Raw genomic sequence first — 57,671 nt, 5'->3', positions numbered from 1 at the left:
CCGCCGTACGGCCGCACCCACCCGAAGGGGTTGTTCTTTGTGGTCGCCCATCGCCCTGGCTCCCTCCTTCGCTCGTCGGTTTTCAGTTGCCTCTGATGAGTTCTCTGCACCCTACGCATGTTCGGCAAACCGTTTCATGCGCCTGTCACATCCACGTCACACAGCGTGCGATCGGACCTCACAGTTCTGGCCAGTGCGCGAGGCACCTTCGGCCCTCAATCAGCGCCGGACTTCGTCTCTACTCTTCAATGCATACGCAGCCGCCTGTGTTCCCGCTCACATCACAGGCCTGATTGCGGGGTTTCGTAGCGCTATGTGGTTGGCCGGATCCTTTTCGTACCGGATCGGGGCGCGGACAGAGGTGGGCCCCGCCGCACGAAGGGGGGAACGTGCGGCGAAGCCCACCTCTCGGGCGGCGGCTCCGGGACTGTCAGGTCACCCGGCCGCCTGGCTCTTCCGGTTCTTCGCCACCGGGGCCAACTGGTCGACGAGGCCCGGATGTTGCTTCAGCCAGGTGCGGACGGCGTCCTGTTCCTCGCCCTTGCCGGACTTCTGGATCTGCGCCTCCAGACCGGTGAGCTGAGCCTCGGTCATCCTGAAGTCCTTCAGCCACTTGCCGACGTCGGGGTTGTCGGCGGCGAAGCCCTTGCGGGCCACGGTGTGCACGCCGTCGCCCTTGCCCCAGGCGTTCTTCGGGTCCTTGAGCTTCTTCAGCCCGTAGTCGCTGTACGCCCAGTGCGGCGACCAGAGTGTGACGACTATCGGCTGCTTCTTTGCGTACGCCCGCTTCAGCTCGGCCAGCATCGCCGGGGTGGAGCCGTCGACGACGTCGTAGGACCCCTGGAGGCCGTACTCCTTGAGGACCTTGGTCTTGAGGAGGCCCATCATTCCGGCGCTCGGTTCGATGCCGGTGATCTTGCCGCCGAACTCGGAGGCGTGGGTCTTGAGGTCCGCGAGGGAGTTGACGTCCTTCACGTACGACGGGACGGTCAGCTCCAGTGACGTGGAGCCGTACCAGCTGCCGAGGTCGTCGAGCTGCTTGCCGTACTTCTTCCAGTACTCGGCGTGCGTGGTGGGCAGCCAGGAGTCGGTCTGGAAGTCGACCTGGCCGGTGGCGAGGCCGGTGTAGAGGGGGCCGGCGGCGTACTGGGTGGTCGTCACCTTGTAGCCGCGCTCCTCCAGGATCTCCTTCCAGAGGAAGGTGGAGGCGATGCCCTCGTCCCAGGGGATGTAGCCGATGGTGATCTCCTTGCCCTTGCCGACGTCCGTGGCGGAGGTCGCCTTCGTGTCGGAGGAGGAGCCGAAGACGCCTATACCGCCGGCCACGAGGGCGAGGACGACCACGCCGATCACGGCGAACGCCGGGCGGGGGCGGTAGTTCCAGGGCTTGGCGTTGCCCGCCGCGCGGGCCTTGGCGGCGGCGCGGCGGCCCAGCGGGGAGATGTGGGTGCCGAGCGCGCTGGTCATGCGGTCGAGGTAGATCGCGAGGACGACGATGCCGACGCCCGCCTCGAAGCCGAAGCCGATGTCGAGCTGGCCGATGGCCTCGTTGACGGCGCCGCCGAGGCCGCCGGTGCCGACCATGCCGGCGATGACGACCATCGACAGGCCCAGCATGATGACCTGGTTGACGCCCGCCATGATCGTCGGGAGGGCCAGGGGCAGTTGGACGCGCAGGAGCGTGTCACGTGGTGAGGTGCCGAACGCCTCGGCCGCTTCCACGAGTTCGGCGTCGACCTGGCGGATGCCCAGCTCGGTCATGCGGACGCCGGGGGCGAGCGCGAAGATCAGGGTGGCGATGACACCGGCGGACGTGCCGAGGCCGAAGAAGAGGATCGCCGGGATCAGCAGCACCATCGACGGCATCGTCTGGAGCAGGTCGAGGGCGGGCCGTACGACCGCGCTGACCGTCCTGGAGCGGGCCGCCCAGATGCCCAGCGGGATCGAGATCACCAGCGCGATGACGGTCGCGACGAGCACCAGGGCCAGGGTCGACATGGCCCGGTCCCACAGGTCGAGCGAGTCGATCAGCAGGAACCCGGCGAAGGCCAGGACACCCGCGACCAGTCCGCGCAGCCACCAGGCGAGCACCGCCAGGATGCCGGCGAGGAGCAGGGGTTCGGGCGCGGTCAGGACCGCGTTGATGCCGTCGTACATGCCCTCGACGACCGTCTTGATCGCGTCGAAGAGCCAGGACATGTGGGCGACGAGCCAGTTGACACCGGAGTCGACCCAGTCGCCGAGCGGGAGCCTAGGCACAGGCGGTCACCTGCTTCTCCTGACCGGCGGGGCCGCCGCCGAGGAACGCGACGAGGCGTTCCTGCGGTACGACTCCCACGACCTCGTCCGCCGCGTCGAGCACCGCGACCGGGTGGGTGAGGCGGGCGCTGAGGGCGCAGAGGTCGGCGAACGGGGTGTCCGGCGTCGCGGTCTCGCAGGCGCAGCCGGCCTCCTCGCCGGTCACGTCGGTGTCCATGACGGCGCTCGCGGTCAGCACCCGGGAGCGGTCGACGTCCTGGATGAAGGAGGCGACGTAGTCGTTGGCGGGGCGCAGCAGGATGTCCTCGGCGGTGCCGGTCTGGACGATGCGGCCGTCGCGCATGACGGCGATGCGGTCGCCGAGGCGCATGGCCTCGTTGAGGTCGTGGGTGATGAAGACGATGGTCTTCTTCAACGACTTCTGGAGTTCCAGGAGTTGGTCCTGCATGTCCCGGCGGATCAGCGGGTCGAGCGCGCTGAACGACTCGTCCATGAGGAGCAGGTCGGCGTCGGTGGCGAGCGCGCGGGCAAGGCCGACGCGCTGCTGCATTCCGCCGGACAGTTCGTCGGGCCAGGAGTCCTCCCAGCCGGCCAGACCGCACAGGGCGAGGGCCTCGTCGGCGCGGGCTTCGCGCTCGGCGCGGGGCACGCCCTGTACTGCCAGTCCGTATGCGGCGTTGTCGCGGACGCTGCGGTGCGGGAAGAGCGCGAAGTGCTGGAAGACCATGCTGATCTTGCGGGCGCGGACCTCGCGCAGTTCACGGTCGCCGAGCGCGGTCAGGTCCTGGCCGTCGAAGAGGACGCGGCCCGCGGTGGGCTCCAGGAGTCCGTTGAGCATCCGCAGGAGGGTGGACTTGCCGGAGCCGGACAGGCCCATGACGACGAAGATCTGGCCCGGTGCCACGGAGAAGGAGGCGTCGATCACGGCGGCGGTGGTGCCGTCGGCGCGGAGTTCCTCCCTGTCGGCTCCCTGCTGGAGCCGTTCGACTGCCTGGACCGTTCGTCTGCCGAACACCTTGTGCAGGTGTTGGGCTTCTAGCCTGGCTGACACGCGTACCTCTCGATGGGGGGCGGGACGGGCGGCGCCTGCCCCCGCTTTCCTTGCGCAAACACAGGAGTGGTTCAGCTCACTCGGGCCGTAGGATCACCGCCGACGTCACTGCTGGGGACCCGGGGGGCAACCGTGGAACGACCGGACGACCGACTGCCGTCGGCCTTTCGCTTCAGTACGGAACTCGTCGCCTGGGTGGGCGTGCCGTGGGCCCTGGCCGGTCACTCGTGGGTGCTGGCCGTGCTGTCACTCGTGGTGCTGATCGGCCTGCCGACCGTGTTCGCCACTCCGGGCGACAAGGAGAAGGTGATGGTCCCGGTGCCGGGGTGGGCCACGATTCTTCTGGTGCTGCTGCAGGTCGCCGGGGCCCTGGTCGCCGCATGGTGGATCATGCCGCTCTGGGCCGCCTTCCTCGTGTCGGTGCTGGCCGCCGTCACGCTCGTCACGGAACGCCCGCGCTGGAAGTGGCTGCTCTCGCTGCCACCCCGCGCCGCTACGTAACCGTCCGCGCGGTGCGGCATGATGCGTGACGTGACCGGACGACTGATGCTCCTCGACACCGCCTCGCTCTACTTCCGCGCCTACTTCGGCGTCCCGGAGTCCGTGAAGGCTCCGGACGGGACGCCGGTGAACGCCGTGCGCGGGCTGCTCGAATTCATCGACCGCCTGGTCAAGGACCACCGTCCGGACCAGCTGGTGGCGTGCATGGACGCGGACTGGCGACCGCAGTGGCGGGTCGACCTGATCCCCACCTACAAGGCGCACCGCGTCGCCGAGGTGCGCGAGAGCGGCCCGGACGCGGAGGAGGTGCCGGACACGCTCTCGCCGCAGGTGCCGATCATCGAGGCCGTGCTCGACGCGGTCGGCATCGCGCGCGTGGGCGTCGAGCCGTACGAGGCGGACGACGTGATCGGCACGTTCACGGCGCACGCGAAGGGCCCGGTCGACATCGTCACCGGCGACCGCGACCTGTACCAGCTCGTCGACGACGCCCGCGGCATCCGCGTCCTGTATCCGATCAAGGGCGTCGGCATGCTCCAACTCACGGACGAGGCGCTGCTGCGCGAGAAGTACGGCGTGGACGGCCGGGGGTACGCGGATCTGGCGCTGCTGCGCGGCGACCCCAGCGACGGCCTGCCGGGCGTGCCCGGGATCGGCGAGAAAACGGCGGCGAAGCTGCTCGCCGAGTTCGGTGACGTGCCCGGGATCATGGCCGCGATCGACGACCCCAAGTCCAAGCTGACCCCCTCGCAGCGCAAGCGCCTGGACGAGTCACGGCCGTACGTCGCGGTCGCGCCCAAGGTCGTGCGGGTCGCGGACGACGTACCGCTGCCCGATGTCGACCCGACGCTGCCGCACGCTCCGCGCGATCCGGAGCTGGTGGGCGCACTGGCGGAGCGCTGGGGGCTGGGCGGATCATTGCAACGACTGCTCACCACGCTCGCCGCATAAGCATTGTTCTTGCCCTTGGTTCTTGCCCCGCGCACAGAATCTAGTGCTAACTTAGGTAAGCCTAAGCATGGGATATCTGGGAGGCCGTCATGGCAGAACGTCCGGTACGGAAGCCGCGTAAGCCCCATTCCGCGCAGGTCATCCGCACCGAACGGCTGACCCCCCATATGCAGCGCGTGGTGCTCGGTGGCGCGGGCCTGGCCGAGTTCTCGCCGGACACCTGCACCGACCACTACGTGAAGCTGCTGTTCCCGGCCGGGGGTGCGACCTATCCCGAGCCCTTCGACATGGAGCGCATCCGCGCGGAGTTCCCGCGTGAGCAGTGGCCGGTGACCCGGACGTACACCGTGCGCGCCTGGGACCCCGAACACCTCGAACTGTCCCTGGACTTCGTGATCCACGGCGACGAGGGCCTCGCCGGGCCGTGGGCGACCCGGGTCCAGCCCGGTGAGACCGTCCACTTCATGGGCCCCGGCGGCGCCTACGCCCCCGACGCGGGCGCCGACTGGCATCTGCTCGCCGGGGACGAGAGCGCGCTGCCCGCGATCGCCCGCGCCCTGGAGTCGCTGCCCGAGGGCGCCACGGCGCATGCCTTCGTGGAGGTCTCGGGCCCCGAGGAGGAGCAGAAGATCGACTCGGACATCGAGGTCGTCTGGCTGCACCGCGGGGACCGTCCGGTCGGCGAGGCGCTCGTCGAGGCCGTACGGGCGCTGGAGTTCCCGGAGGGCCGCGTGCACGCGTTCGTGCACGGAGAGGCGGCCTTCGTGAAGGACCTGCGCGGGCTGCTGCGGGTCGAGTTGGCGATCCCGCGCGAGGACCTGTCGATCTCCGGGTACTGGCGGCTGGGCCACAACGAGGACGGCTGGCAGGCGTCCAAGCGGGACTGGAACGCGAAGATCGAGGCGGAGCAGGAAGGCGTGGCCGCGGCCTAGGAACGACGAGGACAGGGGCGGCACCTTCGAGGTACCGCCCCTTTGCTGTACCCCTACACCGACCGCTGGTACGACCTGAACGTACGGATCGACAGCCACACCGCCACTACCGCGAGCCCCAGCAGCGCACCGCCCCGGCTGAGCACGTCACCCCAGTCGGGATGCTCGCTCATCGCCGAACGGCCCGCCACCATCGCCCAGTTGAGCGGGTTGAAGTCGGCGATGTGCCGCATCCACGAGGGCATCTGGGACGGCGCCATGAACGCGCTGGACAGGAACGTCAGCGGCAGCAGCAGGAAGGTGTTGATGCCGATGATCGACTCCCGCTGCTGCACCAGCATGCCGAGCGCGTTCGACAGCGCCCCGAAGATGGTCCCCAGCAGCACGGACGCCACCACCAGGATCACGATGCCGCCGATGCCGCCCGGGTAGTCCGCGCCGCCGAGCAGTCCCAGCAGCACGATGATCGCCGACTGGAGCGCGGTGACGAGGCCGTTGTTGACGACGTTGCCGTTCATCAGCGCGGCCCTGCTGACCGGGGTGGTCAGGAAGCGGTTGAGAGTGCCGCGCTGGATCTCCTCCAACGTGCCCATGCCCGCCCACATGTTGGAGCTGAGGGCGCTCATCACGACCACGCCCGGGACGAGGTAGTCCAGATACGAGGTGGTGCCGAAGCCTCCGAGTTCGACGACCTTCTTGAAGAGGTTGCCGAACAGGAACAGCCAGATCACCGGCTGGATGAGGGTGATGATCGCGAAGGCGGGCTGCCGTGCGAACACCATGAGTTGACGCTGCGTCATGTACCAGGTCTGGGATACGGCCGTACTCATCGCGCACCTCCGGCGAGGGCGAGCTGCCCGGTGCTGTTCGCGTCGGCCTCGGCGTAACGGCGGCCCGCGTAGCGGAGATAGACGTCGTCCAGCGAGGGACGGGCGACGGTCGCGCTGGCGACCCCGACGCCGGCCCGCTCGAACGCCGCCAGCAGGACGGGCACCGCGGCCGCTCCGTCGTCGGCGCGGGCACTGACCCGGCGCCCGTCGACCAGCACCTCGTGCACGCCCGGCAGTCCGAGGAGAGTGCCCCGCAGCAGCGTACGGCCGGCGTCGCCGACCGCTTCCCGCAGCTCCAAGTGGACGGCGTCGCCCCGGAGTTCGCCCTTGAGGGAGTCGGGGGTGCCTTCCACGACGACCCGGCCGCGGTCGACGATCGCGATGCGTTCGGCGAGCCGGTCGGCCTCTTCGAGGTAGTGCGTGGTGAGCAGGATGGTCAGCCCCTCCTCCCCCGCCAGCCGGCCGATCTCGTCCCACATCGCGGTGCGGGCCTCCGGGTCGAGGCCGGTGGTGGGCTCGTCGAGGAACAGCACCTCGGGCCGGTGGACCAGGCCGAGCGCCACGTCCAGGCGACGGCGCATACCGCCGGAGTAGCCCTTCACCGGACGCTTCGCGGCGTCGGCGAGAGTGAAGCGGTCGAGGAGCTCGTCCACCCGCTTGGTGAGGGCGGCGCCCCTCAAGCCGTAGAGCCTGCCCTGGAGTTGGAGGTTCTCGCGGCCGGTCGCCGTCGGGTCCGCGCCCGAGTTCTGGGCGACCACGCCGATCGCGCGGCGGACCCGGTCCGGGTGGCGCAGCACGTCGTGGCCGGCGACGGTGGCCGTGCCGGAGTCGGGCCTGGCGAGGGTGGTGAGGATCTTGACGGTGGTGGACTTGCCGGCGCCGTTCGGGCCGAGGAGGCCGAAGACGGTGCCGGGTTCGACGGTGATGTCCATGCCGTTGAGGGCGGTGACATCGCCGGGATAGGTCTTGATGAGTTGACGCGCCTGGACCGCGGGCGCACGGGTACTGCCCATGACAGCTCTCCAAAGAATGAGCGGATGTGCGATGTGAAAGGTCACGACTGATCCGCGTGAAGAGCGCCCGGCTATCCTGGGTGTGCCGCACCTCGATCGCCTGGCTTCGCCGCACGGCGGGTCAGTTCGGGGTTCGTGACCCCGGCGGGGCTGCTCCAACAGCCCGGTCGGGGTCAGTCTCATCTATGCGAACTCCGGTGGCGGCTCCCCCGTTTCGTGGAAGTGGCGCCAGCCTTCGACGCCGAGCATCGAGCCCTTCCTGATCTCCTCCAGCAGGCCGCGGACCCATTCGGCCTGTGCCTCGATCATGTGCAACTGGTACTCGACCTCGATGAGGAAGAGCCGGGGCACCGACTCGTAGAGCTTCTCCAACGCACCGCGCTCGCCGGCCGCCTGCACCTCCAGGTTCTTCACCCGCTCCTCCAGGAGCGTCATCACCTCGTCGGGGTGCAGGGCGCCCAGCAGTGAGAGGGCCGTCTCGAAGATCGGGAACTCCTTGACGGGGCGGGCCAGCAGCTCGGACAGCCACTCGGTCATCTCCTCGCGACCGGCCGCGGTCAGTCCGTAGACCGTGCGCTCGGGGCGGTTGCCCTTCCGCTCCACGTCGGCGACCTCGACGAAGCCGTGCTTCTCCAGGTTCTGCACGACCGTGTAGAGCGAGCCGTAGTTGATCTTCGTGCTGGTGTCCTTGCCCTGGCGGCGCAGGGTCTGGGCGATCTCGTACGGATGCATGGACCCCTGACAGAGGGTGACCAGCACGGCGAGTGCCAGCGGGTTACTGAGCTTGCGTCGCTTCGCAGCCACTGGGACCACCGCCTCCACTCGCACCTCGCATCCGAATATCCGTGACCGAACATATCGTGAGCAGTACGCGAGCGTCAATACACACGATGTATCGCGTTTTTGGTGCGACGACAAGAGCGTGAGGACTTAGGCCCGCCCCAGACACGGCGGCGTGACGCGGCCGAAACAGCCCCTCCCTAATTTCTGTCACCCGACAGGAATTCGCGCCGAAGGCAGGTGCCGCCGTGGCCACAACCACCCCCTCCGACGTACGCCCCGATCCGCCCCACTCCCCCGACGACGGCTCCCTCGCGGAGTTCGGCTACCGCCAGGAGCTGCACCGCAGCCTCGGCCGGTACGCGTCGTTCGCGGCCGGGTTCTCCTTCATCTCCGTACTGACGACCGTCTTCCAGTTCTTCGCCTTCGGCTACGCGTTCGGCGGCGCCGTCTTCTTCTGGGCCTGGCCGGTGGTGCTGGCAGGCCAGTTGCTGGTCGCGGCCTGCTTCGCGGAACTGGCCGCGCGCTACCCGATCTCGGGCGCGATCTACCAGTGGTCGTCCCGCCTCTCGAACGCGACCTTCGGCTGGTTCGCCGGCTGGATCATGGTGATCGGCCAGATCGTGGTCGTCGCGGCGGCAGCACTCGCCCTCCAGATGGTGCTGCCGGCGATCTGGTCGGGCTTCCAGCTGGTGGGCAGCGACCCGGCACCCACCTCACCGGACGGCGCGGCCAACGCGGCGGTCCTGGGCGTGATCCTGCTGGTCCTGACGACGCTGGTGAACATCCTCGACAACCGCGTGATGTCGGTGATCAACCGAGTCGGAGTGACGGCGGAGATCATCGGCGCGATCCTGATCGTCGTCCTCCTCCTGACCCACTCGAAGCGCACCCCGAGCATCACCTTCCACACCGGCGGCGGCCTGGAGAGCGGGCTGCTCGGCGCGCTGCTGGTCGGCTCGTTCACGGCCGCGTACGTGATGATCGGCTTCGACAGCGCGGGCGAGATGAGCGAGGAGACCCACAACCCCCGCCGTACCGCGCCCCGCACGATCCTCACCGCGCTCGGCGCCGCGGGCCTGCTCGGCGGCCTCATCATCCTCGGCGGCCTGCTCGCCGCACCCAGCCTGACCGACGGCCACCTGGGCGTCGACGGCCTCAGCTACGTCCTGACGAGCAGCCTCGGCGACGGGGTGGGCAAGGCCCTGCTGGCCGACGTGGTGGTGGCGATCGCGGTGGCGACGCTGGCCATCCAGACGGCGGCCTGCCGCATGCTCTTCTCCATGGCCCGCGACGGCCAACTCCCGTTCTCCGCCCGCCTGTCCAAGGTCAACCCCCGCACGGGCATGCCCAGCGCCCCCGCCCTCGTCGTGGGCGTCCTCTCGGCCGCCCTGCTCCTCCTCAACTTCGCCTCCCCGGACGCGTTCCTCGCCATCGGCACCACCTGCATCGTGATGCTGTACCTGGCGTACGCGATGGTCACCGGCCCGCTGCTGCTGCGCCGCCTGCGCGGCGAGTTCAGCACCGACGGCACCGACGAGACGGGCGCCCGCCTGTTCTCCCTCGGCCGCTGGGGGGTGCCGGTCAACGCCCTGGCCCTGGTCTACGGCCTCGTCATGACCGTCAACCTGGCGTGGCCGCGGGCCGCGGTGTACGACCCGGCGGGCGGGCACTGGTACTTCCAGTGGTTCACGGTGCTGTTTCTTCTGGCCACCGTGGGGATCGGGGCCGTGTACCGGTGGAGGCGGGCAGAGCGATAGGCACTCTCTCTCCGCGCCGGGCATCGGCGAGGGCCTGCGGCCCGGCACGGAGAGACGCCACTTGCCGTACCCGCGGGGACAACTTCCGCCCGTTTCCCACCAGTTCACTCTCACAACCGTGACCGAAAGAGACCCGACCCTTTCGTACTGATGCTACCCATGACAACATTTCAACCAAGTGCGCCCCTCGTATGCCGTCGTACGCTCCTACTCGCTCCTTCTCTGGGATCGAGGCCGCGCGCACGCTTGGGATTCAAGCCATAAGTGGGATGTTCTTGCGGAGGCTCGTGGTCATGGCATCAAGTTGCGTCAAAGTCGCGGCAGTAACACCGGACATGCTCGCTTGGCAGGGCACCGCACAGGAGGCCCTGGCGCATATGTCAGAAGCACGCGGCATTCAGGACCTGCTGCATCGCTCGCACGAACTGTGGTGCGGACCGAATTGCAATCGCAGTACGGCATGCACGTACCTGCACTATCCGCGAGAACCCGTGACAGCCTTCCACCCCGTGACCACGAGGTCCCGCTACAACAAGCACACCGCCCACCTGTACACCGTGATGGGCGCGGGGGGCTACGCCGGCCCGGTCTCGCAGTCCCACCGGATCAACGTGTGGCCGTTGCTGGACAGGGTGCTGGAACGGTGGGACACGTCCGGGGGACGACTGAGCGCGGCTCCGGAACACTATTCCGACTGGACGAAGAAGCGTGACGCCAGCGCTGCCGACACGGTGTCACGGGCGTGCCGGGACACCATCCAGTGGATGGCCTGCTGGTGCGGTGACCGGTACGGCGCGGATCCGCTGGGGCTCCACTACGTCGCCTTCGCCACCATCCTCGACGACATCTGCATACCTCCGCTCGATCTGGTCAGCGGCCGCTTCCGCATGTACGGACGCTCCGTACCCGATCTGGCGCGGGCCATGGACGCGGCCGGCTGGGGGCACGACGCGGTCCATGCGCTGTTGTCACTGATCAGGCAGTCCATCGCCCAGTACGCGGAGAAGATGGACTTCCGCCCGGGAGACGCACACGTCGGACTCCATGACGAGCTGAAGAATTCGCCGAGCATGTGGGACGGTGTCATATTCCGCGGGAATACAGGAAACGCATATGGGACCGCCATCACGGTCGCCCGGAACAGCGGAACGGGTCCGGTGTCCTTCCCCTGGCTCATGGACAGCGCCTTGTGCGACTGCCTCTCCATGGACCTGTGCAAGTCGATGCTCGGCATCTACTCGGTGGACAATCACCAGCCGACGTCGAATGGCCACCGGACGGAGAAAAGGAAGGCCAGCTACCGGTCCATCTACCTCGACCTCATCGACGATCTGGTCTTCACCGGTGCACCGGAGCCGCTGGTTCATTTCGGCCGCAGCGGTTTCCTCTTCGTGCAGATCCAGGACCGGTACCAGGAACGCCGGCATGGAGAGCGATTCCCGCTGGCTCCACCGATGGCCCGCGAACTCAGGCGGCTTTTCGGCGAGGAGCCGACAAATGAATGGCTCGACTCCGTTTTCGCCAGCGGCGAGGAGAAGCCGGCTCAGGAACTCGTGTGGTCACACCGTCGCGCCGGATGACGGGTCGGGGCCAACGTCGGATCGCCGTGGTGCGGCCCCTGGGCGCGACCTGATCAGCGGGTTGTCCCGGGGCCCGTACGCTTGATGGTGATGAGACGCAAGCCACGGATCCCGCCCCCTCCGCTGCCGCAGCTGCACGGGGTGGATCCGGTGCGGGTGCGACTGCCCGCGGAGGGCCCGTGGGCCACCGTTCGCGAGTACCTGGTGGAGCGGCTGTCCGGGGCGGGTGTCGGCGTCGTGGACGGGATGTTCGACGCGGGAAAGTTCGTCGGTGCCGACGGACGGACCGTGGCCCGCGCCGCGGGGTACGCACCGGGCATGTTCGTGTGGTTCCACCGGGAACTGCCCGACGAGGTGCCGGTGCCGTTCCCGCTGGAGGTCGTGCACCGGGACGAGCACATCGTCGTAGTCGACAAACCGCACTTCCTCGCCACCACCCCGCGCGGCAGCCATGTCGTCGAGACGGCACTGGCCCGGCTCCGCAGGGAGTTGGACATCCCGGCCCTCGGCGCCGCGCACCGGCTCGACCGACTCACCGCCGGACTGGTGCTGTTCACCGTGCGGCCCGAGGAACGGGGCGCGTACCAGGCGCTGTTCCGGGAGAAACAGGTGCGGAAGGAGTACGAGGCCGTCGCCCCCTACGAATCCGGGCTCCCCCTCCCCGCAACCGTGCGCTCCCGAATTCTGAAGGAGCGGGGCGTGCTGGCCGCACAGCAGGTCGAGGGCGAGGTCAATGCCGTCAGCCGGGTCGAGTTGGTCGAGCGGCGCGATGGTCTCGCCCGGTACCGGCTCGTGCCCAGTACCGGGCAGACGCATCAACTGCGGGTCCACATGAGCGCGTTGGGCGTACCCATCCTCGGCGATCCGCTGTATCCCGTGGTGACCGACCCCGTGCCGGACGGTGATTTCCGGCGACCGCTCCAACTGCTGGCCCGGGCGCTGGAGTTCACCGATCCGGTCACGGGAACGGAGCACCGGTTCCGGAGTGCGCGCGCTCTCGAAGCCTGGAACTCCTACGGCGACTGGGCCGGTCAGTAACCGCGCCACCAGAGCAGGAAACGGCGCCAGGCGCCCATCGGGCGGGCCGGTTGCCCGGGTGCCGGCGCCGCCGGAGCTGTCGGCTGGGGTTCCGGGACGACGACGGCCGGCTCGGGCCGCGTGGTGCCGATGTGCCAGTCGGTGCGCTGCACCGGGACGGGCGCGTGGCCGGGCTGCGCCTCCACGTCCTGCTGGGGCTTCGGCTCGAAGCGCACCGGCAGTTCCACCAGGTGGCGGTTGGAGATGGACGCCCGCCAGCGCAACTCGTCCTCCTCGCAGTCGAGTTGGACGTCCGGGAGGCGGGACAGCAACGCGTCGACGCCCACGTCGGCGATGGCACGGCCGATGTCCTGGCCCGGACACTCGTGCGGGCCACCGCTGAAGGCGAGGTGCGAGCGGTTGCCCATCATGTTGGCCGACAGGTCGGGACGGACGCGCGGATCGACGTTGCCCGGCGCGATGCCCAGGAGGAGGCCGTCGCCCTTGCGGATGCGCTGGCCGCCCAACTCGGTGTCCCGCTTGGCGAAGTAGGCGAAGACGGTGCTGAACGGCGGCTCGTCCCACAGGGACTGCTCGACCGCCTGGGGCACGGTCATCTGGCCTCCGTTGAGCTGAGCACGGAAACCCGGGTCGGTCAGCACCAGCCGCAGTACGTTGGCGAGGAGGTTGGTCGTGGCCTCGTACGCGGCCATCAGGACGACGCGCAGGTGCTGGCCGACCTCCTCGTCGTCGAGCCGCGCCGAGTTGTTGATCAGGTAGCTGGTGAAGTCGTCCTCGGGTGCGGCCCGGCGACGGGCGGTGAGCCGCATCAGGACGTCCATGACGTACGCGTTGCTGGCGATGGAGGTCTCGGTGCCCTTGAGCATGTCGCGGGCGGCGTGCACCATCCGGTCGTTGTACTCGTCGGCCATGCCGAGGATCTCGCACATCACCGCCATGGGCAGGTGCTCGGCGTACTGGCCGACCAGGTCGGCCCTGCCCTCCTCGCAGAACTGGTTGACGAGGTGCTGGGTCGCACGGTTGATATGGCGGCGGACGCCCCGGTGGTCGATGGTCGACATGGCGCTGGTGACCGCGCCGCGCAGTCGCACATGCTCTTCGCCCTCGGCGTGGGCGCAGATGGGCTGCCAGGCGAAGTGCGGCATGAGCGGGTGGTCGGGTTTGACCGTCCCGTCCCGCATGGGGCCCCACAGGCGGTTGTTCTTGCAGAACTGCGTGGGTGTGCTCACCATCTGCAGGTTCTCGCTGTGGCCGAGCACCACCCAGACCGGCACGTCCTCATGCAGCAGCACGGGAGCCACAGGGCCGTGCTCCTTGCGGAGTTCCTCGTACACGGCTCCCAGGTTCTCCGCCCCGGGGCCGTACAGCCGACGCAGCCCGCCGGGGCCGGCACCGTGCGCGGGGCAGCCGGGGGGCGGGGCGGCCGGGTAGTCGTCCGTACCGGCCGGAGAGAGGGGTTCAGGCGTCACGATGATCGCTCCGAAGCTGAAGTGGATCCGGTGTCTGGTCAGGGGTGGGGTCCCCGGATCGAGCGGTTCGAACGAAGCCGGGAACGTGGACGGGTGCGGGGCTCACGTGGGGGCCTTCGCCATCTCCAGCGAATGCAGGAAGCGCATCAGGGCCATCAGGACGTCCCGGCTGGAGGCGCGGCGGCGCGCGTCGCACTCCACGATGGGGATGTCCGGCGCCAGGTCGAGCGCCGTACGCAGGTCCTCGACGGGGTAATGCGGGCCGTCCGGGAAGGAGTTGACGGCGATCACGAACGGCACACCGCGCTCCTCCAGCCGTCCTATGACGTCGAAGCTGACTTCGAGGCGCCGTGTGTCGATCAGCACCACCGCGCCGAGCGCGCCCTCGAACAGCCCGTTCCACAGGAACCAGAAGCGTTCCTGGCCGGGGGTGCCGAAGAGGTAGAGCACCAGTTGGTCGGTGATGCTGATGCGGCCGAAGTCCATCGCGACGGTGGTGGCCGTCTTGGTGTCGGAGCCGTAGTTGTCGTCGACTCCGACGCCGGCCTGCGTCATGGTCTCCTCGGTCGTCAGCGGTCTGATCTCGCTGACCGAACCGACCATGGTCGTCTTGCCGACCCCGAAGCCGCCGACGATCACGATCTTCACCGCGGCCTGGGCCGTGTGCGGGAGGTGGTCCTCGGACCGGGGACCCGTGATGGTGTCAGAGCTTTTGAAGTCCATGCATCACCGCTTCGAGGAGGGAACGGTCGGGGAGCGCCTGGCGGACGATCGGGGCGCGCGCCTGCACCAGTTCGGCCGCGAGCAGCTCGGTGAGCAGGACGGTCACCACGCTGTACGGCAGGTTGAGATAGGCCGACAGCTCGGCCACGGACAGGGGGGCGATACAGAGCCGGAGCAGGGTCGTCTGCTCGGGGGTGGCGGACTGCGGCGCGTCGGCGCGGGCCACGATCAGCGTGACCAGGTCGAGTTCGGCCCGGTCGCCGTCCTCGGCCGCGCCGGTGAGCACGTACAGCCGTTCCGGGATCTTTCCTTCGCCCTGCTTCTTGCCGGGTTCGGGCGGCGGTCCTTCCTTCGGATGTCGCCGCCGGCGTTGCGGAGGAGTCATACGGTCTGCCCGTTGCGCCTCGGCGGGCTGGTGAGGTGGGCGCCGATTCTGACGACGAGGTCGCGCATGCGGTTGCTCATGTGGCCGGGTTCGGCGATGACGTCGGAGAGCACCGCGAGATAGGCGTTGGCGCCCGCGGCCATCAGGTAGAAGTAGCCGCCGTTGATCTCGATGATGACCATCTTCATCCGGCCGTCGCTGCCCGGGATCTCGGAGGCGACGGCACCGGCCAGGCTCTGCAGTCCGGCGCAGGCCGCGGCGACCCGGTCGGCGGCGTCGGGGTCACCGCCGTAGCGGGCGATGCGCAGTCCGTCGGCGGAGAGGACCACGATCTGCTGGATGCCGGGTACGCCGTCGGCGAGATCCTTGAGCATCCAGTCGAAGTTGGCTCGCTGCTGGATCACTTGAGGTCCCCCTCGTCGTCGGCCTCGACTCGGGCCGGCTCGGTCTTCTGGGTGAAAGCGGTCGGGTCCGGGTCGCCCTTGAGGCCTTCCATGAACGCCTCGACCCACAGGCCCGGTTCGGGTTCGTCCTTCTTCTCCGGCTCCGGCTCGGGCGTGCCCCAGGCGGAGCGGGCCTCCCGTGCGGCGGCCTCGGCGCGCTCGGCGGCGGCCTGTTCGGCGTACCGCTGGGCGAGCGGGACCTTGACCCGGCTGCGGCGCTGCGGCAGGCCGCCGGCCGTCCACTCGGTGACCTCGGGGACGTCGTCCTCCATGCTCACCCCGGCCGGGATACGCGGGCTCGTGGGGCGGCGCCGCTTGATCGTGCGCTTGGGACCCTCGACCGCGCCGAGTTCCGCCTTGGGCGCGGCGGTGGCGCCGATGCCGTGGGCGAGGCCGGGTGCGGTGCCGGGGGTGAGCATCTCGCTGGGCACGATGAGGACGGCGCGGACGCCGCCGTAGGCCGAGGCGCGCAGCGAGATCTGCATGTTGTACGTGGCACAGAGCCGGCCGACGACGGCGAGGCCCAGGCGCGGGCTCTCGCCGAGGTCCTGGAGGTCGGTGCCTGCCTTGGCGCGCTCCAGCATGCCCTCGGCCCGGGCCCGGGACTCCTCGCTGAGGCTGACGCCGCCGTCCTCGATCTCGATGGCGACACCGGTCTGCACCTCCACGGCGGTGACGTGGACCTTGGTCTGCGGGGGCGAGTAGCGGGTGGCGTTGTCGAGGAGTTCGGCCGCCGCGTGGATGACCGGCTCGACGGAGATGCCGCGGATGTTGACCTTGGCGATGGAGTGCAGCTCGATGCGCCGGTACTCCAGGATGCGGGACATGGCGCCGCGCAACACGCTGTACAGCGGCACCGGTTCGGGCCACTGGCGGCCGGGGCGACCGCCGCCGAGCACCGAGATGGAGTCGGCGAGACGGCCGATCAGCGCGGTGCCGTGGTCGATGCGCAGGAGGTCGTCGAAGACCTCGGGGTTACGGCCGTGGTCCTCCTCCATCTCCCGGAGTTCCTTGGCCTGTTGGTGGACGATGGCCTGCACGCGGCGGGCGATGCTGACGAAGGAGCGCTGCGCGGAGTCACGCATGTTCTCCTCGCGCTCGACGATGGTGAGCACGGTCCTGAGCAAGTCGCGCTGCGGCTGGGGAAGTTGCCGCCAGTCGGCATCGGTGTCGACGACTTGGCGAATCACCTCTCCGGGGGATTCGCCGCTGCTGAGCCGGTACAGCGTGGCGGGGAGGATCTCCTTGCCGAGGCGGACCATCTCGTGGTTCTGGTCGGCGAGTCGCCGTTCCAGATACGCGGTGTGACGGTCGTGCTCGGCGCGCAGGACCCGCAGGTTGCGTCCACGGCGAACCGCTTCGGCCGCCGTGGCGATCACCAGGAGCGTGGCGACGACTCCGCACCAGCCGACGGCGATCCGGGCAGGCCCCGCCACCAGGGCGACGGCGGCCCCGGTCGCCGCGGCCATCACTATGGCAGGCGGCAACAGCACACGCGCGTAGGGAAGTTCACGGCCGGCGGGAGGCGATTGAACACTCACCATGTATGCCCTCTAAAGACAGGTCGACTGGGGGGATGGGGGAAATCTGGGGGGAGCTTCTGTATCTTTTGCATGTTTGGGAACAAGCGCACGAATACAGCCCAACTCGGTGCGCTGCGGGCGAGCTTAGTCCGACCGGATCATCGCTGTGTCATATTCAGCAAGCCCCTGAAAAGGGACATGGAAGAGGAGTACCCTCAGCCCATTTACACGCTGTGGCTTCATTCGCACACGGCGAGTGACGGCGTACGGGCATACGAAAGTCACTCACCGTAAGGAGTGAAGCGTCCGTTCCTGATCAGATTCCGGCGATGCGCAACGCGGCGTCGGCCGTCGCCTCCGCGAAGGCGGACACCGGCCGCTCGGGGTCGGAGCGGTGCACGAGGATGACGCCCTCGATCAGCCCGAAGACCAGATCGGTACGCAGCTCCAGCTCGCTCTTGGCGAGCGCCCCGCCGGCGGCGGTCGCGGCGAGCAACTGCCGGTAGGCGTCCTTGAGTTCGGCGCGTACGGCGTGGAAGCCGGCGAAGCGTTCGGCGCGCACCTCGGGCAGTAGATAGAGCCCCCCGAGGTTGTGCGAGCCGCCGCACAGCAGCTCGACGTCGGTGCGGCACAGCTCCCACAGCCGGTCCTCGGCCGGGGTGGCGTCGTCCGCGAGGAGTTCCCGGGCGTAGGTCAGCGAGGGCGTGACCGTGGACTCCAGGAGGTCCGCGAGCAGCTCCTCCTTGCCGGAGACGTAGTGGTACATCGACGCCTGCCGCATGCCCGCGCGCTCGGCGACGGCCCGGGTGGTGGTGGCCGCGTAGCCGCGGGTGGTGAACAACTCGGCGGCGGCGGAGAGCAGTTCGGCGCGCGGGGACAGTCCACTGTCCGGCCGCTGGTCGGCCCGCGGCCTGCCGACCCGGCGGCCCCCCTGTGCACCTGTTGTCCCCATGCGTTCGATCCTCGCACACGGCCCCGCACGGCGAACGCCCACCGAAGACCCGTCGAACGCCCGGCGATCTCCGTGAGGGCTCGGTAACCGACCGGCAACACCCGGGCAACCCCGGTGACCCGCCCGCCTCCTAATTTCTGTCGAGCGACAGAAATGTCGTACGACCAAGACGTCCCCGCAGCCGGAGGTCCCCCGCGATGGCGACAGCGACCACATACGGAGCCCGCGCCCACGCCCGCGCCCAGGAGGGCAAGCAGGCCGAGGCGATGCCCGTCGTCCCGGCCGGCGACTGGCCGGCACCGCCCTGCGAGGCGGGCCACCTGGTGTGGGCCGAGACCGTCGCGGGCGGCAACTACACCCACCGCGTCCTGGCCCGCGGCACCGAACTCCGCCTCACCGACCTGCGCGGCGACGCCTGCGCCCACCTGCTCCTGTACGCGGCCGACCGCCCCTGGGAACGGCTGAACGTCGCCGACACGGTCAAGGTCCAGTGGAACGCCTACCTCGGCGAGGGCCAGCTCCTCCTCTCCGACCAGGGCCGCGTCCTCGCCTCCCTGGTCGCCGACACCTCCGGCCACCACGACGCCCTGTGCGGCACCTCCACGCTCGTCCGCAACACCGAGCGCTACGGCGACGGCACCCCACAGTCCAACTCCCCTGCCGGACGGGAGCTGTTCAAGCTCGCCGCCGCCAAGAACGGCCTGGAACCACGCGACTTGCCACCCTCGCTCTCCTTCTTCCAGGGCGTGGAGGTCCGCGACGACGGCTCCCTCGACTTCACCGGCTCGACCGGCCCCGGCGGCAGCGTGACCCTCCGCGCCGAACAGGACGTGACCGTACTGATCGCGAACGCGCCGCACCCGGCCGACCCGCGCGACGACTACGTCAGCACCCCGCTGGAGGTGCTCGCCTGGCGCGCCGAGGCCACCAAGCCGGGCGACCCACTGTGGGAGGCCACGCCCGAAGGCCGCCGCGCCTTCCTCAACACCACCGAGTTCCTTGCCGCGAGGGGGATCGCATGAAGACCGTGACCGTACCGGCGCGTGCCGCCTGGTCGTCCGTCGTCCACGCGGGCGAGACGCTCACCATCACCGACCTGCACGGCAACCAGGCCGTCGACTTCCTCGTCTACGACGCCCACGACACGTCGGTCCGCTACAGCGCCCCCGACACCATCCACGCCCAGGGCAACCTCTTCCTCACCACCGGCAGCGTGCTGATGTCCAACGAGCACACCCCGCTGATGACGGTCACGGACGACGAGGTGGGCCGGCACGACACGGTGGGCGGCGCCTGCTCCAAGGAGTCCAACACCCTGCGCTACGGCCACCACACGTGGTCGCAGCACGCGTGCGTGGACAACTTCCTCGCGGAGGGCGCCCGTTACGGCCTCGGCAAGCGCGACCTGGTCTCCAACATCAACTGGTACATGAACGTGCCGGTCGAGAAGGACGGCACCCTCGGCATCGTCGACGGCCTCTCCGCTCCGGGTCTGAAACTGACCCTGCGCGCCGAACGCGACGTCCTGGTCCTGGTGTCCAACTGCCCCCAGATCAACAACCCTTGCAACGGCTTCGAGCCGACGGCCGTGGAGATGACCATCGGGGTCCCGGAATGACCTTCGACACGCTGCTGATCGCCAACCGGGGCGAGATCGCCGTCCGCATCATCCGCACGGCCCGCGAACTCGGCCTGCGCACGGTCGCCGTGCACTCCGACGCCGACCGCTCGGCACCCCACGCACGGCTCGCCGACGAGGCGGTACGACTCGGCCCGGCACCGGCCAAAGAGTCCTATCTGGACGCCGACTTGGTGCTCAAGGCGGCCAAGGACACGGGCGCGGGCGCGATCCACCCCGGCTACGGCTTCCTCTCCGAGGACGCGGCCTTCGCACGCCGCTGCGAGGACGCCGGCATCGTGTTCGTGGGCCCGACGCCCGGCCAGTTGGAACTGTTCGGCGCCAAACACACGGCACGGGCGGCGGCAGAGGCGGCGGGAGTCCAACTGGCGCCCGGCACCGGTCTGTTGGCAGACCTGGACGAGGCGCTCAACCAAGCAGCCCTGATCGGCTACCCCGTCATGCTCAAGGCGACCGGCGGAGGCGGCGGCATCGGCATGTCGGCCTGCCACTCCGCCACCGAACTCGCCGAGGCCTGGGAGCGGGTGCAGCGCGTCGCCGCCGCCTCCTTCTCCTCCGCCGGTGTCTTCCTGGAACGCCTCGTCGAGCACGCCCGCCACGTCGAGGTACAGGTCTTCGGCGACGGCGAGGGCAAGGTCGTCACCTTCGGCGACCGCGACTGCTCCCTCCAGCGCCGCAACCAGAAGGTGGTGGAGGAGGCCCCCGCACCGGGACTCCCCTCGCGCATTCGCCGACAACTGGCCGAGTCCGCCCGCGACTTGTGTGCCTCGGTCGGCTACCGCTCCGCAGGCACGGTCGAGTTCGTCTACGACGCGACGCGCGAGGAGGCCTACTTCCTGGAGGTCAACACCCGCCTCCAGGTCGAACATCCGGTCACCGAGGAGGTCTACGGCGTCGACCTGGTCGCCTGGATGCTGCGCCTGGCCCGCGGCGAGACCGACGTCGTCCGCGAACCCGGCACCCCACGCGGCCACGCCGTCGAGGCCCGCGTCTACGCCGAGGACCCGTCCCGCGAACACCGGCCCAGCGCGGGCCTGTTGACCCGGGTCGAGTTCCCGCACGGCGTGCGCGTCGACGGCTGGGTGGAGACCGGAACCGAGGTGACGACGTCGTACGACCCGATGCTCGCGAAGGTCATCGCGTACGGCTCCGACCGCGCCCACGCGCTCAGGCGGCTCGACGAGGCGCTGGCCCGCACCCGCGTGGACGGCATCGAGACCAACCTGGGCCTGGTACGGGCGGCGCTGGCCGAACCGGACTTCCGTGCGGCCACCCACTCCACGGCGACCCTCACCACCGTCACGGACCCCACTCCCCGGATCGAAATCATCGCCGGCGGCACCCTCACCACCGTCCAGGACTGGCCCGGCCGCACCGGCTACTGGCAGGTCGGCGTACCCCCGTGCGGCCCGATGGACGACCTCTCCTTCCGCCTCGGCAACCGCGCGCTCGGCAACGAGGAGGGCACCCCCGGCCTCGAATGCACCCTCCAGGGACCGACGTTGAGGTTCACCCACGCCACAACGGTGTGCGTGACGGGCGCCCCCGCACCGGTGACCATCGACAGCACGCCCGTCCCCCAGTGGGAACCGGTGACGGTACCCGCGGGATCGGTCCTGGAAATCGGCGCACCGGCCGAACACGGCCTGCGGACCTACGTGTTGTTCGCGGGCGGCCTGGACGTGCCCGCCTTCCTCGGCAGTGCGAGCACCTTCACCCTGGGCCGCTTCGGCGGCCACGGCGGCCGGGCGCTGCGCACCGGTGACGTCCTGCACGGCGGCACGGTCACCGAGGGCACACCGGTCCCGTCGGCCGACCGCCCGACTTTCGCCGCCGTATGGGACGTGGCAGCGGTCGAAGGCCCGCACGCGGCACCGGAGTTCTTCACCGAGGACGACATCCGCGACTTCTACGCGGCCGACTGGAAGGTCCACTTCAACTCGGCGCGCACGGGCGTCCGCCTGGTCGGCCCGAAGCCCCGCTGGGCCCGCACCGACGGCGGCGAGGCGGGCCTGCACCCGTCCAACATCCACGACACCCCGTACTCGGTGGGCGCCGTCGACTACACGGGCGACATGCCGGTCCTGCTCGGCCCCGACGGCCCTTCACTCGGCGGCTTCGTCTGCCCGGCGACGGTCATCAGCCAAGAGCGTTGGAAACTGGGCCAGTTCAGGCCCGGCGACACGGTGTGCTTCGCCCCGGTGAACGTCGACGGCTCGCCCCGCCCCGACATCGTGGACGGCGGAATCCTGGCCCGGGACGGAGACGTCACCTTCCGCCGCAGCGGCGACGACAACCTCCTCGTCGAATTCGGCCCCATGCAGCTGGACCTGGCGCAGCGCATGCGGGTCCACGCCCTGATGGAGGCAGTGTCGGAGGCCGACTTCGAGGGCGTCACGGACCTCACCCCAGGCATCCGCTCCCTCCAGATCCAGACGGACCCGAGCCGCCTACCCCAGTCCGAACTCCTGTCCTCCGTAAGGGAGATAGCGGCGGCACTCCCGCCCACGGACCAACTGATCGTCCCCTCCCGCACGGTCCACCTCCCCCTCTCCTGGGACGACCCGGCGACGCGCGAGGCGATCGCCCGCTACATGGCCGGTGTCCGCGACGACGCCCCTTGGTGCCCCTGGAACATCGAGTTCATCCGCCGCGTCAACGGCCTGGACTCGGTCGAGGACGTCTACGCCACGGTCTTCGACGCGGAATACCTCGTACTGGGCCTGGGAGACGTCTACTTGGGCGCTCCCGTGGCGACCCCTCTGGACCCCCGCCACCGCCTGGTGACGACGAAGTACAACCCGGCCCGCACCTGGACGGCCGAGAACTCGGTCGGCATCGGGGGTGCCTACCTCTGCATCTACGGCATGGAGGGCCCCGGCGGCTACCAGTTCGTGGGCCGTACGACCCAGGTGTGGTCGGGTTGGCAGCAGCGCGGCGCGTTCGAGCAGGGCTCGCCCTGGCTCCTTCGCTTCTTCGACCGCATCAAGTGGTACCCGGTGGAGCCGGACGAACTCCTCGATCTCCGGGCCGACATCACCTCCGGCCGTTTCGTCCCGCGCATCGAGGAGGGCACGTTCTCGCTCGCCGAGTACGAGGCGTTCCTCACCGAGAACGCCGAGTCCATCGCGGAGTTCAGGTCCCGCCAGCAGACCGCGTTCGGCGCGGAACGCGATGCCTGGGAGGCGGCGGGCGAGTTCACCCGGGCGGAGGCGGCAGCAGCCCCGGCACCACCGCAGGCCGAGGTGACGGTCCCGGCGGGCGGACGCCTGGTGGAGGCCGAATTCGCGGCCTCCGTCTGGCAGTTGAACGTGGAGCCGGGTGACGAGGTGACAGTCGGCCAACCCCTCCTGGCCCTGGAGGCGATGAAGATGGAGTCCAGGGTGCACGCGCCCATGGCCGGCGTAGTCACGGAAATCCTGGCCAGGCCCGGCGACCAGGTCGAGGCGGGCACGGCGTTGCTCGTCCTGGCCCCCGCAAGCTGAACCGCAAGGAGCAACAAGAGATGTCGACCATCGTGTCCCGAGTCCGCGCCGCCTACGCCCGCATCGAGGCCGTGGACCGCCCCGAGATCTGGATCGACCTGCGCCCACAGGCCGAGGTCGAGTCCGAGGCACGGGCGATAGCCGATCGAGTGGCGGCAGGCGAACAACTCCCCCTCGCCGGGCGCCTGTTCGCGGCCAAGGGCAACATAGACGTCCACGGCCTACCGACAACGGCGGGCTGCCCTGCATACGCCTACGAGCCGTCGACCGATGCCCCGGTGGTGGCCCGGCTCCGCGCGGCCGGCGCGATCGTGCTCGGCACCACGAACCTCGACCAGTTCGCCACGGGCCTGGTCGGCACCCGCTCCCCGTACGGCGCGGTCCGCAACGCCCACGACCCGGCTCGGATCAGCGGCGGCTCCAGCGCCGGTTCGGCCGTCGCGGTGGCCCTGGGCATCGTGGACTTCGCCCTCGGAACCGACACGGCGGGCTCGGGCCGGGTCCCCGCCGCCTTCAACGGCATCGTCGGCCTCAAGCCCACCCGGGGCCTGGTCCCGACAGCGGGCGTGGTCCCGGCCTGCGCGTCGATCGACTGCGTGACGGTCTTCGCCCGCACGCTCCCGGAGGCCGAGCAGGCCCTGTCCTTCATGACCTCCCCACCGGCCCGCGCCCTCCCGCCCCTCCCCCAGCGAGCCCCCGGCCCATGGCGCATCGCGGTCCCGCCACGCGACCTGCTGGGCGAACTGGACGAGGGCTGGGCGGCGGCGTACGAGGCGGCGGTGGAGCGGCTCAGGAGCGCGGGCGCCGAGATCCGCACCCTGGACCTCACCCCCTTCACGGAAGCGGCGGCGATGCTCTACCAGGGAGCGTTCGTGGCCGAGCGCTACACAGCGGTAGGAGCCTTTGTCGACAAGGCGATCGCATCCGGTACCGAGGGCCTGGACCCCACAGTCACCGGCATCATCACCCGAGCCCGAGACATCCCGGCCCACCAGCTGTACGCGGACCAGGACCGCCTGGACTCCCTACGGACCCGAGCCCTCTCCGAACTGACGGACGCGGACGCCCTGTTGCTCCCGACGACTCCAGGTCACCCGACCCTGGCCGAGGTGGCCGAAGACCCGCTGGGCGCGAACGCCCGCCTGGGCCGCTTCACCAACTCCACGAACCTCTTCGACCTGGCGGCGGTGGCAACCCCGTCGGGCGACGTGAACGGCCTCCCCTTCGGGGTGATGCTGATCGGCCCGGCATTCACGGACGACCGCCTGGCGCAGATCGCACGCGCCCTGGACCCTTCAGTCCAACTGGCAGTCGTGGGCGCCCACTTGACGGGTCAGCCCCTGAACCCCCAACTCCTGTCCCTGGGCGCCCGCTTGGACCGCACGACAACAACGGCCCCGGTGTACCGCTTGCACGCCCTGGCAACGACTCCGCCCAAGCCGGGCTTGGTCCATGTGGGCGAGGGCGGCGCGAAGATCGAGACGGAGGTGTGGCGCCTACCGGCGGAGGGCCTGGGCCACTTGCTGGCGAGCCTGCCCCGCCCGATGACACTGGGAAGCGTGGAACTGGCAGACGGTACCCGGGTCCCGGGTTTCTTGTGCGAGCCGGCGGCGCTGGAAGACGCCGAGGACATCACAAGCTACGGCGGCTGGCGACCGTACGTGAGCTCTTAAAGGGGCGCAGCGCACAACCCCCTAGGGGCGCGGGGCTGTGTCAATATGCGGCTCCGCCGCGTGGGCGCGACCAGCCACAGCCAACCCGCACCCGCCCCCAAACCCGTCACCCCACCGACGAGTAGGCCACAACCCCCCGCAGCAACAACTCAACAGCCTTACGCGCATTCTTCGCCACGGTAGAAGTCGCCTCCCCACCAGTAACCGGCGCCGCAGCAGAAATCTGCCCCAGCACATCGATCACCTGCTTACACCACCGAACAAAGTCCCCGGCAGGCATCTCCACCTCGCGAAGGACCTCGTCCAACCCCTTCCCACTGGCCCACATATACGCGGCCCAGGCAAACCCGAGATCAGGCTCCCGCTGCCCGACCCCTTCGGTCTGGGTGATCCGGAAGTCCTCCTCAAGCGCATCGAGCCGCCCCCAGATCCGCACCATCTCCCCCAGCGCGGCCTTGGCCGGCCCGGACGGCACCTTGGGTGTCGTCGCGTCGTCACTGACCCGAGCCTCGAACACCAACGCAGAGACGCACGCGGCGAGTTCAGCAGGAGCAAGCCCCTCCCAGACACCCTCCCGCAGACACTCACTGGCAAGCAGATCGAGCTCGCCGTACAGCCGGGCCAGCCGCTTCCCGTGCTCGGTGACCTCGTTGCCCCGCAGATAGTCCAGCTCGGTCAGCAGCGCCACGATCCGGTCGAAGGTCCGGGCGATCGTGTTCGTCCGCCCCTCGATCCGCCGCTCCAACTGCGTGGTGTCCCGCTGCAGCCGGTGATACCGCTCGGCCCAACGGGCGTGATCCTCACGGTCGGTGCAGCCGTGACACGGATGCGCCCGGATCGCCGTACGCAACTGCGCGATCTCCCGGTCGTCCGCGGCCTGGGACCGCTGCTTGCGGGCCCGCTCCGGCGGAATGTGCCCGGCCTTGGTGCGCAGTGCGGAGGCCAGGTCCCGACGGGACTGCGGGGAACGGGCGTTGAAGGTCTTCGGGATCCGCATCCGGTCCAACGCCTCGACGGGCACCGGGAAGTCCATCGACGCGAGCCGCTTGACCTGCCGTTCGACCGTGAGGACGAGCGGGCGCGGCCCGTCGTGCTGCTCGAAGCCGCGGTGACCGTTGGACCGCCCGGCGGGCAGTCCCGGGTCCAACACCAGTGCCAGTCCGGCGTACTTGCCGGTCGGGACATGGATGATGTCTCCCGGCTTGAGCTTCTCCAGTGCGACGGCGGACTCGGCCCGCCGTAGCGCCACGCCCTGCCGGGCGAGCTCGGTCTCGCGGTCCTTGAGCTCGCGGCGCAGCCGCATGTAGTCGTCGAAGTCGCCCAGGTGGCAGGTCATGGAGTCCTTGTAGCCCTCCAGACCCTCCTCGTTGCGCTGCACCTGTCGCGAGATCCCGACGACCGACCGGTCGGCCTGGAACTGCGCGAAGGACGTCTCCAGCAGCTCACGCGACCGGTGCCGCCCGAACTGCTCCACGAGGTTGACCGCCATGTTGTACGACGGCTTGAAGCTGGAGCGCAGCGGATACGTGCGCGTGCCGGCCAGTCCGGCGAGGTGCTCGGGGCTGATCCCGCGCTGCCACAGCACGACGGCGTGGCCCTCGACATCGATGCCGCGGCGGCCGGCCCGGCCGGTCAACTGGGTGTACTCGCCGGGGGTGATGTCGGCGTGCTGCTCGCCGTTCCACTTGACGAGCTTCTCCAACACCACCGAGCGCGCGGGCATGTTGATGCCGAGCGCCAGGGTCTCGGTGGCGAACACGGCCTTCACGAGCCCGCGCAGGAACAGTTCCTCGACGACCTCCTTGAACGTTGGCAGCATGCCCGCGTGGTGGGCCGCGATGCCGCGCTCCAGGCCTTCCAACCACTCGTAGTACCCGAGGACATGCAGGTCCTCGTTCGGAATGGACGCCGTGCGCTCCTCGACGAGGGCGCGCACCCTCTCCCGCGCCTCGTCGTCGTTGAGCCGCAGCCCGGCGTACAGACACTGCTGTACGGCTGCCTCGCAGGCGGCGCGGCTGAAGATGAACGTGATGGCGGGCAGCAGGTCTTCGTTGTCCAGCCGCTCGATGACCTCGGGGCGTCCCGGTGTCCACACCCGGGAACGCGATCTGCGCTCCCGCTCCCGGTCGGCCTCGCGCATGGCACGGCCGCGCTTGCGGTCCTGGTACGAGGGGCGCTGCGCTTCCATGCGGGCCAGGCGCGTGAGGTCGGGGTTGACGGCCTTCTTGTTGCCCTCGCCCTCTTCGAAGAGGTCGTACATCCGCCGCCCGGCGAGCACGTGCTGGAACAGCGGGACCGGCCGGTGCTCGGAGACGATCACCTCGGTGTGGCCGCGGACGGTGTCGAGCCAGTCGCCGAACTCCTCGGCGTTCGACACGGTCGCCGACAGCGAGACCAGGGTCACCGACTCGGGGAGGTGGATGATCACCTCTTCCCATACGGCGCCGCGGAAGCGGTCGGAGAGGTAGTGCACCTCGTCCATGACCACGTAGCCGAGGCCGAGGAGGGTCTGCGAACCGGCGTACAGCATGTTGCGCAGCACCTCGGTGGTCATCACGACCACCGGGGCTTCGGAGTTGACGCTGTTGTCGCCGGTGAGCAGGCCGACCTTGTCCGCGCCGTAACGGCGGCACAGGTCGGCGTACTTCTGGTTCGACAGTGCCTTGATGGGGGTCGTGTAGAAGCACTTCTTGCCCTGCTGGAGGGCGAGGTGGACGGCGAACTCGCCGACGATCGTCTTGCCGGAGCCGGTGGGCGCCGCGACCAGCACGCCCTTCCCCGCTTCGAGCGCCTTACAGGCCTCGATCTGGAAGGGGTCGAGACCGAAGTCGTACATCTCGCGGAAGTCCGCGAGCGCGGTGGCCTGCTCGGCTGCCCGCAGGCGGGCTGCCGCGTACCGCTCGGCCGGGGAGAGGTCCTCTGTCATCGTGCTTTCGAGCGTACCGGGCGCCACTGACAACAGGACGATCATTATCCGTTCCCATGAGTCCTCCACACACGGAGACCGGCCGCCCGCGCTGCGGGAACGGCCGGTCTCGGCGGAGTCAGGAACGTGATCAGGTCACGTCGTCATAGCCGTTGACCCGGTCGGAACCCGTGCCGTTCGCCTGCTCGGGCAGGGCTGCCCGGCCGGCCGGGACGGCCTCGACGTCGCCGATGTCCTCGGGGGTGAGGTCCAGGTCCGAGGCCTCGTCGTCACCCGGTCCCTCCGCATCGCGGCGGCGCTTGCGCCGGTCGTTGAGCAGGGAGAAGACGACAGCGGCGAAGTACAGCACCCAGATCGGCCCGGCCAGCGCGAGCATGGTCAGCGGGTCGGTGCTGGGGGTGGCGACGGCCGCGAAGACCGTGATGCCGAGGATCATGCCGCGCCACCAGCCGAGCATCCGCTTGCCGGTCAGCGCACCCGTGAGGTTGAGCATGATCAGCAGCAGCGGCAGCTCGAAGGAGAGGCCGAAGACGAGCACCATGCGCGTGACCAGGTCGAGCAGGTCGTCCAGCGGCAGCAGGTTGTTGACGTCCTTGGGCGTGAAGCCGATCAGGACCTGCGCCGTGGTGGGCAGCACCCGGTAGGCGAAGTAGGCGCCGCCGAGGAACAGCGGGACGCCGGTGCCCACGAAGGAGAGCGCGTACTTCTTCTCGTTCTTGTGCAGGCCGGGAGCGACGAAGCCCCACAGCTGGTACAGCCAGACCGGGGAGGCCAGGACGACACCGGCCATCAGGGACACCTTCAACGCCAGCGTGAACGGCGTCAGCAGACCGTTTATCGTGATCTGCGCACACGGCTGGGACGTCTTGGACGTCTTCGCCAGCTGCTCGAAGTTCTGGGAGCAACCGACCGAGTGCAACACCGGCTTGGTGATGATGTTGACGATGTCGTTGTAGAAGAAGGCGGCCACGCAGGTCACCACGATGATGGCGAGCATCGCCTTCGCGAGCCGGTTGCGCAGCTCGCGCAGATGGTCCGCGAGGGGCATCCGCCCCTCGGGGTCCTTCTCCTTCGTGCGGGCAGACTTAGGCAACCCACGTCCTCATCTCGTGCGGCAGGCCGGGGGCGTCCCGGCCCTGCGTCAGCGCTTGGTGGTGTCCGACGGCTCGGTGACGGGACGCGAGCTGGTCACGTCGCCGGGAGCCGCCTGGATGGTGCGCTGCACGGGCTCGTCGGTGGTCGGCGGGCCGGCCGGGGCGGGAGTGCTGTTGCCCTCTTCCTTCATCGCCTTGGCTTCGCTCTTGAGGATGCGAGCGGACTTGCCGAGCGAGCGGGCCATGTCCGGAAGCTTCTTCGCGCCGAACAGGAGCACGATGACGACGAGGATGAGAATGATCTCGGGAGCTCCGAGCCTTCCGAACATAAGTCTTTACCTTCTCACCGAGGCGGCTGGGGTGGGGTGCTGTCCGATCGGTCGGACATCTGTCCGACCTTCGTGCTGCCAGCGATCGTAACGCTCAGGGGTAAACGTGAGGCAATCCCCGTGCGTACTCCCGGTCCGCGCTCCGGGCCTCGTTATCCGGACCGCGATCAGCAGCGTACCCGCCTCCACCGACAACGTGACAGGGCAAAGTGACGCGAAGCGCATGAGGCACGCAACTCACACCTCGCGCATACGTGACTCACAGTGCGTCGACGGAACGGGCCGTCGCCACGGCCGCTCGCTCCAGGTCCTCGGCCGCCCGGTTGATGCGCTGCGCGGAGTCCGTGACCTGGCGTCCGAGTCGCTGTGCCTCCAGGAAGACCCGGACGGCGAGCACGCCGAGCACGGCGAGACCCAGGAAACCCACAGCTACCGCGAACATCGCCCAGAACATGGGGCGAGCCTAGACCCTGCTAGACGACGGAGGTCAGCCGCAGGGTCCTGACGCCACCGCCGGTGAGCAGTTCGACGATCCGCTCGCCCGCCGGCTTGCGTACGGCCGCGCCGCAGTCGGGGCAGGTGAAGGAGTAGAAGGTGGTGCGGCTGGTGGCGCCGATGGCGAGGCGCAGAGCGCTCGCCGCCAGTTCGAAGTTGCCCCGGCAGTCCGGGCAGCCCGCTCTGAACATCACGGGGACCACGCTCTTCATCCCGGCGAACGCGGCGGCCACCGTCATCTCCGGACCATCGGAGACGCCCGGAACACCCGTCATCGTCGACTCGCTCACAGCCCCTGCTCCTGCCTCTCGTCAACACCGTGCACTGCGTCAACAACACCCTGCGGTCCGTCGTACGCCGCCAACGCCTCACGCGCGGCCCGGCGGGCGCTGTCGGCGAGGTCGCTCGGCGAGACGATCCGGCCGTCGCGCCCGAGCCGCAGGGCCAGGCGTCTCAGGGACGTGGGGTCGGGGGTGCGCAAGCTAATACGCAGCCCGCCGTCGGGAAGCTCATCGGCACTGTCGTGCGGGTAGTACTCGGCGACCCAGCGCCCGCCCGGACCCACCTCGACCACGACCTCCGGGTCCTCGGCGGCGGGCTGCACCAGCGCCTCCGACAGGTCCCGCAGCTCGATCTCGGGCGGTGCGGACGGCTCGTCGAGGATCTTGATCTCGGCGACCCGGTCGAGGCGGAAGGTGCGGCGCGCCTCGGAACGGCGGCACCATGCCTCCACGTACGTGTGCCCGACGCTGACCAGCCGGATGGGGTCGATCTCGCGCTCGGACAGTTCGTCGCGAGCGGGCGAGTAGTAGCGGATCCACAGGCGTCGGCGCTCGGAGATCGCCCGGTCGACGTCCGCGAAGACACCGCCCTCGGACTCGAAGGTCACCGAGAGGCGTGCGCTGGCACCGGCCGCCTCACCGGCCGCCGCCTCCAGCTTGGCGTTGGCCCGCAGCAGCGCCTGCCGGTCGCTCTCGCGCAGGCCCGGCAGAGTGGATACAGCGCGGGCGGCGACCAGCAGCGCGGTCGCCTCGTCGGCGGCGAGCCGCAGCGGTTCGGCGACGTCGTCCGGGTTGTGCCACCAGATGCGGTCGCCGTCGGTGTCGATGTCGAGCAGGTCGCCGCCCCGGAAGCTGGTCCCGCACATGGGCAGGACGTCGAGGTCGGAGACCAACTCGTCCTCGGTGATCCCGAAGGCACGGGCGACGTCCTCGACGCGTGCTCCGGGGCGCTCCTTGAGATAGGTCACCAGGGAGAGCATCCGCCGGGTCTGGTCGATGGCGCTCGTGGGCCTGACCGGTTTGCCTGCCACAGTTCTCTTCCGCTCCCCCTCAGCCCTTGGCCACGGCACGCAGCCGGTCCACCACGTCGGCCCGCAGCTCGGCCGGCTCCAGGACGACCACGTCCGGGCCGAACTCCACCAGCCAGGCGTCCAGTCCGTGGCCGTACGGAATCTCCAACTCGTCCCAGCCGTCCCCGAGTTCCCGCACCGCCGAGGCTTTCGCCCGCAAGGGGTACCCGGAGCCCGTGCGGAGCCGGATCAGCGCGGAGCGGTCGGCGGTCTCCCCCGCCCAGCTCGCGACGGTCTCGCGGACCGTGACGACGTCGGGGATGTCCGCGGTGAACCGCCCGTTGCGCGAGCGCACCTTGCCGGTGATCCGGGACAGCCGGAAGACCCGCTCGGCCCCGCGGTCCCGGTCCCAGCCGGCGAGGTACCAGTGGCCGCGCCAGCACTCAAGGGCCCACGGCTCGACGCTTCGCGTCTCGGGGCGGGAGGCGGTGGCCTTGCGGTACTCGAAGACGACAGGCCGACGGTCGCGGCAGGCCAGCATCAGCGGCTCGAACGACGCCTCATGCACCGGAATACGCGGCTCCAGGGCGCCGTGCGGCTCGTACGGGTCGAGGTCCTCGGGCATCCCGGCGGCGCGCAGCTTCTGAAGCGCGCCACTGGCGGCTCCGGCGAGCCGGGCCTGCTGCCACACCTTGGCGGCGAGACCGAGCGCGGCGGCCTCCTCGGCGTCGAGGGTGATGGGCGGGAGGCGGTTGCTGTCACGGCGGGCGAGATAGCCGACCTCGCCGTCCAGGTTCTCCACCGTCTCGATGACGAGCCCGAGTTCGCGCAGATCGTCCTTGTCGCGCTCGAACATCCGGTTGAAGGAGTCGTCGCTGCCCGCTTCGAGGTAGGCCTCGATGGACTCGCGCAGCTCACGCTTGCTGAGCGGTCGCCGCGTCCCGAGCAGACACAGCGCGAGGTTCATCAGCCGCTCGGCCTTGGCAATGGCCATCGACGCCCTTCGCCTCCCTGTATGTGCTTACGAACGATGACCGTACCGCCCCGCGGAGGCCTGGCAAAAGCCGAGGGCCCATGCCCTCGCAGGCATGGGCCCCAGGTGATCGGGTCCGGTCGGAACCGGTGATCAGACGGCGACGAGGTCGACCACGAAAATCAGGGTCTCGCCCGGCTTGATCGCCGGGGTCGGGCTCTGGTTGCCGTAGGCGAGGTGCGCCGGGATGGTCAGCTGGCGACGGCCGCCGACCTTCATGCCCTGCACGCCCTTGTCCCAGCCCTTGATGACACGGCCGCCACCGAGCGGGAACTTGAACGGGGTACCGCGGTTCCAGCTGGCGTCGAACTCCTCGCCGGTGCTGAAGGCCACGCCCACGTAGTGGACGGTGACGTTCTGGCCCGCCACCGCGATCTCGCCGTCACCCTCCCAAAGATCCTTGATCTCCAGGTCGGTCGGGGCTTCGCCCTCCGGGAAGTCGATCTCGGGCTTCTCGATGCTCACGTCTCTAGCTCCTGCTTGTGTACGACAAGGCAACTCCGACAGTCTCGCATCCCGGCCGGGGTCGCGCGCCGGCCAGGTTCTTCCCCCGGAGGGGTCACATGGCCGCCAGGATGTCCACGGAGAACACCAGGGTGTCGCCCTTCTTGATGGCACCGCCGGTCGGCGGGGTGTTCCCGTAAGCCAGGTCCGCGGGCGCGACGATCATGACGCGGCTGCCGACCTTCTTGCCGGTGACGCCCTGCGCCAGCCCCTTGACGACCGACTCCATCTCCTTGACCGAGAACTGGCTCAACCGGCCCTGGGTGTACGTCGATTCGAACTCCTTGCCGGTGTTCCAGACCACGCCCTTGAACTGGCACAGGATCGACTGCGCCTCCTTGACGACGGCTCCGTCGCCCTCCAGGACGTAGTTCGACACCAGCTTCTTGGGCGGGTCCGACTTCGGGACGGTGACCGAGGGAGCCTTGCCGTCGGTGTTCGTGCCGACCTTGGGCAGCGCGGCGTCGGACTGCGCGACGGTCGTGCCCTTGGCGGAGCTCTTGGCGTTGAAGGAGTCCTGGATGTCGATCACGAAGACCAGGGTGTCGGTGCCCTTGATGCCCGCCTGGGCGTTGCCCGTCGTGCCGTATCCCCAGGTCGGCGGGATGGCCATCTCGACGCGGCTGCCGACCTTCCTGCCCGCCAGACCATAGCGCCAGCCGTCGATGATGCCGCCCTGGGCGAGCTGGATGACCAACGAGGTCTTGCGGTCATAGGAGTTGTCGAAGACCTTGGCCGTCGACCAGACCTGGCCGAGGTAGTTGACCTGGACGAAGTCGTTCTCCGCCACGGCCTTGCCGCTGCCCGCGATCACCGTCTTCACCGCGAGGTCCTTCGACGGAGTGCCGGTGCCCTTGGCGACGGTCGGCTTCTCGTCGAACTTCGTGCCCGCGGTGATCGCCGGCAGCGGCCCGTCCACGAGCTTCGGCGGCGGCACAGCCGAGGCCGAGGAGGACGGCGAGGGCGACGGCGACGCGCTGGCCTTGCTGGAGGAGGAATCGCTGTCACCACACCCCGCGAGCGTCACGAGTCCTGCGGGAACGGCGATGAGAAGGGAGCGTCGGCGCACGGTTAAGGCCTCGTATCGGTCGATCTTGTTGATGGCGTGCGCGCAACTCTACGGTGCGAGACGGGCCCCGTACGTGAAACGTACGGGGCCCGTGTGGCGTACCGAATATGTATCCGGACGTCGATATCCGGATACTTTCGCCTACATTCCGGCGATCAGTTTCTCCACCCTGTCGTCCACCGAACGGAACGGGTCCTTGCACAACACCGTGCGCTGCGCCTGGTCGTTGAGCTTGAGATGGACCCAGTCGACGGTGAAGTCCCGGCGCTGTTCCTGGGCCCTGCGGATGAAGTCGCCGCGGAGCCTGGCCCGAGTGGTCTGCGGCGGAACGGACTTGCCCTCGAAGATCTTCAAGTCGTTGCAGATCCGGGCGGCTTGGCCCTTCCTCTCCAGGAGGTAGTAGAGCCCTCGGCGACGGTGGATGTCGTGGTACGCGAGGTCGATCTGCGCCACCCGCGGATGGGACATGGTCATGTTGTGCTTCGCCCGGTACCGCTCGATGAGCTGGTACTTCATGACCCAGTCGATCTCGGTGCCGATCCGGTCGAGGTCCTCGGCCTCGATCGCGTCGAGCGTGCGGCCCCACAGTTCGAGGACCTGCTCGACGGTGCCGGTACGGATGCCGCGGCGCTCGACGAAGTCCACGGCCTTCTCGTAGTACTCGCGCTGTACCTCGATCGCGGAGGCCTCGCGCCCGCTGGCCAGGCGCACCTTGCGCCGGCCCGTGATGTCGTGGCTCACCTCGCGGATCGCCCGGATCGGGTTCTCCAGGGTCAGGTCACGCATCACCGTGCCCGCCTCGATCATGCGCAGCACCAGGTCGGTGGCGCCGACCTTGAGCAGCATGGTCGTCTCGGACATGTTCGAGTCGCCCACGATGACGTGGAGACGGCGGTAGCGCTCGGCGTCCGCGTGCGGTTCGTCCCGGGTGTTGATGATGGGCCGGGAACGCGTCGTAGCCGAGGAGACGCCCTCCCAGATGTGTTCGGCGCGCTGGCTGACGCAGTACACGGCGCCGCGCGGAGTCTGCAGAACCTTGCCCGCGCCGCACAGCAGCTGACGCGTGACCAGGAAGGGGATGAGGATGTCCGCGAGCCGGGAGAACTCGCCGTGCCGTGCCACCAGGTAGTTCTCGTGGCAGCCGTACGAGTTGCCCGCCGAGTCGGTGTTGTTCTTGAAGAGGTAGACGTCGCCCGCGATTCCCTCCTCGTGCAGGCGTCGTTCGGCGTCCACCAGGAGTCCTTCGAGAATGCGCTCGCCGGCTTTGTCGTGGGTGACCAGTTCGGTCACGTTGTCACATTCGGGGGTCGCGTATTCCGGATGTGAGCCCACGTCGAGATAGAGCCGGGCGCCGTTTCGCAGAAAGACATTGCTGCTGCGGCCCCATGACACGACACGGCGGAAGAGGTACCGAGCCACCTCGTCGGGAGACAGACGCCGCTGTCCCCTGAACGTACACGTGACGCCGTACTCGTTCTCCAGCCCGAAAATGCGGCGGTCCATGAGTGAACATTACGCCCGATCCCCTGTGCTGAAACGGGGTTCGGCAGCACGGTTTGGATCATTTTCCGATGAAGCCGCAACCACCGCGCCCCCGGCGGGAGCTGCGAGGACCCGCCCGGTGGCCATCAGGACCAGCAACGACACGGCCCCCGCGACCCCCGGCACGGCGAACCCCCACAGGGCCCCACCGGCCTGTACGACCGGGCCCGCGACGCCCGTTCCGACCGACGCCCCCACGGTGAACGTCGTCACAAGCCACGAGAAAGCCTCGGTGACCGTGCCCTTGGGCGCGTGCCGGTCGACGATGATGAAGGCGCAGGCGAGAGCGGGCGCGAGGAACACCCCGGCGAGCACGGTCAACAGCACCATGGCGACCGCACCCGGCATCAGCATCAACGGCAGGTAACACACCGCCAGCAGCCCGACCAGGACCCGCAGTCGACGCTCCGGCACCCCGCTCCACTGCCGCGCCCCGTAGACGGTCCCGCCCAGCAACGCGCCAAGACCGATCGCCGCCATCAGCCAGCCGTACACCACGTCACCGCCGTGCCCGTCCGCGTACGGCACGGACGCGACCGTGATCGACCCGAGCGCCATCCCGACGAACAGGAACGCGCCCAGCAGCGCCAGCAGCCCCGGCGAGCGCAGGGCACCCAGCCAGTGCGCCTCACGCGGAGCCGAACGCCACGCGCGCGAGGGCGGCGACACGACCACGGAGAGGGCGCCCAGCACCCCGATGACGTTCAGCACGAGCAGCGCCACCGGGGCGGACCACAGCGACACGAACACCGTCACGAGCAACGGCCCCACGGTGAACATGACTTCCTGGGCGACCGCGTCCATCGCGTACGCCGTGTGCACCTGCTCCTCGCGACGCAGTACGGCCGGCCACAGCGCCCGCAGACCGCCCTCCAGAGGCGGCGCGAAGAGTCCGGCGGCTGCCACGGCGACGTAGGCGAGAGGCAGCGGATCCGTGCCGTAGAAGGCGAAGACGGCCATCGAGAGCGCCGACAGGACGGCCGCGGGCAGCTGCACACGTGGCTGTCCGTGGACGTCCACCAGGCGCCCCAGGAGGGGCTGTCCGACCGCGTTGGCGATGCCGTACACGGCCGCCAGCGCCCCCGCGAGGCTGTAGGTGCCGCCCTCCGCGCGGATGAACAGCACGATCGCGATCGCGGCGGTGGCGTTCGGCAACCGGCCCACCAGCGTGCCCACCAGCAGGCGGGTGGCGTGCCTCGCCCTGAGGATCTCCAGATATCCCACGGCCGTACCCCACCCTCAAGTTTTACGTATAACTTCCACTGTCATACGTACCATGTGCCCTGTTCACGAGTCCAGACGGAGCACAGCCGAAGGAGCAGGCCCACGGTGGCACGAGGCAGCACCCGCCCCACGAGCCGCGACGTCGCGCAGGCCGCCGGCGTCTCCCAGGCCGCGGTCTCCCTGGTGCTCGGCGACAAGTGGCGCGGCCGGGTCTCGGCCACGACCGCCGAACGCGTCCGCGAGGCCGCACGCGACCTGGGCTACCGCCCCAACCTCGCCGCCCGCAACCTCCGCCTCGGCCGCACCCGCACCGTCCTGCTCGTGGTCCCGGTCCTGACGACGGAGTTCTTCGCCGGCGTCTACACCGGCGCCGCCCGCGTCGCCGCCGAACACGGCTTCGGCGTCGTCCTCTACCCCTCCCCCGAGGGCATCGGCCCCGCCCGCGACCCCTTCGCCTCCGCCCAGGCCGCCCTGGACGGCGTGATCGCCTCCTCCATGGCCGCCGACGCCCTCACCGCGATCCGCGGCGACCAGTTGCCCCTGGTGATGCTCGACAGCGACCCGGAGGGCAGCCTCGGCGCGGCCACCGTCAACCTCGACATCGCCGACGGCGTCCGCCAGGTCGCCGACCACCTGCTGGCCCTCGGCCACCGCCGCTTCCTGCACCTCGCCGCCGACGTACCGTCCTGGACCTTCGAGGTACGCGCGCGTGAACTGGCCGCACGAGTGGGCGAGATCGAGGGCACCACGATCCGTACGACCCGCGCCCCGATCTCCATCGACGGCGCCCTGGCCGCCGCCGAAGCCGCCCTCTCAGCACCGGGACCCCGCCCGACCGCCCTGGTCTGCGACGACGACAAACTCGCCGCCGGCGCCTACAAGGCCGCCCGCCGCCTGGGCCTGCGCATCCCCGACGACCTCTCGGTCACCGGCCTCGACGACCTCGCCCTCGCCACCGCCATCGACCCCGAACTGACCACCGTCCGCCTCGACGCCGAACTCTTCGGAGAACACGGCATGCGAGCCCTCCTGGCCGTCCTGGACGGCCGCGTACCGGAAGAGGGGGACATCCCGGTGGAACTGGTCGTACGGGGTTCTACGGCCCCACCTGGCGACGCCTGACGCCCCTGCCACGCCGTGTGCCCTGGCCGGTATTCGGCCAGGGCACACGAGAGGCTGGGATGGACGCCGCCTTACTTCCCGTCGTCGCTCTCGCCTTCGTCCTCGTCGGACTCCGCCGAAGCGCCGGCGTTCCCACTTTCGAGCAGGCGGGACAGCTCGCCACCGACGATCCGCTTGAACTTACGGGCCTGCGGGCGGGTGCGGTCCAGAACCGCGACCTCCAGCCGCTCCGCGGGAATCTCCCGCTCGCTGCCGTTCGTGTCACGGGACAGGGACTGCACGGCCAGCTTGAGCGCCTCCGCAAGGGTCATGCCGTCACGGTGGCGCTGGTCCAGATACGTGCTGATCGTCTCGGCATTGCCACCGACCGCGACCGAGCCGTGCTCGTCCACGATCGAACCGTCGTGCGGCAGCCGGTAGATCTGGTCACCGTCGGGCGTGTCACCGACCTCCGCGACGACCAACTCCACCTCGTACGGCTTCTCGGCCGCACTGGAGAAGATCGTGCCGAGCGTCTGGGCATAGACGTTGGCGAGACCACGGGCGGTCACATCCGCGCGGTCGTACGTGTAACCGCGCATGTCGGCGTAACGCACGCCACCGATCCGCAGGTTCTCGTACTCGTTGTACTTTCCGGCAGCCGCGAACCCGATCCGGTCATAGATCTCGCTGAACTTGTGCAGCGCACGGGACGGGTTCTCGCCGACGAAGACAATGCCGTCGGCGAACTGCAGCACGACTAGGCTGCGGCCACGGGCGATGCCCTTGCGGGCGTACTCCGCCCGGTCGGCCATGGCCTGCTGGGGTGAGACATAGAACGGCGTCGACACCGGTATCCGTCCCTCTCTTTAAAGTTCCGTCGAAGTCAGTGGATCACCTTGATAAGAACGGGCCCTCGGTCAGAGCAGCGCGGCGCGCGGGCCGTCGGGCTGCTGCAGTCGCCGCTCCAGGATCGAGCGGGCGATCTCGGAGGACTCGTCATCGGTGAGCCGACGGAAGCCGTCCTCGGTGATCACGGTGACGATCGGGTAGATCCGGCGGGCGACATCGGGACCACCGGTTGCCGAGTCGTCGTCGGCCGCGTCGTAGAGAGCCTGGACCACGAGAGTCGTGGCCTCGCTCTCGGTCAGTTGGTCGTGGAAGAGCTTCTTCATGGCGCCGCGGGCGAAGACCGAGCCGGAGCCGGTCGCCGCGTAGCCGAGCTCCTGGGAACGGCCGCCCGTCACGTCGTAGGAGAAGATGCGGCCGATGCCGCGGTCCACGTCGAACCCGGCGAAGAGCGGGACCACGGCCAGGCCCTGCATGGCCATGCCGAGGTTGGAACGGATCATGGTGGACAGTCGGTTCGCCTTGCCCTCCAGGGAGAGTTGGGCGCCTTCGACCTTCTCGAAGTGCTCCAGCTCCAACTGGAAGAGCTTGACCATCTCGACGGCGAGTCCGGCGGTGCCGGCGATACCGACGGCCGAGTACTCGTCCGCGGGGAACACCTTCTCGATGTCCCGCTGCGCGATGACATTGCCCATGGTCGCCCGCCGGTCACCGGCGAGCACCACGCCGCCGGGGAACGTGACGGCGACGATCGTCGTGCCGTGGGGTGCCTCGATGACGCCCTGCATGGGCGGCAGTTGCCGGTTGCCCGGCAGCATCTCCGGCTGGTGGTCGGAGAGGAAGTCCATGAAGGACGACGACCCAGGCGTCAGGAAGGCAGCTGGTAGACGCCCGGGGCTACGAGTGTTGGCTTCCACGAGGATCCTTCCAAGTAGGCGGCAGCCCGACGAACAGCGTCGGGATCATCTCCCAACTTGCCGATGGCCGAATTGCAGTTGAAGCACAGTACGCCACGGACCCTACCCGTCTCGTGGCAGTGATCCACATGAACGGCGAAGGCATTCCCATGCCGCTCAGAACGCGGCCGACTCGCCCCGAATCGCACGTGATTCGTACGCTCGGATGCAAAGACTGCGTGCGGCTTGGTCCCACCGCACCGCACGCAGCACTTCATCTTCGACTCGCCAGCCACCACGCCACCCCGTTCACCTTCGGATCGAAGGACAGAGCGACCTACTGGCCGCCCTTCTGAACGAAGGACCGCACGAAGTCCTCGGCATTCTCTTCGAGTACGTCGTCGATCTCGTCCAGAACCGAGTCGACATCGTCGCTCAGCTTCTCGTGGCGCTCCTTGAGGTCGTCCGTGGCCTCCGTCTCAACGGCCTGCTCCTCGACCTCCTCCGTAGAGCGCGTCGCCTTCTGCTGTCCGCCGCCGGTGTCCTTGGTCGCCATAACCCTCACCCCGCTCGGTTCGACGTTCTTGATCAGACCCTACTTGCAGGGACTGACATCGGCCCCGCAGTTCCTACAACGTACGGCGGCCACCTCGATGATTCCCGGCCACCGGACATTCCACCCTGTCCGGCGCCCCGGATCCGAGGGTCCTGTCAGCCGCCCGACAGGACCCTGACCAGGTCTTCCGCCGTACGGCAGCGGTCCAGGAGCTCCTTGACGTGATTACGCGTTCCGCGAAGCGGTTCCAGGGTTGGGACACGCTGGAGCGAGTCCCGGCCCGGGAGGTCGAAGATCACGGAGTCCCAGGAGGCCGCCGCGACGTCGTCGGCGTACTGCTCCAGGCAGCGTCCGCGGAAGTACGCGCGGGTGTCCTCCGGGGGCTGTGTGCGGGCCTTCTCGACCGTGTCCTCGTCCAGCAGGCGCTTGATCCGGCCGCGGGCCACGAGGCGGTTGTAGAGGCCCTTCTCGGCCCGTACGTCCGCGTACTGGAGGTCGACCAGCTGCAGCCGGGCCGCGTCCCAGTCGAGGTCGTCCCGGCGCCGGTAGCCCTCCATGAGCTCCCGCTTGGCGACCCAGTCCAGCTCGCCGGCCAGGCTCATCGGGTCGTTCTCCAGGCGGTTGAGCGTGTCCTCCCAGCGGGCGAGGACGTCCTTGGTCTGGTCGTCCGCGTCGGAGCCGTAGCGCTCCTCGACGTACTTGCGGGACAGCTCGAAGTACTCCATCTGCAGCTGGACCGCGGTGAGTGTCCGGCCGCTGCGGAGGGTGACCAGGCGCTTGAGGGTCGGGTCGTGGGAGACCTGGTGGAGCGTGCGGACCGGTTGGTCCACTGCCAGGTCGACCGCGATGAAGCCGTCCTCGATCATGGAGAGGACCAGGGCCGTCGTGCCCAGCTTGAGATAGGTCGAGATCTCGGAGAGGTTCGCGTCGCCGATGATCACGTGCAGGCGGCGGTACTTCTCGGCGTCCGCGTGCGGTTCGTCGCGGGTGTTGATGATGGGGCGCTTGAGGGTGGTCTCCAGGCCGACCTCGACCTCGAAGTAGTCGGCGCGCTGGCTGAGCTGGAAGCCGTGCTCGTGCCCGTCCTGGCCGATGCCGACGCGGCCCGCTCCGGTGACGACCTGGCGGGAGACGAAGAACGGCGTCAGGTGGCGCACGATGTCCGAGAAGGGGGTCTCCCGCTTCATCAGGTAGTTCTCGTGCGTGCCGTACGAGGCGCCCTTGTTGTCGGTGTTGTTCTTGTAGAGGTGGATCGGCTGGGCGCCGGGGAGTTGGGCGGCCCGTTCCGCCGCCTCCGCCATGATGCGCTCGCCGGCCTTGTCCCACAGGACGGCGTCCATGGGGTTGGTGACTTCGGGGGAGCTGTACTCGGGGTGTGCGTGGTCGACGTAGAGGCGTGCGCCGTTGGTGAGGATGACATTGGCGAGGCCGATGTCCTCGTCGGTGAGCTGGGTGGAGTCGGCGGCCTCCCGGGCGAGGTCGAAGCCTCGCGCGTCCCGCAGCGGATTCTCCTCCTCGAAGTCCCAGCGGGCCCGCCGGGCCCGGTGCATCGCCGCCGCGTAGGCGTTGACGATCTGGGATGAGGTGAGCATGGCATTGGCGTTGGGGTGGCCGGGGACGGAGATCCCGTACTCCGTCTCGATGCCCATTACTCGCCGTACGGTCATGCGGCCCTCCTTGCCCGGCGGCGCCCTCGGTCGGGGACGCTGCTCAAGTACCGCTGGCGCTCCGGTGCGTGTGCGGTGCCCGTCCCCGCACTGCGCGACTCGGCGGTACCGAAGAGCCTAGAACGGCTTTGCGCTGGTGGGGAGATCATTTGCGTCATTGCCTTGCTCCAGCCGTGGCCTGAAAAACAGTCGGCTGCGGGTACCCGCCTAGGGCACCCGCAGCCACCCTGCTTTTTACAGGTACTGACCGGTGTTCGCCACCGTGTCGATGGAGCGTCCGGTGTCTGCGCCCTGCTTTCCGGTGATGAGCGTACGGATGTAGACGATCCGTTCGCCCTTCTTTCCGGAGATCCGGGCCCAGTCGTCGGGGTTGGTGGTGTTGGGCAGGTCCTCGTTCTCCTTGAACTCGTCCACGCACGCCTGGAGGAGGTGCGAGACGCGGATGCCCTTCTGCTTGTGGTCGAGGAAGTCCTTGATGGCCATCTTCTTGGCCCGGCCCACGATGTTCTCGATCATGGCGCCGGAGTTGAAGTCCTTGAAGTAGAGGACTTCCTTGTCACCGTTGGCGTAGGTGACCTCCAGGAAGCGGTTCTCCTCGGATTCCGTGTACATGTGTTCCACGGCCGTCTGGATCATGCTCTGGACGGTGGTGGTCTTGTCGCCGCTGTGCTCGCCGACGTCGTCGGGGTGGAGCGGGAGGCGCTCGGTGAGGTACTTGCCGAAGATGTCCTTGGCGGCCTCGGCGTCGGGACGCTCGATCTTGATCTTCACGTCCAGGCGGCCGGGGCGCAGGATGGCGGGGTCGATCATGTCCTCGCGGTTCGAGGCGCCGATGACGACCACGTTCTGCAGGCCTTCCACGCCGTCGATCTCGGCGAGCAGCTGCGGGACGATGGTGTTCTCCACGTCCGAGCTGACACCGGAGCCGCGGGTGCGGAAGAGGGATTCCATCTCGTCGAAGAAGACGATGACGGGGGTGCCCTCGCTGGCCTTCTCACGAGCACGCTGGAAGACGAGGCGGATCTGCCGCTCGGTCTCGCCGACGTACTTGTTGAGGAGCTCGGGGCCCTTGATGTTGAGGAAGAAGCTCTTGCCGGTGGCCTGGCCGGTCACCTCGGCGACCTTCTTGGCCAGCGAGTTGGCGACGGCCTTGGCGATGAGCGTCTTGCCGCATCCGGGGGGCCCGTACAGCAGGACGCCCTTGGGCGGCCGCAGTTCGTGCTCCTTGAAGAGGTCGGGGTAGAGGTACGGCAGTTCGACCGCGTCGCGGATCATCTCGATCTGGCCGCCCAGACCGCCGATCTGCTCGTAGCCGATGTCGGGGACCTCTTCGAGGACGAGTTCCTCGACCTCGCTCTTCGGTACGACCTCGTAGACATAGCCGGAACGAGGTTCCAGCAGAAGGGCGTCGCCGGGGCGGATGACGACGTCCAGGAGCGGCTCGGCGAGCCGTACCACCCGTTCCTCGTCGGTGTGCCCCTGCACGAGGGCGCGTTCGCCGTCCTCGAGGATCTCCTTGAGGGTGACGATGTCGCCGACGCTCTCGTACTCCATGGCCTCGACCACGTTGAGCGCTTCGTTGAGCATTACTTCCTGGCCGCGGCGGAGCTCTTCGAGCTCCACGCTTGGGCTGACGTTCACCCGGAGTTTGCGACCGCCGGTGAAGATGTCCGCTGTGCCGTCCTCGTTGGCCACGAGGAAGACACCGAAGCCGGCCGGCGGCTGTGCGAGCCGGTCGACTTCCTCCTTGAGGGCCACGATCTGGTCGCGGGCCTCACGGAGCGTGTTGGCGAGTCGCTCGTTCTGGGCGGACACCCCGGCCAGATTGGTCTGCAGCTCGACGATCCGCTCTTCGAGAATCCTCGTGTGTCGCGGAGAGTCGGCGAGCTTACGTCGCAGGACGGCGATCTCCTGCTCAAGGTAGGCAATCTGCCCGGACGGGTCGTCGGACCCTCGTCCCGGGCGGATGCCGCGGTTCATGTCGTCGTCGTGGGCTGCCACGGTCCTCACCTCCTCCAAGGGGAGCTGGACGCTTCCAGACCCTACCTGGGTGGGTGTCGATTGAAACCCCTAGATCACAAAGACTGTCAAGGTGTGTCGTCGGTCACCCTGCGCTCTCCCTCACGCCGTGTGGATACCCACTCAACGTGATTCAGAAGCCGACTGTTCCTGGGCCGAGTTGGACGAAACCCGTCGCAGTCGGCGCGCGTTGCCCGAGCGGGCGGCCCCGGGCGCTGCGGATGACTGCCGCGGGGCCCTGACTCAGAGTGGCCCAAAAGGACAAGTGCATCACCTTCGGTGCGGCTCGTCCGTGGGTTCTTCGGCGCCCTCGACGTGCTCGGCGGAGCTTCGGGGTCGGCGGTCCCGGGCTGCCCCGCCCTGCCTGACTGCCAGCGACAGGGCACCGGATGCGGCGAGCGCGAAGCTGCCCTGGTCTGTCGAGAGGACGCCTGCGGCCACCAGGCCCGTCGGGGCGGCTACCGACGCGATCAGCCAGGCGGCCAGCAGTTTCGGGCGGAGTCGCTTGGTCCATTTTGCGATGGGTATGCTCACGGTGGGTGTACCTCCACAGGGTCGCCTTGCGAGGTCCGGCCGTCGCCCGCCAAAGCAGTCGGCCGGGCCTCAGTTATGTCCGCTCCACTCCGGGGGAGCTGGACGCTTCGGAGGCTACCTGGGCTGGTTTCGATTGAAACCTGTCGATCACAAAGACTGTCCCGGTGTGTCCGATCTTCATCCTGCGCGCTCCCTCACGCCGTGTGAATACCCGTCGAACGTAATCGGAAAGCGGGCGGAGGTAGGGTCGAAGTGTTCAACACCCGGCGGAAGCAGGAGACATCACCGTGCAGGACGAGGCCGCGGCCGACGGCGAGGCGTTGGAGGTCTGGATCGACCAGGACCTCTGTACCGGCGACGGCATCTGCGCCCAGTACGCCCCTGAGGTCTTCGAGCTGGACATCGACGGTCTGGCCTATGTGAAGAGCCCGGACGACGAGCTGTTGCAGGACAAGGGCGCCACGACGCCCGTACCGCTGACGCTGCTGGTCGACGTGGTGGACTCCGCCAAGGAGTGCCCCGGCGACTGCATTCATGTGCGGCGGGTCGCGGACCGGGTCGAGGTGTACGGGCCCGACGCGGCCTGAGGGGCGGCGGACCGGCGGGTGGTCAGACGTTCTGCGCGTTGCCCGGTGTGGAGCGGATGAACGTGCCGTTCTGCCACTGCCACTTCGCGCTTTCCTTCACGTCGGGGCAGCAACTGGGCACGTCTTCGGTCGAGTAGCCGAGCAGGGTCGCGCGTATCGCGCCGTCGCGTACGGCGAAGTCGGTGACGGTCTCGCGGGATTTCGGGGCGACCAGGGTGGCGACGACGCGCGGCTTTGCGGCGCCCGCTCCCTGGGTCAGGACGTAGACGCCGTCGGGCGGGGTGCCCATGCCGGCGTCGCAGTGGACCACGGCGACCGTCTCCGGCCTGCCGTCGCCGTCCAGGTCGCCGGAGGCCTTCTTCTGGACGATGGCCTTCAGCGGGCCGCATTGGATGGGGAAGTCGACCCCGGTGGTCGCGGGGGCCGAGGCGGTGGCGGGCGCGGACTTCGTCCGCGGGCCGGAGGCCTGGGCGGCGCGCGCCGAGCCGGGTTGCAGGACCGAGGAGAGGGCCACAACGCCGGCGAGAGCCGTGGCGGTGGCGACCCAGTGGATGGGCCGGGTGTTCGTGTGTGCCAGTTCCAGTTCCGGGACGGCGGAGTGCTGCACTAGGAGTGTCTCCTGTGAGGGCTGTGCCGGTGGGGGTGGCCTGCATGGTGCCACACGTCACAGTGCGGGGGAACGGCGGGGTCGACTGTTCGTTCGCACGGTCGGACGGGACGGGCCGTTGGTGGCGGTATGCGGTATGGCAGTACGTCAGAGCAAAGACGCCGTGGCCGAGTTCCGGAGGACTTCCGGGAACTCGGCCACGGCGTTCGTGCGTTGAGTGCGGCACAGGGCCGCTGTCGAGGGGAGTCGGCTCAGCGGCCGGCGGCGCCGCCTTCGGCGTTCGGGCCGGTGTAGTCGTCGCCGTAGGCGCCCTTGGCGGGGCGGCGGCGGCGCATGGGGGGCTCGACGCCGTCCGCGAGGCGGCGGGCGGTGAGGAGGAAGCCGGTGTGGCCGATCATCCGGTGGTCGGGGCGGACGGCCAGGCCCTCGACGTGCCAGTTGCGGAGCATCGTCTCCCAGGCGGTCGGCTCGTTGAAGCAGCCGATCTCGCGGATGGACTCGACGGTCCGCGCGAGCTGGGTGGTGGTGGCGACGTAGCAGCAGAGGATGCCGCCGGGCACGAGCGCCTTGGAGACGGCCTCCAGGCACTCCCAGGGGGCGAGCATGTCGAGGATGACGCGGTCGACGTCGGTGTCGCTGAGGTTGTCCTGGAGGTCGCCCACGGTGAGCTGCCAGGCGGGGTGCGGGCCGCCGAAGTAGCGCTCCACGTTCTGCTGGGCGATCTCGGCGAAGTCCTCGCGGCGCTCGTAGGAGTGCAGCATGCCCTGGTCGCCGATGGCGCGCAGCAGGAAGCTGCTGAGCGAGCCGGAGCCCACGCCCGCTTCCACGACGCGGGCGCCGGGGAAGATGTCGGCGAAGGACAGGATCTGCCCCGCGTCCTTGGGGTAGACCACGGCGGCGCCGCGGGGCATGGACAGGACGTAGTCGGGGAGCAGGGGGCGCAGCGCGAGGTAGGCGACGTTTCCGGTGGTGCGGACAACGCTGCCCTCGGGTGCGCCGATCAGCTCGTCGTGCGGGAAGGAACCCTTGTGGGTGTGGAAGTTCTTCCCCGCTTCGAGCGTGAACGTGTAGTGGCGGCCCTTGGGGTCGGTCAGCTGAACCTGGTCCCCGACCTTGAAGGGCCCGCGCCTGCGGGCGGCACCGGTCGGTTCGGACATGTGACCAGCCTACCGGCGTTTGCGGGGGCCGCCGACCACGCGTGCGTGCCTCAACTGGGCCGGGCCATGGCCTTCACGAAGGCGCGCTCCACGTCGGCCGCCGACAGGACGCCGTAGATCTCGCCGGTCTCCTCGACGACGAGGTATTCCGTGGCGGGGGTCTCGCGCAGGGCGTCGAGGAGGTCCTCGCCCGCGAGTTCCGCCGAGACGCGCATGCCGTCGGTGAGGTCCTGTGCGAGGCCGCTGACGACGACCCACGGGCGGCGGTGTTCGGGTACGCCGACGATGGCGGCCTCGCGGACGAGGGAGAGGGGCTGGCCGTCGGCGTCGACGACGACCAGGGCGCGGGCGCCGGCGGCGTTGGCGCGGCGCAGGGCCTCGGAGAGCGGGGTGTTGGTCTCGACGGGGACCGCGCGGCGGGTGAGGTTGCGGGCGCGGAGTTCCGGGAGGTGTTCGCGCAGGCGGGCCATGCGCAGGCTGTTGCCGGCGCCGGTCCAGATGATCGCGGCGAGGATCGCGGCCAGGAGGGCGTCCGTGACGGTGTCCATGCCGCTGATGTCCTCGGTGTTGGTGCCGAGGGCGCCGGTCTGGGTGAGCAGCGGGAGGCCGATGAGGACGGAGACGGCGAGGGCGCGGCCGACCCAGGCGGCGGCGATGGTGCCGCTCATGGGCCTGCCGGTGATCTTCCAGACGACGGCGCGGAGCATGCGGCCGCCGTCGAGGGGCAGGCCGGGCAGGAGGTTGAAGGCGGCCACGATGAGGTTGGAGACCATCAGGCCGGCCAGCAGGACGCCGGGGACGGTGCCGGGTTCGGTGGGCAGCATGGCCAGGTAGAAGATGCCCGAGAGGATCAGCGAGAGCAGTGGGCCGACGAAGGCCAGCACGAACTCCCTGCCGGGGGTCTCGGCCTCCTTCTCGATCTCGGAGACGCCGCCGAAGAACTGCAACTGGATGCGGCGGACCGGGAGTTTGAAGCGGAGGGCGGCGACGGTGTGGGCGAGTTCGTGGACCAGCACGGAGGCGTAGAAGGCGACCGCGAAGAAGAGGGACACGAGGTAGCGGGCGGCGCCGAGTTCGGGCAGGACACGGTCGAGCTGGCCGCCGAACACCCAGGTGATGAGCGCGGCGACGAGGAACCAGCTGGGCGCCACGTAGACGGGCACCCCGAAGGGCCGCCCCATCAGCAGCCCGCCTCCGGGCTCCTTGGGGCGCTGCGGGGGGCGTCCCTTGGCGATACCGGTGTCGGCGGTGTGGGCGTGGGGGTCCGTGTGGGCGTGGGTGCGGTCGGGTGCCCGGTCGTGGTCGCTCGTGTGGTCGCCGACGTGCTCACCGGCCGCGGGTTCGTCGCCGGGTTTCGGTTCACCGTTGAGGCGGGGGTGCGACGGGTCGGCGGGGGCCGGGGCCGCAGGAGTCACATCGTGCGCGGGGGTGGTGTCGGGCGCGGTGTCGTGGGACGCGGTGCCGGTGTCCGTGCGGTCGTCAGCGGCCGGTCCCGACGGCAGACCTGCCTCCGTACGATCCCCTGCGGCGGACTCGGACAACGTGACCGTGTCCTCGTGCTCCTGGTCCTGGTCCTGGTCCTGAGTGAGCTCCTCGGCCCCACTGTGGTCGGAATCGTCGTGTTTCGGCTCGGGAGTGCCGGGTTCGGCGGCCGGGGTCGTGGCACCCGTGGCGTGTTCGGTCGGCTCGTCGTTGCCGGACCGCGGCTGCCCGCTCTCGTCCACGGTGTCCCCTCGTTCGAAGCGTCCTCCGCGCCAACCGGGCGGAGGGGTCTCGGGTCGATGGTATGCGGCGGTCGCGACGCGTTCCGCCCCGGCACCCCCCGCGTTTCCCCGGCTGTCGCGCAGGCGGTGGCCGGGAGCGGGTCACTGTCAGTGGCGGGCCGTAAGGTCTGTGGGCATGGAGACGAGTACCGAGGGCGTCGCAGGGGCAGCCGGCGACGAGGGCACGGCGGCCGGGCCGACGGCGGCAGCGACAGTGGAGGCGGGGACGGTGGGCGTGGTCGAGCGCGTCGCCATAGCGCCCGCCTCGCTGTCGCCCTCGCGTGCCAGTGACTTCATGCAGTGCCCGCTGCTGTACCGGTTCCGGGTGATCGACCGGCTGCCGGAGAAGCCGAGCGAGGCGGCGACCCGGGGGACGTTGGTGCACTCGGTCCTTGAGCGGCTCTTCGACGCCCCGGCGGCGGAGCGTACGGCGCCGCGTGCCAAGTCGTTGATTCCCGGGCAGTGGGACCGGTTGCGGGAGTCGCGGCCGGAGGTCGTGGAGCTGTTCGCCGACGATCCGGAGGGCGAGCGGCTCACGCGCTGGCTCGGGGAGGCGGAGCGGCTGGTCGAGCGCTGGTTCTCCCTTGAGGACCCGACGCGGCTGGAGCCCGCCGAGCGCGAGATGTTCGTCGAGGCCGAGTTGGACTCGGGCCTGAAGCTGCGCGGGATCATCGACCGGGTCGACGTGGCGCCCACGGGTGATGTGCGGATCGTCGACTACAAGACGGGCAAGGCGCCCCGGCCGGAGTACGCCGAGGGCGCGCTGTTCCAGATGAAGTTCTACGCCCTGGTGGTCTGGCGGCTGAAGCAGGTCGTTCCGCGGCGGCTTCAGCTGGTGTATCTGGGCAGTGGGGACGTCGTGACGTACGACCCCGTCCTCGCGGACCTGGAGCGGGTGGAGCGCAAACTGCTGGCGCTGTGGGAGGCGATCCGGCTGGCCACGGAGACGGGCGAGTGGCGGCCCCGGCCGACCAAACTGTGCGGCTGGTGCGACCACCAGTCGGTGTGCCCGGAGTTCGGCGGCACTCCCCCGCCGTATCCACTGCCGGTACGGGGTGCCGACGGCGTTTCTGCGGAGGGTGTGGGGGTGGGGGTCGGTGTTCCTGCCGGGGGCGTGGGGGCGAGGGACAGCATTTCTGCCGGGGGCGCGGGAGTGGGGGTCGATGTTCCTGCCGGGGACGCGGGACCAAGGGACCGCGTTTCTGCCGGGGGCGCGGGAGTGGGGGTCAATGTTCCTGCTGGGGACGCGGGAGCAAGGGACGGCGTTTCCGCCGGGGGCGCGGAGGCAAGGGACGGCGTTCCTGCCAGGGACGCAGGAGCAGGACACGGTGTCCCCGCCGGTGACGCAAGGGCGTCGGACGGCGTTTCCGGCGGGGAGTCAGTAGCAGCGGACGATCTCTCCGCCAGGAGGTCAGAGGCGACGGGCTGACTTTCTGCCCGGGCCGGAGGGCAGCAGGCAGTGTTTCCGCACGGGCAGCGGAGGTGGCCTACGGTCTCTTCACTCGGGGGGGGCCGGGTACCCGAGGGCTTTTCTGCTCGCGGGTCGGGGTCGCCGACGGTTTCTTCGCCTGGGGCCCATGGCACCCGATGGTGTTACCGCCCCGGTCCGGAGACATCCGACCACGTTCCCGCTCAGAGGCAGAGGGCGGCCAGCGGTCCTTCCGCCGGGGGTCCAAGGGCCGCGGATCTCCCTTCCACCAACCAGTCAGGCGCAGCCGACGAACTCCCCGCCCAGGCCCCGAAGACAGCCGGCGCACTTTCCGCCCGAGTTCCGAAAGCGATGGACGGGCGTCTCCGCCAAGGCCAGAGACCACCGATCATGGTCTCGCCGGGGCCGCCGGAACTGGCGAACACGCCTCCCACCCAGAGCCGAAACCCGGCACCCGGCACTAACGGACGCTTCTTCCACCCAGACCCCTGAGGCTGCCCGCGAAGTTTCCGCCCAGTGCCCACATTCCCCAGGCCCCTCCCGCCGCCAGCCCGGGTGCGGCAAACGGTCTTCCCGCCGTCGGCCCGGCGCGGCAAACGGTCTCCCCATCGTCGGCTCGGCGGCGCAAACGACCTTCCCGTCATCGCCCCGGCGCGGCAAACGGCCTTCCCGCCGGAGGCCCCCGTCTCCGTCATCGACGTGAGCCGGGGTCTGCCCGTCAGGGCGGTCGAGTCGGTCGGCGTTGCGCAGGGCAGAATGGGGCCGGGCTAGCGAAGGAGACTCACGTGGCCATCCGCGTCCTACTTGTCGATGACCAACCGCTGCTGCGAACCGGGTTCCGGATGATTCTGGAGGCGGAGCAGGATCTCGCGGTCGTCGGTGAGGCCGGTGACGGTCTGCAGGCGCTCGACCAGGTGCGGGCCCTGCAGCCCGATGTGGTGCTGATGGACATCCGTATGCCGCGGATGGACGGGGTGGAGGCGACCCGGCAGATCACCGGTCCCGGGCGGGACGGCCCGGCGAAGGTGCTGGTGCTGACCACCTTCGACCTCGACGAGTACGTCGTGGAGGCGTTGCGGGCCGGTGCCAGTGGCTTCCTGCTCAAGGACGCGCCTGCGAACGAACTCGTGCAGGCGATCCGCGTGGTGGCCTCCGGCGAGGCGATGCTCGCGCCCAGCATCACGCGGCGGCTGCTCGACAAGTACGCCAGCCATCTGCCGTCGGGTGACGAGCCCGTCCCGGACGCCCTGCACACGCTGACCGAGCGCGAGGTCGAGGTGCTGAAGCTGGTGGCGCGCGGGTTGTCGAACGCCGAGATCGCCGCCGATCTTTTCGTCAGTGAGACCACAGTCAAGACGCACGTGGGGCATGTGCTGACCAAGCTGGGGCTGCGTGACCGGGTGCAGGCCGCGGTGTACGCGTACGAGAGCGGGCTGGTGCGCCCCGGCGCGCAGTAGCCGCAGCAGTCGTGCGGAGAGGCGCCCCTTCCTGACAGGGGCGCCTCTCCTTGTGTCCGGGCCCTGGTGTTCAGCCCTTGCTGAGTTCCCAGAAGCGGAACACCGTCGACGCGTCGAGGCAGTATTCGAGGCCGTAGACGTTGTCGCGGGTGACCGCGTACTGCTTGGCCTGCCAGACCGGGAGGACGGGCAGCTGGTCGGCGACGATGTCCTGGAGTTTGCCGAAGTCCCTGTCGGTGGCGCCGCGGTCGCTCTGGGCGGCGGTTCTGGGGATGAGCGTGTCGGTGATCGTGTTGTTGGTGTAGTTGTTGCTCAGCACGTTGCCCTTGCCGAAGAAGGGGGCGGTGAAGTTGTCGGCGTCCGGGTAGTCGGGCACCCAGCCCTTCACGTACACGCCGTACTTGCCCTTGGCGATGTCCTTCTCGTACTGGCTGTACGCCACGGACTTCACGTCGGCGTCGAACAGCCCGCCGGCGTTGAGCTGCTTGGCGATGGCCTTCAGTTCCTGGTCGGTGGCCGGGCCGTAGCGGGACGGGGTGGACCAGAGGGTCAGTTTCACCTTGTCGGTGATGCCGTCCGCCTCCAGCGCGGCCTGCGCCGCGGCCTTGGAGGGGTGGGCGCCGTAGGTGTCGAAGAAGGACGTGGTGTGACCGGCGATGCCTGCCGGGATGATCGAGTAGAGCGCGGTGGCCGTGTCCTTGTAGACGTCCCTGATGAGGGCGTCGCGGTCCAGGAGGTAGGCGATGGCCTTGCGGACGCCGAGTCGGCCGGTGACCGGGTCGTCCATGTTGAAGACCAGGTGCTGGACTTCGGCGCTGCTGCCCTCGACGACCTCGACGCCGTCGCTGTCGTCGGAGTTCTCGATGCCCGCGATGTCGGTGGCGGTCAGGCCGCGGTAGGCGATGTCGACCTTGTTGTCGAGGAGGGCCTTCTTCAGGGCGCTCTGGTCGCCGTGAAAGAACTTGAGGGTGACGCCGGAGTTCTTCACCTCGGCGGTGCCCTTGTAGTTGTCGTTGACCGAGAAGACGGCCTCGTCATCGCCGTACGAGTCGAGCTTGTACGGGCCCGAGCCGACCGCTCCCCCGTCCTCGCGCAGCCCGTTCGCGTCGTACTGCGTGTGGTCGACGATCGAGCCGGCGCCGGAGGCGAGCTTGCTCGGGAAGGTGGCGTCGGACGTGTTGAGCCGGAAGACGACCGTGTGCGCGTCCGGGGTCTCGACCTTGTCGAGCATGGGGAACATGATCGCGGGACCGGCGGGGTCGTTGATCTTCAGCATGCGGTCGAAGGAGAACTTGACGTCCTTCGAGGTGAGCGCGTCACCGTTGCTGAACTTCAGGCCGGCCTTCAGGGTGCAGCGGTAGACCTGGGCGCGGGTGTCCGTGAAGGAACACTTCTTGGCGGCCTCCGGCTGCGGTTCGGTGCCTCCCTTGGGGAAGCTCAACAGCGACTGGAAGACGTTGTCGAACAGCAGCCAGGAGCCGGGGTCGTAGCCCGAGGCGGGGTCGGTGGCCAGGACGTCGTCGGACATTCCCATGACCACGGAGGAGCCGGTGCCCGAGGAGCCGCCCGTCGTGGTGCCGCATCCGGTCAACAGGCCGGAGGCCAGCCCCGCCACGATCGGCAGGACTGGCCACTGGTTGAGCTTGATCACTGCGTGTGCCTTGTCATTGTCACTGCGAAGCCCGGGGCGGTGCGTCCCGGCCCCGGGCACACGGGGCTGTCAGCTGCCCGTGCCTCGGCCCAGCTCCCAGAGCTGGAGGGTCGAGGAGGAGTTGAGCACGTACGCGGTGCCCGTGACGTCGTCGCGGGCGGCGACGTACTGCTTGCCCTGCCACAGCGGGATCATCGGGACGTCGGTGGCGACGATGTCCTGGATGGCAGTGAGGCTCTTCGACGCGGCGAGCCGGTCGGCCTCGCGGCGGGACTCGGGGATCAGCGTGCCGATGATCTCGGAGTTGGCGTACGGCGAGCCGAGGGTGTTGTCCTTGTCGAGGAACGGGGCGAGGTAGTTGTCGGCGTCGGGGAAGTCCGGGAACCAGCCCATCCCGTAGACGTCGTACTTGCCCTTCTGCTCGGCCTGGCGGAACGTCGACCAGGGCGTGCCCTTGATGGAGACGTCGAAGAGGCCGCTCGCGTTGAGCTGCTTCTGCAGCTGCTCGAACTCGTCCTTGGTGGCCGGGCCGTAGTGGTCGGTCGTGTAGTGCAGCGTGAGCTTCACCGGGGTGGTGATGTTGGCCTGGGTCAGCAGGGACTTGGCCTTGGTGACGCTCGGGTCGCCGTACTTGTTGAAGAACGAGTTCGAGTGACCGGTGATGGTCGCCGGTACCAGGGAGTAGAGCGGCTCGGCCTCGGTGCCGTAGACCTTGGAGACGAGTTCGCCGCGGTCGATGACCTGGGCCATCGCCTCGCGTACGGCCTTCGTCTTCACGGTCGCGGCGGTGGTGTTGAAGGCCAGGTAGCGGATTTCGAGGCCGGGCATCTCGACGAGGTCGATGTTGCCGTCCGTGTTGTCGCCGAGCTTCTGGATCTGCTCCGGCGACATGGTGCGCGTCATGACGTCGATGTCGCCCTTGGACAGCGCGCTGCCCATGGCGGTGGCGTCCGAGAAGGAGCGCATCTCGACCTTGTCGTTGTTCACCTTCAGAATCCCCTTGTAATTGGGGTTCTTGGTGAACGTCGCCGTGGTGATCGCGTCGCCCTTCTTGGACGCCGAGAGGGTGTACGGGCCGGAGCCGTCGATGTCGAAGCCGTCGCGCAGCTTGTCCTTCTGGTAGTCGGCGGGGTTCACGATGCCGGCGACCGGGGTGGACAGCTTGTACGGGAACGTGGCGTCGGCCGTCTTGAGGTGGAAGATGACCTCGCGGTCGCCCTGGGTCTCGACGGTGTCGACGGTGGACAGAAGGGCGAACACACCGCTGTCGGCCTTGATGCGCATCGCGCGGTCGATGGAGTACTTCACATCGGACGCGGTGATCTTGTCGCCGTTGGCGAACTTCAGGCCCTCGCGCAGGGTGCAGGCGTAGCGCTCGTTGCCGGTGTCGGTGAAGCCGCACTTCTCGGCGGCCTCGGGCACCGGGTCGCCCTCGCCCTTGGGCTGGATCATCAGGGTCTGCACGGTCTGGCGCAGGATGTTCCAGGTGCCGACGTCGTACGCGTAGGCGGGGTCGAGCGGCGCCGGAGCCTCCTTCGTCGCCTCGAACTGGTCCGTGGTGCCGACGACTATCGTGCCGCCGCCGGAACTCCCGCTGCCGGAACCGCCACACGCGGCGAGCACCGGTGCGAGCAGGCCGATGACAGCCGGCAGCACCAAAGTCTTGCGGTTCATGCGGGAGTTTCTCCAGAGCTGTTCGAGTCCGTGTACCTGACATACATGGGGTGGTGATGTCGATCACGGGGGTAAGGGCGATGTTCTCGCGTTGAGATTAGTCCGGACCCACACGGGGGTTCGCGGCCACCGTAGTTGAGTTCCCATCACGCAGCGGAACCGGCTGTGGACAGACCGGAAACCCGCCGAGGGAAGGATTAGTGCAGCGTTTCACCAATCGGGACACAAGGGTGCGTGATCGGCCTCAGAAATGGGGTGAACAGCACAGGGTGACGACGATGTCGACCCTCCGGCACGTGGCGAACCTCACACACATCAACTCAGTTGGAGAGCACCGGAATTCGACCGGTCGACCGCGCCCGAATTCCTTTCGCATTGGACTTTGCACGCTCGGTGAACACCTGGCGCATTTCCGTCATCGGTCGGCCATCAGACCGCGGAGAAATGCCAGGTCGACGACTTCCAGGGAGGTCACGACGGTGCGCCGGGCGGCCGGGGCGATGGGCGCCACGGAGGGCACGGCCACCACCAGGCAGCCCGCCGCCTCGGCCGCGGCGACACCGGTCGCGGTGTCCTCGACGACCGCGCAGCGGGCCGGGTCGACTCCGAGTCCGGCGGCGGCCAGCAGATACGGGTCGGGGTGCGGCTTGGTGCGCGCCACCTCGTCGCCGGCGATCGTCAGCGCGAAGTGCTGGGGGCCGAGCGTGGTCAGGACGCGGTCGATGATGCGCCGGTGCGAGGCGGAGACCAGGGCCGTGGGGATCTCGTACTCCGCCAGCTCGGCCAGCAGTCTGGTGGCGCCCGGCATCAGCGGCAGGGCCTGCCCGATGAGGTCCTCGAAGCCCGCGTTGAGCAGGACGGACAGCTCGGCGAGGGTGATGTCGGCGCCGGTGGCCTCGATCAGGAACCCGGCGCTGCGGGTCATGGGGCCGCCGACCACGACATGGCGCCAGGAGTCGTCGAGGGCGTGTCCGAGGGCGGCGAAGACCTCGACCTCGACGTCCCACCAGAAGCCCTCGGTGTCCACCAGGGTGCCGTCCATGTCGAGGAGTACGGCCTGCAGGGCTGAGCCTTCGGCCGTACGGGTTCCGAGCGCGGGGACCGTGCTGGTCATCCTGGCGCACCTCCTGGAGGGACGATCAGGCCGGCCACCCCTGATGCTCACAAGGGCGACCGGCCTGCTGTGGACCGACCAGTGTACGACTTATCCGATCAACGTGCGTTGAAGTATTTCGCCTCGGGGTGGTGGATGACGATCGCGTCGGTCGACTGCTCCGGGTGCAGCTGGAACTCCTCCGACAGGTGGACGCCGATGCGCTCCGGCTCCAGCAGGGCGGCGATCTTCGCGCGGTCCTCCAGCTCGGGGCAGGCGCCGTAGCCGAGGGAGAAGCGGGCGCCCCGGTACTTGAGGGCGAACATGTCCTCGACGTCGGCGGGGTCCTCGCCGGCGAAGCCCAGCTCGGAGCGCACGCGCGCGTGCCAGTACTCGGCGAGCGCCTCGGCCAACTGGACGGACAGGCCGTGCAGTTCGAGGTAGTCGCGGTAGGAGTTCGACTCGAAGAGCTTCGCGGTCTCCTCGCCGATGCGGTTGCCCATGGTGACGATCTGGAAGCCGACGACGTCGGTCTCGCCGGACTCCTCCGGGCGGAAGAAGTCGGCCAGGCAGAGGCGCCGGCCGCGGCGCTGGCGCGGGAAGGTGAAGCGGGTGCGCTCGTTGCCCTGGTCGTCCAGGATGATCAGGTCGTCGTCCTTGGACACGCAGGGGAAGTAGCCGTAGACGACGGCCGCTTCGAGGAGGTTGTCGGTCTGGAGCTTGTCCAGGAGGCCGCGCAGTCGCGGGCGGCCCTCGGTCTCCACCAGTTCCTCGTACGTCGGTCCGTCGCCCGTACGCGCCTGCTTGAGGCCCCACTGGCCCTTGAAGAGGGCGCCCTCGTCCAGCCAGGAGGCGTACTCCTTGAGCTGGATGCCCTTGATGACCCGGGTGCCGCGGAACGGCGCCTCGGGGATCGGGTTGTCGACGGCGACGTCGGAGCGGACGTGGCCCTCCTCGGGGCGCTCCTCGACCTCCACGGCCGCGGTCGCCCGCACCCGGCGCTGCTTGAGCTCGGGCAGCTTCGCGCCGGGCACGCCCCGCTTGACGCCGATCAGGGCGTCCATCAGGCGCAGGCCCTCGAACGCGTCGCGGGCGTAACGGACTTCGCCCTCGTAGATCTCGTGCAGGTCCTGCTCGACGTACGCCCTCGTCAGTGCGGCGCCGCCCAGGATGACCGGGTAGTCGGCGGCCATCTTGCGCTGGTTGAGCTCCTGGAGGTTCTCCTTCATGATCACCGTGGACTTGACCAGGAGGCCCGACATGCCGATGACGTCGGCGCGGTGCTCCTCGGCGGCTTCCAGGATCGCGGAGACCGGCTGCTTGATGCCGAGGTTGACGACGTTGTAGCCGTTGTTGGACAGGATGATGTCGACGAGGTTCTTGCCGATGTCGTGGACGTCGCCGCGCACGGTGGCGAGCACGATGGTGCCCTTGCCCTCGGCGTCCGACTTCTCCATGTGCGGTTCGAGATAGGCGACCGCGGTCTTCATGACCTCGGCGGACTGGAGCACGAACGGCAGCTGCATCTGGCCGGAGCCGAACAGCTCGCCGACGACCTTCATGCCGTCCAGGAGGGTCGCGTTGACGATGTCGAGGGCGGGGCGGGTCTGCAGGGCCTCGGAGAGGTCGGCCTCCAGGCCGTTCTTCTCGCCGTCGATGATCCGCCGCTTGAGCCGCTCGTCCAGCGGGAGCGCGGCCAGCTCCTCGGCGCGGCCCGCCGTCCGGGACTTGGTGGTGGCGCCCTCGAAGAGGGCCATCAGCTTCTGGAGGGGGTCGTAGCCCTCGGCACGGCGGTCGTAAATGAGGTCGAGGGCGGTCTGCACCTCCTCCTCGGTGAACCGGGCGATCGGGAGGATCTTCGAGGCGTGGACGATCGCCGAGTCGAGGCCCGCCTTGACGCATTCGTCGAGGAAGACGGAGTTGAGCAGGACGCGGGCGGCCGGGTTGAGGCCGAAGGAGATGTTGGACAGGCCCAGGGTGGTCTGGACGTCCGGGTGGAGGCCCTTGAGGCGGCGGATCGCCTCGATGGTGGCGATGCCGTCGCCCCGCGACTCCTCCTGGCCGGTGCAGATGGTGAAGGTCAGGGTGTCGATGAGGATGTCCGACTCGTGGATGCCCCAGTTCGTCGTGAGGTCCT

Annotated in this window: 49 protein-coding genes and 2 pseudogenes (2 of these 51 running past the window's edge); 14 read left to right on the top strand and 37 right to left on the bottom strand. The window is 69.1% G+C overall.

The features are described 5' to 3' along the window. From AB0I69_RS16795 to AB0I69_RS16785, 3 genes are all read right to left on the bottom strand, one after another. Positions 1-51 carry the 5' portion of an XRE family transcriptional regulator gene (locus tag AB0I69_RS16795; RefSeq protein WP_363096389.1) on the bottom strand. The gene continues 513 nt to the left of window position 1, outside the view, so only the first 51 of its 564 coding nucleotides appear in the window; it begins with the start codon at positions 49-51; its stop codon lies off the left edge, out of view. Positions 52-435: 384 nt separating this feature from the next. Further along, positions 436-2,259 (bottom strand): ABC transporter permease/substrate binding protein, encoded by a 1,824-nt coding sequence (locus tag AB0I69_RS16790; protein ID WP_363096388.1) that lies wholly within the window; start codon positions 2,257-2,259, stop codon positions 436-438. Then, positions 2,252-3,310 carry a betaine/proline/choline family ABC transporter ATP-binding protein gene (locus tag AB0I69_RS16785; RefSeq protein ID WP_363096387.1) on the bottom strand — a complete coding sequence of 353 codons (1,059 nt, stop codon included), beginning with the start codon at positions 3,308-3,310 and terminating at the stop codon, positions 2,252-2,254. Before AB0I69_RS16785 ends, AB0I69_RS16790 begins: the two co-directional genes overlap by 8 nt. A 132-nt stretch (positions 3,311-3,442) precedes the next feature. Here AB0I69_RS16785 and AB0I69_RS16780 point away from each other — a divergent pair, with 132 nt between their 5' ends. The 3 genes from AB0I69_RS16780 (at position 3,443) to AB0I69_RS16770 (ending at position 5,694) form a co-directional block, all read left to right on the top strand. Then, the gene (locus AB0I69_RS16780) at positions 3,443-3,811 is read left to right on the top strand and encodes a hypothetical protein (RefSeq protein WP_363096386.1); all 369 of its coding nucleotides are present in this window, start codon (positions 3,443-3,445) and stop codon (positions 3,809-3,811) included. Between the two features lie 21 nt (positions 3,812-3,832). Continuing rightward, positions 3,833-4,762, top strand: coding sequence for a 5'-3' exonuclease (locus AB0I69_RS16775; protein WP_363096655.1), 930 nt, complete (start codon positions 3,833-3,835; stop codon positions 4,760-4,762). Positions 4,763-4,851: 89 nt separating this feature from the next. Then, a complete protein-coding gene (locus AB0I69_RS16770) occupies positions 4,852-5,694 on the top strand; it encodes a siderophore-interacting protein (protein ID WP_363096385.1) in 843 nt (280 codons plus the stop codon). 53 nt (positions 5,695-5,747) lie between these two features. On the opposite strand, the gene AB0I69_RS16765 is transcribed toward AB0I69_RS16770, so the two are convergent. The 3 genes from AB0I69_RS16765 to AB0I69_RS16755 form a co-directional block, all read right to left on the bottom strand. After that, on the bottom strand, positions 5,748-6,524 hold the full coding sequence (locus AB0I69_RS16765; protein WP_363096384.1) for an ABC transporter permease: 777 nt from the start codon (positions 6,522-6,524) through the stop codon (positions 5,748-5,750). Further along, entirely contained in the window at positions 6,521-7,537 is a 1,017-nt protein-coding gene (locus tag AB0I69_RS16760) for an ATP-binding cassette domain-containing protein (RefSeq protein ID WP_363096383.1), read from the bottom strand. Before AB0I69_RS16760 ends, AB0I69_RS16765 begins: the two co-directional genes overlap by 4 nt. A gap of 183 nt (positions 7,538-7,720) precedes the next feature. Beyond that, complete coding sequence (locus AB0I69_RS16755) at positions 7,721-8,341, bottom strand: PadR family transcriptional regulator (RefSeq protein WP_363096382.1); 621 nt, start codon at positions 8,339-8,341, stop codon at positions 7,721-7,723. Positions 8,342-8,565: 224 nt separating this feature from the next. On the opposite strand from AB0I69_RS16755, the gene AB0I69_RS16750 reads away from it, so the two are divergent. From AB0I69_RS16750 to AB0I69_RS16740, 3 genes are all read left to right on the top strand, one after another. Next, a complete protein-coding gene (locus tag AB0I69_RS16750) occupies positions 8,566-10,077 on the top strand; it encodes an amino acid permease (RefSeq protein WP_363096381.1) in 1,512 nt (503 codons plus the stop codon). 509 nt (positions 10,078-10,586) lie between these two features. Continuing rightward, a complete protein-coding gene (locus AB0I69_RS16745) occupies positions 10,587-11,657 on the top strand; it encodes a hypothetical protein (RefSeq protein WP_363096380.1) in 1,071 nt (356 codons plus the stop codon). Between the two features lie 90 nt (positions 11,658-11,747). Next, positions 11,748-12,695, top strand: a complete 948-nt coding sequence (locus AB0I69_RS16740) for an RluA family pseudouridine synthase (protein ID WP_363096379.1) — start codon at positions 11,748-11,750, stop codon at positions 12,693-12,695. Here AB0I69_RS16740 and AB0I69_RS16735 read toward each other — a convergent pair. From AB0I69_RS16735 to AB0I69_RS16710, 6 genes are all read right to left on the bottom strand, one after another. Then, positions 12,689-14,164 (bottom strand): cytochrome P450, encoded by a 1,476-nt coding sequence (locus tag AB0I69_RS16735; RefSeq protein WP_363096378.1) that lies wholly within the window; start codon positions 14,162-14,164, stop codon positions 12,689-12,691. The two genes, AB0I69_RS16740 and AB0I69_RS16735, sit on opposite strands and share 7 nt — an antisense overlap. 102 nt (positions 14,165-14,266) lie before the next feature. Continuing rightward, the gene (locus AB0I69_RS16730; protein WP_363096377.1) at positions 14,267-14,887 is read right to left on the bottom strand and encodes an ATP/GTP-binding protein; all 621 of its coding nucleotides are present in this window, start codon (positions 14,885-14,887) and stop codon (positions 14,267-14,269) included. Beyond that, positions 14,868-15,272 (bottom strand): DUF742 domain-containing protein, encoded by a 405-nt coding sequence (locus AB0I69_RS16725; RefSeq protein ID WP_363096376.1) that lies wholly within the window; start codon positions 15,270-15,272, stop codon positions 14,868-14,870. The genes AB0I69_RS16730 and AB0I69_RS16725 overlap by 20 nt, the downstream gene beginning before the upstream one ends. Continuing rightward, on the bottom strand, positions 15,269-15,676 hold the full coding sequence (locus tag AB0I69_RS16720; protein ID WP_363096375.1) for a roadblock/LC7 domain-containing protein: 408 nt from the start codon (positions 15,674-15,676) through the stop codon (positions 15,269-15,271). The genes AB0I69_RS16725 and AB0I69_RS16720 overlap by 4 nt, the downstream gene beginning before the upstream one ends. After that, positions 15,673-17,259, bottom strand: coding sequence for an ATP-binding protein (locus tag AB0I69_RS16715; RefSeq protein WP_363096374.1), 1,587 nt, complete (start codon positions 17,257-17,259; stop codon positions 15,673-15,675). The genes AB0I69_RS16720 and AB0I69_RS16715 overlap by 4 nt, the downstream gene beginning before the upstream one ends. Positions 17,260-17,554: 295 nt before the next feature. After that, positions 17,555-18,190, bottom strand: coding sequence for a helix-turn-helix domain-containing protein (locus AB0I69_RS16710; protein WP_363096373.1), 636 nt, complete (start codon positions 18,188-18,190; stop codon positions 17,555-17,557). A gap of 197 nt (positions 18,191-18,387) precedes the next feature. On the opposite strand from AB0I69_RS16710, the gene AB0I69_RS16705 reads away from it, so the two are divergent. The 4 genes from AB0I69_RS16705 to atzF are packed head-to-tail and all read left to right on the top strand — an operon-like array spanning position 18,388 to position 24,987. Beyond that, positions 18,388-19,212 (top strand): urea amidolyase associated protein UAAP1, encoded by an 825-nt coding sequence (locus tag AB0I69_RS16705; RefSeq protein ID WP_363096372.1) that lies wholly within the window; start codon positions 18,388-18,390, stop codon positions 19,210-19,212. Then, positions 19,209-19,808: an urea amidolyase associated protein UAAP2 gene (locus AB0I69_RS16700; protein WP_363096371.1), complete on the top strand. Its 600-nt coding sequence runs from the start codon at positions 19,209-19,211 to the stop codon at positions 19,806-19,808. Before AB0I69_RS16705 ends, AB0I69_RS16700 begins: the two co-directional genes overlap by 4 nt. After that, a complete protein-coding gene (locus tag AB0I69_RS16695; protein ID WP_363096370.1) occupies positions 19,805-23,314 on the top strand; it encodes a 5-oxoprolinase/urea amidolyase family protein in 3,510 nt (1,169 codons plus the stop codon). The genes AB0I69_RS16700 and AB0I69_RS16695 overlap by 4 nt, the downstream gene beginning before the upstream one ends. 20 nt (positions 23,315-23,334) lie before the next feature. Continuing rightward, positions 23,335-24,987, top strand: coding sequence for an allophanate hydrolase (gene atzF, locus AB0I69_RS16690; RefSeq protein WP_363096369.1), 1,653 nt, complete (start codon positions 23,335-23,337; stop codon positions 24,985-24,987). A 106-nt stretch (positions 24,988-25,093) separates the two neighbouring features. Here atzF and AB0I69_RS16685 read toward each other — a convergent pair whose 3' ends face one another. From AB0I69_RS16685 to AB0I69_RS16635, 11 genes are all read right to left on the bottom strand, one after another. After that, positions 25,094-27,958 carry a DEAD/DEAH box helicase gene (locus tag AB0I69_RS16685; protein WP_363096368.1) on the bottom strand — a complete coding sequence of 955 codons (2,865 nt, stop codon included), beginning with the start codon at positions 27,956-27,958 and terminating at the stop codon, positions 25,094-25,096. Positions 27,959-28,043: 85 nt separating this feature from the next. Then, positions 28,044-29,006 (bottom strand): twin-arginine translocase subunit TatC, encoded by a 963-nt coding sequence (tatC, locus tag AB0I69_RS16680; protein ID WP_363096367.1) that lies wholly within the window; start codon positions 29,004-29,006, stop codon positions 28,044-28,046. A gap of 48 nt (positions 29,007-29,054) precedes the next feature. Next, positions 29,055-29,336, bottom strand: a complete 282-nt coding sequence (tatA, locus tag AB0I69_RS16675; RefSeq protein WP_363096366.1) for a Sec-independent protein translocase subunit TatA — start codon at positions 29,334-29,336, stop codon at positions 29,055-29,057. A gap of 259 nt (positions 29,337-29,595) precedes the next feature. Next, entirely contained in the window at positions 29,596-29,790 is a 195-nt protein-coding gene (locus AB0I69_RS16670; RefSeq protein ID WP_363096365.1) for a hypothetical protein, read from the bottom strand. 19 nt (positions 29,791-29,809) lie between these two features. Continuing rightward, positions 29,810-30,106 carry a hypothetical protein gene (locus tag AB0I69_RS16665; RefSeq protein WP_363096654.1) on the bottom strand — a complete coding sequence of 99 codons (297 nt, stop codon included), beginning with the start codon at positions 30,104-30,106 and terminating at the stop codon, positions 29,810-29,812. Between the two features lie 11 nt (positions 30,107-30,117). Next, positions 30,118-31,143 (bottom strand): WYL domain-containing protein, encoded by a 1,026-nt coding sequence (locus AB0I69_RS16660; RefSeq protein ID WP_363096364.1) that lies wholly within the window; start codon positions 31,141-31,143, stop codon positions 30,118-30,120. A 19-nt stretch (positions 31,144-31,162) separates the two neighbouring features. Further along, a complete protein-coding gene (locus AB0I69_RS16655) occupies positions 31,163-32,116 on the bottom strand; it encodes a WYL domain-containing protein (RefSeq protein ID WP_363096363.1) in 954 nt (317 codons plus the stop codon). A 132-nt stretch (positions 32,117-32,248) separates the two neighbouring features. Next, complete coding sequence (locus AB0I69_RS16650; protein WP_363096362.1) at positions 32,249-32,620, bottom strand: FKBP-type peptidyl-prolyl cis-trans isomerase; 372 nt, start codon at positions 32,618-32,620, stop codon at positions 32,249-32,251. Positions 32,621-32,714: 94 nt separating this feature from the next. Further along, positions 32,715-33,728: an FKBP-type peptidyl-prolyl cis-trans isomerase gene (locus AB0I69_RS16645; protein ID WP_363096361.1), complete on the bottom strand. Its 1,014-nt coding sequence runs from the start codon at positions 33,726-33,728 to the stop codon at positions 32,715-32,717. A 141-nt stretch (positions 33,729-33,869) separates the two neighbouring features. After that, a complete protein-coding gene (gene pafA / locus AB0I69_RS16640; protein ID WP_033283736.1) occupies positions 33,870-35,231 on the bottom strand; it encodes a Pup--protein ligase in 1,362 nt (453 codons plus the stop codon). 9 nt (positions 35,232-35,240) lie between these two features. Continuing rightward, positions 35,241-36,494, bottom strand: a complete 1,254-nt coding sequence (locus AB0I69_RS16635) for an MFS transporter (protein ID WP_363096360.1) — start codon at positions 36,492-36,494, stop codon at positions 35,241-35,243. A 105-nt stretch (positions 36,495-36,599) separates the two neighbouring features. Between AB0I69_RS16635 and AB0I69_RS16630 the strand changes: the two genes are divergently transcribed. Beyond that, positions 36,600-37,616, top strand: coding sequence for a LacI family DNA-binding transcriptional regulator (locus tag AB0I69_RS16630; protein WP_363096359.1), 1,017 nt, complete (start codon positions 36,600-36,602; stop codon positions 37,614-37,616). 71 nt (positions 37,617-37,687) lie between these two features. On the opposite strand, the gene prcA is transcribed toward AB0I69_RS16630, so the two are convergent. From prcA to AB0I69_RS16595, 7 genes and pseudogenes are all read right to left on the bottom strand, one after another. Further along, a complete protein-coding gene (gene prcA / locus AB0I69_RS16625; protein ID WP_363096358.1) occupies positions 37,688-38,446 on the bottom strand; it encodes a proteasome subunit alpha in 759 nt (252 codons plus the stop codon). A gap of 69 nt (positions 38,447-38,515) precedes the next feature. After that, positions 38,516-39,361, bottom strand: coding sequence for a proteasome subunit beta (gene prcB, locus AB0I69_RS16620; RefSeq protein WP_363096357.1), 846 nt, complete (start codon positions 39,359-39,361; stop codon positions 38,516-38,518). Further along, positions 39,313-39,498, bottom strand: a pseudogene (locus AB0I69_RS16615) (endonuclease VII domain-containing protein); the annotation flags it as partial. The gene prcB and the pseudogene AB0I69_RS16615, both read right to left, overlap by 49 nt. A gap of 179 nt (positions 39,499-39,677) precedes the next feature. Then, positions 39,678-39,896 (bottom strand): ubiquitin-like protein Pup, encoded by a 219-nt coding sequence (locus AB0I69_RS16610; protein WP_317879859.1) that lies wholly within the window; start codon positions 39,894-39,896, stop codon positions 39,678-39,680. 155 nt (positions 39,897-40,051) lie between these two features. Next, positions 40,052-41,563 carry a depupylase/deamidase Dop gene (gene dop, locus AB0I69_RS16605; RefSeq protein WP_363096356.1) on the bottom strand — a complete coding sequence of 504 codons (1,512 nt, stop codon included), beginning with the start codon at positions 41,561-41,563 and terminating at the stop codon, positions 40,052-40,054. Positions 41,564-41,797: 234 nt separating this feature from the next. Beyond that, a complete protein-coding gene (gene arc / locus AB0I69_RS16600) occupies positions 41,798-43,564 on the bottom strand; it encodes a proteasome ATPase (RefSeq protein ID WP_363096355.1) in 1,767 nt (588 codons plus the stop codon). Positions 43,565-43,852: 288 nt separating this feature from the next. Next, positions 43,853-44,116: a hypothetical protein gene (locus AB0I69_RS16595; RefSeq protein WP_363096354.1), complete on the bottom strand. Its 264-nt coding sequence runs from the start codon at positions 44,114-44,116 to the stop codon at positions 43,853-43,855. Positions 44,117-44,397: 281 nt separating this feature from the next. Here AB0I69_RS16595 and AB0I69_RS16590 point away from each other — a divergent pair, with 281 nt between their 5' ends. Continuing rightward, positions 44,398-44,703 carry a ferredoxin gene (locus AB0I69_RS16590; RefSeq protein ID WP_201049783.1) on the top strand — a complete coding sequence of 102 codons (306 nt, stop codon included), beginning with the start codon at positions 44,398-44,400 and terminating at the stop codon, positions 44,701-44,703. Between the two features lie 22 nt (positions 44,704-44,725). On the opposite strand, the gene AB0I69_RS16585 is transcribed toward AB0I69_RS16590, so the two are convergent. From AB0I69_RS16585 to AB0I69_RS16575, 3 genes are all read right to left on the bottom strand, one after another. Next, positions 44,726-45,310: a hypothetical protein gene (locus AB0I69_RS16585; RefSeq protein WP_363096353.1), complete on the bottom strand. Its 585-nt coding sequence runs from the start codon at positions 45,308-45,310 to the stop codon at positions 44,726-44,728. A 251-nt stretch (positions 45,311-45,561) separates the two neighbouring features. Then, complete coding sequence (locus AB0I69_RS16580; protein ID WP_363096352.1) at positions 45,562-46,467, bottom strand: tRNA (adenine-N1)-methyltransferase; 906 nt, start codon at positions 46,465-46,467, stop codon at positions 45,562-45,564. Between the two features lie 50 nt (positions 46,468-46,517). Next, on the bottom strand, positions 46,518-48,191 hold the full coding sequence (locus AB0I69_RS16575) for a site-2 protease family protein (RefSeq protein ID WP_363096351.1): 1,674 nt from the start codon (positions 48,189-48,191) through the stop codon (positions 46,518-46,520). Positions 48,192-48,366: 175 nt separating this feature from the next. Between AB0I69_RS16575 and AB0I69_RS16570 the strand changes: the two are divergent. Further along, a pseudogene (locus tag AB0I69_RS16570) lies at positions 48,367-49,284 on the top strand (RecB family exonuclease); the annotation flags it as partial. Between the two features lie 1,160 nt (positions 49,285-50,444). Beyond that, entirely contained in the window at positions 50,445-51,116 is a 672-nt protein-coding gene (locus AB0I69_RS16565) for a response regulator transcription factor (RefSeq protein ID WP_019059117.1), read from the top strand. Between the two features lie 70 nt (positions 51,117-51,186). On the opposite strand, the gene AB0I69_RS16560 is transcribed toward AB0I69_RS16565, so the two are convergent. From AB0I69_RS16560 to metH, 4 genes are all read right to left on the bottom strand, one after another. After that, positions 51,187-52,767, bottom strand: a complete 1,581-nt coding sequence (locus tag AB0I69_RS16560) for an ABC transporter substrate-binding protein (protein WP_363096350.1) — start codon at positions 52,765-52,767, stop codon at positions 51,187-51,189. Between the two features lie 69 nt (positions 52,768-52,836). Then, on the bottom strand, positions 52,837-54,441 hold the full coding sequence (locus AB0I69_RS16555) for an ABC transporter substrate-binding protein (RefSeq protein WP_363096349.1): 1,605 nt from the start codon (positions 54,439-54,441) through the stop codon (positions 52,837-52,839). 415 nt (positions 54,442-54,856) lie between these two features. Next, positions 54,857-55,555 (bottom strand): HAD family phosphatase, encoded by a 699-nt coding sequence (locus tag AB0I69_RS16550; RefSeq protein ID WP_363096348.1) that lies wholly within the window; start codon positions 55,553-55,555, stop codon positions 54,857-54,859. A gap of 98 nt (positions 55,556-55,653) precedes the next feature. Continuing rightward, a protein-coding gene (gene metH / locus AB0I69_RS16545) for a methionine synthase (RefSeq protein ID WP_363096347.1) crosses the window boundary here: on the bottom strand, positions 55,654-57,671 show its 3' portion. 1,498 nt of this gene lie beyond the right edge of the window; the window shows 2,018 of its 3,516 coding nt (coding positions 1,499-3,516); the start codon falls outside the window, past its right edge; it ends in the stop codon at positions 55,654-55,656.

Origin of the sequence: Streptomyces sp. NPDC050508 (genome assembly GCF_040655155.1) — a bacterium.
Classification (GTDB): domain Bacteria; phylum Actinomycetota; class Actinomycetes; order Streptomycetales; family Streptomycetaceae; genus Streptomyces.
This window is presented reverse-complemented; position numbering and strand designations above follow the sequence as displayed.

Coding starts and splice junctions, on each gene's coding strand:
- AB0I69_RS16775 (WP_363096655.1), top strand. CDS start 3,833: ATGCGTGACGTGACCGGACGACTGATGCTCCTCGACACCGCCTCGCTC.
- AB0I69_RS16770 (WP_363096385.1), top strand. CDS start 4,852: ATGGCAGAACGTCCGGTACGGAAGCCGCGTAAGCCCCATTCCGCGCAG.
- AB0I69_RS16765 (WP_363096384.1), bottom strand. CDS start 6,524: ATGAGTACGGCCGTATCCCAGACCTGGTACATGACGCAGCGTCAACTC.
- AB0I69_RS16760 (WP_363096383.1), bottom strand. CDS start 7,537: ATGGGCAGTACCCGTGCGCCCGCGGTCCAGGCGCGTCAACTCATCAAG.
- AB0I69_RS16740 (WP_363096379.1), top strand. CDS start 11,748: ATGAGACGCAAGCCACGGATCCCGCCCCCTCCGCTGCCGCAGCTGCAC.
- AB0I69_RS16730 (WP_363096377.1), bottom strand. CDS start 14,887: ATGGACTTCAAAAGCTCTGACACCATCACGGGTCCCCGGTCCGAGGAC.
- AB0I69_RS16725 (WP_363096376.1), bottom strand. CDS start 15,272: ATGACTCCTCCGCAACGCCGGCGGCGACATCCGAAGGAAGGACCGCCG.
- AB0I69_RS16715 (WP_363096374.1), bottom strand. CDS start 17,259: ATGGTGAGTGTTCAATCGCCTCCCGCCGGCCGTGAACTTCCCTACGCG.
- AB0I69_RS16710 (WP_363096373.1), bottom strand. CDS start 18,190: ATGGGGACAACAGGTGCACAGGGGGGCCGCCGGGTCGGCAGGCCGCGG.
- AB0I69_RS16705 (WP_363096372.1), top strand. CDS start 18,388: ATGGCGACAGCGACCACATACGGAGCCCGCGCCCACGCCCGCGCCCAG.
- AB0I69_RS16700 (WP_363096371.1), top strand. CDS start 19,209: ATGAAGACCGTGACCGTACCGGCGCGTGCCGCCTGGTCGTCCGTCGTC.
- AB0I69_RS16695 (WP_363096370.1), top strand. CDS start 19,805: ATGACCTTCGACACGCTGCTGATCGCCAACCGGGGCGAGATCGCCGTC.
- atzF (WP_363096369.1), top strand. CDS start 23,335: ATGTCGACCATCGTGTCCCGAGTCCGCGCCGCCTACGCCCGCATCGAG.
- AB0I69_RS16685 (WP_363096368.1), bottom strand. CDS start 27,958: ATGATCGTCCTGTTGTCAGTGGCGCCCGGTACGCTCGAAAGCACGATG.
- tatA (WP_363096366.1), bottom strand. CDS start 29,336: ATGTTCGGAAGGCTCGGAGCTCCCGAGATCATTCTCATCCTCGTCGTC.
- AB0I69_RS16670 (WP_363096365.1), bottom strand. CDS start 29,790: ATGTTCTGGGCGATGTTCGCGGTAGCTGTGGGTTTCCTGGGTCTCGCC.
- AB0I69_RS16665 (WP_363096654.1), bottom strand. CDS start 30,106: ATGACGGGTGTTCCGGGCGTCTCCGATGGTCCGGAGATGACGGTGGCC.
- AB0I69_RS16655 (WP_363096363.1), bottom strand. CDS start 32,116: ATGGCCATTGCCAAGGCCGAGCGGCTGATGAACCTCGCGCTGTGTCTG.
- pafA (WP_033283736.1), bottom strand. CDS start 35,231: ATGGACCGCCGCATTTTCGGGCTGGAGAACGAGTACGGCGTCACGTGT.
- AB0I69_RS16610 (WP_317879859.1), bottom strand. CDS start 39,896: ATGGCGACCAAGGACACCGGCGGCGGACAGCAGAAGGCGACGCGCTCT.
- dop (WP_363096356.1), bottom strand. CDS start 41,563: ATGACCGTACGGCGAGTAATGGGCATCGAGACGGAGTACGGGATCTCC.
- AB0I69_RS16580 (WP_363096352.1), bottom strand. CDS start 46,467: ATGTCCGAACCGACCGGTGCCGCCCGCAGGCGCGGGCCCTTCAAGGTC.
- AB0I69_RS16555 (WP_363096349.1), bottom strand. CDS start 54,441: ATGAACCGCAAGACTTTGGTGCTGCCGGCTGTCATCGGCCTGCTCGCA.
- AB0I69_RS16550 (WP_363096348.1), bottom strand. CDS start 55,555: ATGACCAGCACGGTCCCCGCGCTCGGAACCCGTACGGCCGAAGGCTCA.